This window comes from Clostridium sp. AF34-10BH, assembly GCF_003478095.1.
Classification (GTDB): Bacteria; Bacillota; Clostridia; order Lachnospirales; family Lachnospiraceae; genus Acetatifactor; species Acetatifactor acetigignens.
Map to the genome: position 1 here is coordinate 1 of NZ_QUEC01000025.1, position 57,671 is coordinate 57,671.

The 57,671-nt window shown below is 48.1% G+C and carries 45 protein-coding genes, 1 tRNA gene and 1 riboswitch (1 of these 47 running past the window's edge); of the genes, 38 read left to right on the forward strand and 8 right to left on the reverse strand.

Features of this window, described 5'->3' with window-relative positions:
* Positions 1 to 56: 56 nt before the first annotated feature.
* A complete protein-coding gene (locus DWZ61_RS14615; protein ID WP_022312428.1) occupies positions 57 to 1,610 on the reverse strand; it encodes an ABC-F family ATP-binding cassette domain-containing protein in 1,554 nt (517 codons plus the stop codon).
* Positions 1,611 to 1,832: 222 nt separating this feature from the next.
* Between DWZ61_RS14615 and DWZ61_RS14620 the strand changes: the two genes are divergently transcribed.
* From DWZ61_RS14620 to rsmA, 5 genes are all read left to right on the forward strand, one after another.
* Positions 1,833 to 2,747: an AEC family transporter gene (locus tag DWZ61_RS14620; protein ID WP_117466394.1), complete on the forward strand. Its 915-nt coding sequence runs from the start codon at positions 1,833 to 1,835 to the stop codon at positions 2,745 to 2,747.
* A 105-nt stretch (positions 2,748 to 2,852) separates the two neighbouring features.
* Positions 2,853 to 3,485 (forward strand): DUF4358 domain-containing protein, encoded by a 633-nt coding sequence (locus tag DWZ61_RS14625; protein ID WP_022312431.1) that lies wholly within the window; start codon positions 2,853 to 2,855, stop codon positions 3,483 to 3,485.
* Positions 3,486 to 3,501: 16 nt separating this feature from the next.
* Positions 3,502 to 4,917, forward strand: coding sequence for an MBOAT family O-acyltransferase (locus tag DWZ61_RS14630; protein ID WP_118539369.1), 1,416 nt, complete (start codon positions 3,502 to 3,504; stop codon positions 4,915 to 4,917).
* Between the two features lie 20 nt (positions 4,918 to 4,937).
* Positions 4,938 to 6,056: a DHHW family protein gene (locus DWZ61_RS14635; RefSeq protein WP_118539371.1), complete on the forward strand. Its 1,119-nt coding sequence runs from the start codon at positions 4,938 to 4,940 to the stop codon at positions 6,054 to 6,056.
* 11 nt (positions 6,057 to 6,067) lie between these two features.
* Positions 6,068 to 6,922 carry a 16S rRNA (adenine(1518)-N(6)/adenine(1519)-N(6))-dimethyltransferase RsmA gene (gene rsmA / locus DWZ61_RS14640; RefSeq protein ID WP_118539373.1) on the forward strand — a complete coding sequence of 285 codons (855 nt, stop codon included), beginning with the start codon at positions 6,068 to 6,070 and terminating at the stop codon, positions 6,920 to 6,922.
* 58 nt (positions 6,923 to 6,980) lie between these two features.
* On the opposite strand, the gene DWZ61_RS14645 is transcribed toward rsmA, so the two are convergent.
* Positions 6,981 to 7,925 (reverse strand): AraC family transcriptional regulator, encoded by a 945-nt coding sequence (locus tag DWZ61_RS14645; protein ID WP_118539375.1) that lies wholly within the window; start codon positions 7,923 to 7,925, stop codon positions 6,981 to 6,983.
* 260 nt (positions 7,926 to 8,185) lie between these two features.
* Here DWZ61_RS14645 and DWZ61_RS14650 point away from each other — a divergent pair, with 260 nt between their 5' ends.
* From DWZ61_RS14650 to DWZ61_RS14680, 7 genes are all read left to right on the forward strand, one after another.
* On the forward strand, positions 8,186 to 9,598 hold the full coding sequence (locus tag DWZ61_RS14650; protein WP_118539377.1) for an alpha-glucosidase/alpha-galactosidase: 1,413 nt from the start codon (positions 8,186 to 8,188) through the stop codon (positions 9,596 to 9,598).
* 466 nt (positions 9,599 to 10,064) lie between these two features.
* Positions 10,065 to 11,483, forward strand: coding sequence for an ABC transporter substrate-binding protein (locus DWZ61_RS14655; RefSeq protein WP_118539379.1), 1,419 nt, complete (start codon positions 10,065 to 10,067; stop codon positions 11,481 to 11,483).
* Between the two features lie 133 nt (positions 11,484 to 11,616).
* Positions 11,617 to 12,459 (forward strand): sugar ABC transporter permease, encoded by an 843-nt coding sequence (locus tag DWZ61_RS14660; protein WP_118539381.1) that lies wholly within the window; start codon positions 11,617 to 11,619, stop codon positions 12,457 to 12,459.
* Entirely contained in the window at positions 12,459 to 13,298 is an 840-nt protein-coding gene (locus DWZ61_RS14665; protein WP_118539383.1) for a carbohydrate ABC transporter permease, read from the forward strand. The genes DWZ61_RS14660 and DWZ61_RS14665 overlap by 1 nt, the downstream gene beginning before the upstream one ends.
* A 94-nt stretch (positions 13,299 to 13,392) precedes the next feature.
* Positions 13,393 to 14,886: a 4-alpha-glucanotransferase gene (gene malQ, locus DWZ61_RS14670; RefSeq protein WP_117466387.1), complete on the forward strand. Its 1,494-nt coding sequence runs from the start codon at positions 13,393 to 13,395 to the stop codon at positions 14,884 to 14,886.
* A 29-nt stretch (positions 14,887 to 14,915) separates the two neighbouring features.
* On the forward strand, positions 14,916 to 15,950 hold the full coding sequence (locus tag DWZ61_RS14675; RefSeq protein WP_118539385.1) for a LacI family DNA-binding transcriptional regulator: 1,035 nt from the start codon (positions 14,916 to 14,918) through the stop codon (positions 15,948 to 15,950).
* Positions 15,951 to 15,953: 3 nt separating this feature from the next.
* On the forward strand, positions 15,954 to 16,697 hold the full coding sequence (locus DWZ61_RS14680; protein WP_118539387.1) for an anaerobic ribonucleoside-triphosphate reductase activating protein: 744 nt from the start codon (positions 15,954 to 15,956) through the stop codon (positions 16,695 to 16,697).
* A gap of 16 nt (positions 16,698 to 16,713) precedes the next feature.
* Here the strand turns inward: DWZ61_RS14680 and DWZ61_RS14685 are convergent, their stop codons facing one another.
* Entirely contained in the window at positions 16,714 to 17,760 is a 1,047-nt protein-coding gene (locus DWZ61_RS14685; protein ID WP_118539389.1) for an ATP-binding protein, read from the reverse strand.
* A gap of 399 nt (positions 17,761 to 18,159) precedes the next feature.
* On the opposite strand from DWZ61_RS14685, the gene DWZ61_RS14690 reads away from it, so the two are divergent.
* Positions 18,160 to 22,587 carry a LysM peptidoglycan-binding domain-containing protein gene (locus DWZ61_RS14690; RefSeq protein ID WP_182427113.1) on the forward strand — a complete coding sequence of 1,476 codons (4,428 nt, stop codon included), beginning with the start codon at positions 18,160 to 18,162 and terminating at the stop codon, positions 22,585 to 22,587.
* 128 nt (positions 22,588 to 22,715) lie between these two features.
* Here the strand turns inward: DWZ61_RS14690 and DWZ61_RS14695 are convergent, their stop codons facing one another.
* The gene (locus tag DWZ61_RS14695) at positions 22,716 to 23,705 is read right to left on the reverse strand and encodes a 2-hydroxyacid dehydrogenase (RefSeq protein WP_118504952.1); all 990 of its coding nucleotides are present in this window, start codon (positions 23,703 to 23,705) and stop codon (positions 22,716 to 22,718) included.
* A gap of 190 nt (positions 23,706 to 23,895) precedes the next feature.
* Here DWZ61_RS14695 and DWZ61_RS14700 point away from each other — a divergent pair, with 190 nt between their 5' ends.
* A complete protein-coding gene (locus tag DWZ61_RS14700) occupies positions 23,896 to 24,849 on the forward strand; it encodes a DUF3298 domain-containing protein (RefSeq protein ID WP_118539393.1) in 954 nt (317 codons plus the stop codon).
* Positions 24,850 to 24,921: 72 nt separating this feature from the next.
* A riboswitch (Fluoride riboswitch) is annotated at positions 24,922 to 25,018 on the forward strand.
* Between the two features lie 68 nt (positions 25,019 to 25,086).
* Positions 25,087 to 26,301: a cation:proton antiporter gene (locus DWZ61_RS14705; RefSeq protein ID WP_118539394.1), complete on the forward strand. Its 1,215-nt coding sequence runs from the start codon at positions 25,087 to 25,089 to the stop codon at positions 26,299 to 26,301.
* A gap of 289 nt (positions 26,302 to 26,590) precedes the next feature.
* Here the strand turns inward: DWZ61_RS14705 and DWZ61_RS14710 are convergent, their stop codons facing one another.
* Positions 26,591 to 29,026, reverse strand: coding sequence for a glycosyl transferase (locus DWZ61_RS14710; RefSeq protein WP_118539396.1), 2,436 nt, complete (start codon positions 29,024 to 29,026; stop codon positions 26,591 to 26,593).
* Between the two features lie 491 nt (positions 29,027 to 29,517).
* Between DWZ61_RS14710 and DWZ61_RS14715 the strand changes: the two genes are divergently transcribed.
* The 6 genes from DWZ61_RS14715 to DWZ61_RS14740 all read left to right on the forward strand — a co-directional run bounded on the left by DWZ61_RS14715 (position 29,518) and on the right by DWZ61_RS14740 (position 34,765).
* Positions 29,518 to 30,540 carry a LacI family DNA-binding transcriptional regulator gene (locus DWZ61_RS14715; RefSeq protein ID WP_117466398.1) on the forward strand — a complete coding sequence of 341 codons (1,023 nt, stop codon included), beginning with the start codon at positions 29,518 to 29,520 and terminating at the stop codon, positions 30,538 to 30,540.
* Positions 30,541 to 30,639: 99 nt separating this feature from the next.
* Complete coding sequence (locus DWZ61_RS14720) at positions 30,640 to 32,055, forward strand: carbohydrate ABC transporter substrate-binding protein (protein ID WP_117466379.1); 1,416 nt, start codon at positions 30,640 to 30,642, stop codon at positions 32,053 to 32,055.
* Between the two features lie 232 nt (positions 32,056 to 32,287).
* Positions 32,288 to 33,202: a sugar ABC transporter permease gene (locus DWZ61_RS14725; RefSeq protein WP_022312876.1), complete on the forward strand. Its 915-nt coding sequence runs from the start codon at positions 32,288 to 32,290 to the stop codon at positions 33,200 to 33,202.
* Positions 33,203 to 33,214: 12 nt separating this feature from the next.
* On the forward strand, positions 33,215 to 34,081 hold the full coding sequence (locus tag DWZ61_RS14730) for a carbohydrate ABC transporter permease (RefSeq protein ID WP_117569095.1): 867 nt from the start codon (positions 33,215 to 33,217) through the stop codon (positions 34,079 to 34,081).
* 119 nt (positions 34,082 to 34,200) lie between these two features.
* Positions 34,201 to 34,395, forward strand: coding sequence for a hypothetical protein (locus DWZ61_RS14735; protein ID WP_118504960.1), 195 nt, complete (start codon positions 34,201 to 34,203; stop codon positions 34,393 to 34,395).
* 130 nt (positions 34,396 to 34,525) lie between these two features.
* On the forward strand, positions 34,526 to 34,765 hold the full coding sequence (locus DWZ61_RS14740; protein WP_117466378.1) for a cysteine-rich small domain-containing protein: 240 nt from the start codon (positions 34,526 to 34,528) through the stop codon (positions 34,763 to 34,765).
* Positions 34,766 to 34,813: 48 nt separating this feature from the next.
* Here the strand turns inward: DWZ61_RS14740 and DWZ61_RS14745 are convergent, their stop codons facing one another.
* A complete protein-coding gene (locus DWZ61_RS14745) occupies positions 34,814 to 35,806 on the reverse strand; it encodes a pectinesterase family protein (protein WP_117569093.1) in 993 nt (330 codons plus the stop codon).
* A 180-nt stretch (positions 35,807 to 35,986) separates the two neighbouring features.
* Here DWZ61_RS14745 and DWZ61_RS14750 point away from each other — a divergent pair, with 180 nt between their 5' ends.
* From DWZ61_RS14750 to DWZ61_RS14775, 6 genes are all read left to right on the forward strand, one after another.
* A complete protein-coding gene (locus tag DWZ61_RS14750; RefSeq protein WP_118539398.1) occupies positions 35,987 to 37,003 on the forward strand; it encodes an ABC transporter permease subunit in 1,017 nt (338 codons plus the stop codon).
* A gap of 10 nt (positions 37,004 to 37,013) precedes the next feature.
* Complete coding sequence (locus DWZ61_RS14755; protein ID WP_118504964.1) at positions 37,014 to 37,916, forward strand: carbohydrate ABC transporter permease; 903 nt, start codon at positions 37,014 to 37,016, stop codon at positions 37,914 to 37,916.
* 69 nt (positions 37,917 to 37,985) lie between these two features.
* A complete protein-coding gene (locus tag DWZ61_RS14760) occupies positions 37,986 to 39,533 on the forward strand; it encodes an ABC transporter substrate-binding protein (RefSeq protein ID WP_117466373.1) in 1,548 nt (515 codons plus the stop codon).
* A 92-nt stretch (positions 39,534 to 39,625) separates the two neighbouring features.
* The gene (locus tag DWZ61_RS14765) at positions 39,626 to 40,987 is read left to right on the forward strand and encodes a serine hydrolase domain-containing protein (RefSeq protein WP_118539400.1); all 1,362 of its coding nucleotides are present in this window, start codon (positions 39,626 to 39,628) and stop codon (positions 40,985 to 40,987) included.
* A gap of 37 nt (positions 40,988 to 41,024) precedes the next feature.
* Positions 41,025 to 43,295 (forward strand): helix-turn-helix domain-containing protein, encoded by a 2,271-nt coding sequence (locus DWZ61_RS14770; RefSeq protein ID WP_117466370.1) that lies wholly within the window; start codon positions 41,025 to 41,027, stop codon positions 43,293 to 43,295.
* Positions 43,296 to 43,338: 43 nt separating this feature from the next.
* Positions 43,339 to 44,358, forward strand: a complete 1,020-nt coding sequence (locus tag DWZ61_RS14775; protein WP_227061946.1) for an SGNH/GDSL hydrolase family protein — start codon at positions 43,339 to 43,341, stop codon at positions 44,356 to 44,358.
* 20 nt (positions 44,359 to 44,378) lie between these two features.
* Here the strand turns inward: DWZ61_RS14775 and DWZ61_RS14780 are convergent, their stop codons facing one another.
* Together DWZ61_RS14780 and DWZ61_RS14785 are read right to left on the reverse strand one after the other, a co-directional pair.
* The gene (locus tag DWZ61_RS14780; protein WP_117466396.1) at positions 44,379 to 45,671 is read right to left on the reverse strand and encodes an AAA family ATPase; all 1,293 of its coding nucleotides are present in this window, start codon (positions 45,669 to 45,671) and stop codon (positions 44,379 to 44,381) included.
* Between the two features lie 166 nt (positions 45,672 to 45,837).
* Positions 45,838 to 45,924 (reverse strand) — tRNA-Ser (locus DWZ61_RS14785).
* A 300-nt stretch (positions 45,925 to 46,224) separates the two neighbouring features.
* Between DWZ61_RS14785 and acpP the strand changes: the two genes are divergently transcribed.
* From acpP to DWZ61_RS14840, 11 genes are all read left to right on the forward strand, one after another.
* Positions 46,225 to 46,449: an acyl carrier protein gene (acpP, locus tag DWZ61_RS14790; RefSeq protein ID WP_022312879.1), complete on the forward strand. Its 225-nt coding sequence runs from the start codon at positions 46,225 to 46,227 to the stop codon at positions 46,447 to 46,449.
* A 114-nt stretch (positions 46,450 to 46,563) separates the two neighbouring features.
* The gene (gene fabK / locus DWZ61_RS14795) at positions 46,564 to 47,508 is read left to right on the forward strand and encodes an enoyl-[acyl-carrier-protein] reductase FabK (protein ID WP_118539402.1); all 945 of its coding nucleotides are present in this window, start codon (positions 46,564 to 46,566) and stop codon (positions 47,506 to 47,508) included.
* A gap of 131 nt (positions 47,509 to 47,639) precedes the next feature.
* The gene (fabD, locus tag DWZ61_RS14800; RefSeq protein WP_118539404.1) at positions 47,640 to 48,626 is read left to right on the forward strand and encodes an ACP S-malonyltransferase; all 987 of its coding nucleotides are present in this window, start codon (positions 47,640 to 47,642) and stop codon (positions 48,624 to 48,626) included.
* The gene (gene fabG / locus DWZ61_RS14805; protein WP_118539406.1) at positions 48,620 to 49,375 is read left to right on the forward strand and encodes a 3-oxoacyl-[acyl-carrier-protein] reductase; all 756 of its coding nucleotides are present in this window, start codon (positions 48,620 to 48,622) and stop codon (positions 49,373 to 49,375) included. Before fabD ends, fabG begins: the two co-directional genes overlap by 7 nt.
* Before the next feature lie 98 nt (positions 49,376 to 49,473).
* On the forward strand, positions 49,474 to 50,715 hold the full coding sequence (gene fabF / locus DWZ61_RS14810; protein WP_118539408.1) for a beta-ketoacyl-ACP synthase II: 1,242 nt from the start codon (positions 49,474 to 49,476) through the stop codon (positions 50,713 to 50,715).
* A 107-nt stretch (positions 50,716 to 50,822) separates the two neighbouring features.
* The gene (fabZ, locus tag DWZ61_RS14815; protein WP_118504978.1) at positions 50,823 to 51,251 is read left to right on the forward strand and encodes a 3-hydroxyacyl-ACP dehydratase FabZ; all 429 of its coding nucleotides are present in this window, start codon (positions 50,823 to 50,825) and stop codon (positions 51,249 to 51,251) included.
* A gap of 73 nt (positions 51,252 to 51,324) precedes the next feature.
* Complete coding sequence (accD, locus tag DWZ61_RS14820; protein ID WP_118539410.1) at positions 51,325 to 52,980, forward strand: acetyl-CoA carboxylase, carboxyltransferase subunit beta; 1,656 nt, start codon at positions 51,325 to 51,327, stop codon at positions 52,978 to 52,980.
* A gap of 24 nt (positions 52,981 to 53,004) precedes the next feature.
* Entirely contained in the window at positions 53,005 to 54,066 is a 1,062-nt protein-coding gene (locus tag DWZ61_RS14825) for a nitronate monooxygenase family protein (RefSeq protein ID WP_118539412.1), read from the forward strand.
* Complete coding sequence (locus DWZ61_RS14830; RefSeq protein ID WP_118539414.1) at positions 54,063 to 55,151, forward strand: beta-ketoacyl-ACP synthase III; 1,089 nt, start codon at positions 54,063 to 54,065, stop codon at positions 55,149 to 55,151. Before DWZ61_RS14825 ends, DWZ61_RS14830 begins: the two co-directional genes overlap by 4 nt.
* Positions 55,152 to 55,244: 93 nt before the next feature.
* The gene (locus DWZ61_RS14835; RefSeq protein WP_118539416.1) at positions 55,245 to 55,694 is read left to right on the forward strand and encodes a MarR family transcriptional regulator; all 450 of its coding nucleotides are present in this window, start codon (positions 55,245 to 55,247) and stop codon (positions 55,692 to 55,694) included.
* Between the two features lie 248 nt (positions 55,695 to 55,942).
* Positions 55,943 to 57,671 carry the 5' end (the start) of an Ig-like domain repeat protein gene (locus DWZ61_RS14840; RefSeq protein ID WP_118539418.1) on the forward strand. 2,138 nt of this gene lie beyond the right edge of the window, so 1,729 of the gene's 3,867 nt are visible here — the first part of the coding sequence; the start codon lies at positions 55,943 to 55,945; the stop codon falls past the right edge of the window.

The window sequence follows — 57,671 nt, forward strand, 5'->3', positions numbered from 1 at the left end:
TTATACCCTGCCAAGGGCTACGGGGATTTGATAGCATTTCTTTACTAACTTTCTATTTACAGCTTTGTGGTCCACTGGGACAGATCCCAGACCTGGGTAGCCAGGCCATCGTAGAATTCCGGCTCATGGCAGACCATGAGAATACTTCCCTTGTATTCTTTCAGTGCCCGTTTCAGCTCGTCTTTGGCATCCACATCCAGATGGTTCGTTGGCTCGTCCAGTAACAGAACATTCGTGGCACGGTTCATGAGCTTGCAGAGTCTTACCTTTGCCTGCTCACCACCGCTGAGTACCTTTACGCGGCTCTCAATATGCTTTGTGGTCAGACCGCATCTGGCCAGGGCGGAACGCACCTCATACTGGGTAAACGCGGGAAATTCCTGCCAGATCTCTTCGATACAGCTGTTGTCACCGGAACCGGACATTTCCTGCTCGAAATAACCGATCTCCAGATAATCCCCCTGTTCCACTTCGCCGGATAGAGGCGGGATCAGTCCCAGAATGCTCTTCAACAGTGTGGTCTTACCGATACCGTTGGCACCGATCAGCGCTACCTTCTCGCCACGTTCCATGGACAGATTCAGGGGCTTGGACAGCGGCTCGTCATAACCGATGATCAGATCCTTTGTCTCGAAAATGATACGACCAGTGGTGCGGCCCTCCTTGAAAGAGAATTCAGGCTTCGGCTTCTCCGCAGCCAGCTCGATGACATCCATCTTATCCAGCTTCTTCTGGCGGGACATGGCCATGTTACGGGTGGATACACGGGCCTTGTTTCTTGCTACGAAATCCCTCAAATCGGCGATCTCCTTCTGCTGACGATTATATGCGGCCTCCAGCTGGGATTTCTTCATGGCATAGACTTCCTGGAACTTGTCGTAATCGCCCACATAGCGGGTCAGCTCCTGATTGTCCATGTGATAGATCAGGTTGATGACACTGTTCAGGAAGGGAATGTCATGGCTGATCAGGATAAATGCGTTCTCATATTCATTCAGATAACGCTTGAGCCATTCGATATGTTCCGCATCCAGATAGTTGGTCGGCTCATCCAGCAGCAGAATATCGGGCTTTTCCAACAGAAGTTTGCCCAGCAGAACTTTGGTACGCTGACCACCTGACAACTCTGTCACATCACGGTCCAGGCCGATATCCATCAGTCCCAGAGCTCTTGCCACTTCCTCCACTTTGGCATCGATCATATAGAAATCATGCATAGTCAGCAGATCCTGGATTGTTCCCAGGTCTTCCATGTACTGTTCCAGTTCTTCCGAGGTGGCATCTCCCATTTTGTCACAGATTTCATTCATCTGTGCTTCCATATCGTATAAGAAATCAAAAGCGGAAGCCAGTACCTGACGGATCGTCATACCGGGGGTCAGCACTGTATGCTGGTCCAGATAGCCGACGCGGACATTCTTCGCCCATTCCACTTTGCCCTCATCCGGCATCAGTTTACCGGTGATAATATTCATAAAGGTAGATTTTCCCTCGCCGTTGGCACCGATGAGACCGATATGTTCCCCCTTCAGCAGGCGAAACGATACATCGTTAAAAATAGCACGGTCTCCAAATCCGTGGGTCAGGTGTTCTACGTTTAATATGCTCATATTTCCTCACATTCTGCTGCTTTGCAGCGTCGTTTCCATCAATAGTCCTTTGCAAGTATAGCGTACTGTCCGTAGTTTTGTAAAGAAAGAAAGCAAAAAGGGTGGAAAACAATAAATTTTTGTTGTGAAAAAGAGCACATATGTGCTATGATGTACGCGGTTTTGCGAATGGGGTTCTGAATAGTTACTATTTCCTGATTAAATACAGAAAGAAGGCAGCGTGTGCTTTTACTTCAACAAATGGTGATTTTTTTCCTGATCATGCTGATCGGGTACATCTGCAGAAAGGTCGGAGTATTCGGGGAAAATACCGGCAAGATGATCTCCGGTATCGTCATTAATATCGGCAATCCGGCGCTGATCATTGCCTCCGGCATGAATCCTGAAACATTGGAAAATAAGGCGGCATTGTTGGTTACGCTGGCTGTGGCGCTGATCTTTTTTGCTATCATGTTTGTGATTGCAGAGCTGATTCCGAGACTGCTTCGGGCAGACAGAGAAGATTATGGTTCTTATCAGGTCATGACGATCTTCGCCAATATTGGTTTTATGGGCTATCCTCTGCTGGATGCCATGTACGGCGGTGAAGCAGTGATCCATGCTGCAATTTTTAATCTGCTTTACAGTGTGCTGATCTATACCTATGGCATTAACAGGATGAAGACCTCCGGACAGCGGGAAAAGCTGAACTGGAAGCAGCTGATGAATGTGGGGGTGATCTCCTGCCTCATTGCAGTGACCCTGTATATCAGTAATCTTCCGGTTCCGATGGTCTTCAAAGATACTGCCACCCGGATCGGAGCTGTCACCGGACCATTAAGTATGCTGGTAATCGGTGATTCGCTGGCACAGATCCGGTTAAAGGATCTGTTTACGGATGTGCGGCTGCTGCTCTTTTCTGTTGTGAAGCTGCTGCTTATGCCGGCACTGCTTCTGTGGGGACTGCGTTTTTTCATTACAGACCCCATGTTTCTGGGTGTCTGTCTGGTCATGACGGCCACACCTGTCGGCAGCATGACAGTCATGCTGGCGCAGCAATATGACGGTGATTACCGGCTGACCTCTAAGGGCGTGGCGCTGACCACTGTGCTGTCCGTAGCTACAATGCCGTTTCTGTTCTGGCTGTTGAAAATTTAATGAAACTTTTTCTACCGGATTGTCGTCTGATAGAATAGGGATCCCCAAAAAGGGGATACTGCAACTGAACATGGGAAATATCCCTGCAAAACGAGGAGAGATTTTATGAAAAAGAAATTAGCATGTATGTTACTTATGAGTGCTCTGGCACTTTCTATGACCGCCTGCGGAGGTAAGGATAATAACGGTGCTGCATCAGACAACCAGCAGTCCACCATGGAGAGCACCGCAGCGGGACAGGAGACCGGCGAGGCCGGTAGTACAACCGCTGCACAGAATCCGAAGGACGCTGCGAAAGCGTTACAGAGTGCAAAAAAGGCAGTTACGGATGCGCTGGGAGACAATTACTGGCCGGATTCCGAGATACCCGGGGAAATGCTGAACGAGACCTACGGTGTCAGTGCGGAGCTCTATGATGCCTACCTGGGAGAGGCACCCATGATCAGCGCCAATGTAGATACTTTATTGATTATTCATGCAAAAGATGGTAAGGTAGAAGAGGTAGAAAATGCATTGAACGCCTACCGTGACAGTCTGGTGAATGACACGATGCAGTATCCCATGAATCTGGGCAAGATTCAGGCATCCCGAGTGGAACGGATAGGCGATTATGTATGCTTTGTACAGTTGGGTGCGGACACTTCCTCTGTGGAAGAACAGGGCGATGAGGCCGTGATCACTTACTGTCAGGAGCAGAATGAACTTGCCCTGGAGGCTATCAGACAGACTCTGGAGTAAATACGGAGTAGAGTGAATGGTATTCAGCAGTGTATTGTTTCTTTTTCGGTTTTTGCCGATTTTTATGATCTGCTATTTCCTGGTTCCCCGGAAGATGAAGAATCTGGTTCTCTTCCTGGGGAGCCTGGTCTTTTATGCCTGGGGAGAGCCCGTCTATATTTTCCTCATGCTTTTTTCTACCATATCCGATTATGTGTGGGGAAGGCTGATCGAAGAATACAGAGGGAAGGATCACTCCAGGATCTTTTTGCTATGTTCCATTGGCATCAATCTTTTTATCCTGGGATTTTTTAAATATGCTGATTTCCTGCTACAGACGGTGAATACAGTATTTGGAACATCAATTCCGCTGTTAAAGCTTCCGCTGCCCATCGGAATTTCCTTTTATACGTTCCAGACCATGTCTTACGTGATCGATGTGTACCGGGGGGATACAAAAGCGCAGCGTAATATTCTGCAGTTCGGTGTCTATGTGACCATGTTCCCGCAGCTGATCGCCGGGCCCATCTTAAAGTATCATCAGGTGGAGCGGTATCTGCAGGACAGGCGGACCGATCTGGATGCCATCAGTTACGGGGTAAAACGATTCGTGACAGGACTGGCCAAAAAAGTACTGCTGGCCAATAACCTGGGACTTTTGTGGAAACAGGTAACGGAACTGGGAAATGAGCAGATGAGTATTCTGATGGCATGGCTGGGAATCGCAGCGTTTGCACTCCAGATTTACTTTGATTTTTCGGGTTATTCCGACATGGCGATCGGATTGGGGGCAGTCTTGGGCTTCCATTTTCCGGAGAACTTCAATTATCCATACATTGCTGCTTCGGTAAAAGATTTCTGGCACAGATGGCATATTTCTCTGAGTACCTGGTTCAAGGAGTATGTGTATATTCCGATGGGCGGCAATCGCAAGGGGCTGCCGAGACAGCTGTTTAATATTCTGGTGGTATGGGTGCTGACCGGTATCTGGCACGGTGCAGGATGGAATTTCCTGTTCTGGGGGCTGTGGTTTGCATTTTTCCTGATCCTGGAGAAATTATTCTTAGGAGATATTCTGGAAAGTGTGCCCAAGGTGTTCGGCAGGATCTATACGTTGGCGGTAGTACTGATCAGTTGGGTGTTTTTTGCACTGGAAAGTCCCGGAGAGATCCTGGCTTATCTCCAGGCTATGTTCGGAATGAACGGAATAGGGCCGGTGAATTCGCTGGCAATGTTTTTGTGCAATGAGTATCTGGTGCTTCTGGTGATCGCATTGGTGGCATGTCTTCCGTTGGGCAGCAGACTGGTGCATGCTTTGAAAAGCAGTAAGACAGGCCCCGCCATGGCACTGTACCGGTTGGGAGAAAAGGTGATTCCGGCAGTACTGCTGCTTCTGTCGGTGGCGTATATTGTGGATGCGTCGTATAATCCCTTTTTGTATTTTCGATTCTGACCGGGAAGGAGGAACCGCATATGGATGATAAAAGAAATTCGCTGTTGACCATCGGACTGGTCTGTGCGGTACTTCTGGTTCTGGGAGTGGCAGATCTGTGGAACAGTGACAGAGTATATTCGGAAGCGGAGAACCGAGTGCTGGCTTCCCGCCCTGCCTTTTCCTGGGAGAGTCTTTTCACGGGAGAATACGGGGATGCTTATGAGGAATACATGTCCGACCAGTTTGTAGGACGGGATAAATGGGTAGGACTTAAGACCGGGGCAGATATCCGTTTCCGGAAAAAAGAGATCAATGGGGTCTATCTGGGAGCGGATCATTATCTGATCGGAGTGAACGATCCCGGGGAATACACGGAACAGATGGAGAACTCCCGTGTGGCATCGTTGACAAAACTGGTGAACCACTGGGATGCCAAGGTGATGCTGGTGCCGACGGCGGACAATATTCTCACGGATAAACTGCCGGCATTTGCACCCTATTATGACGAGGAACGACTGCTTATGAAAGTACAGGACTCCATCGGAGAAGATCACTATATAGATGTGTATCATGCTTTGCAGGAGCACGCACAGGAACCCATCTACTATCGCACGGATCATCATTGGACCAGTCTGGGGGCATATTACGGTTTTCTGGCCTGGGCGGACAGTGTGGGACGTTTCCCCTACCCGTATGACGTAAACGGCATGAAGACGGTGTCGGAGAATTTTCAGGGAACCCTGCAGTCCCGTATCAATGTGGACTGGACGAAGGATAGCATACAGTATTTCCCGGAGACGGAGAAAAAAGCAGTATCGGTGACGTATGATTTTGCGGACACGGCTGATTCTCTGTATGCACCGGATTATCTGGATACCAAGAACCAGTATGGATTTTTCCTGAATGACAATCATGCATTTATTGAGATTCATACGGGATACAATCCCGGTAAGACGCTGTTTGTCATCAAGGATTCTTATGCCAACAGCCTGATTCCGCTGCTCACGGCCCATTATGAGAATATCTACGTGGTGGATCTGCGGTATTTTAACGGGAAACTGTTCCAACTGATGGAGCAGTATGAACCGGAACAGGGAATGGATGTGCTGGTGTTGTATGATTGTATTCATTTTTTAGAGGATTTTAAGTATTATTAAGGAGGCTTATTATGGCTTATTTGGGCATTCCCCAGAATACCATTGCGGTACTGCAGAAGTACCATTTCAATTTTCAAAAAAAATTCGGACAGAACTTTCTTATAGACACGACGGTTCTGGACCGGATTATTTCTTCTGCGGAGATCACGAAGGAGGACTGCGTGCTGGAGATCGGGCCGGGCATCGGTACCATGACCCAGTATCTTGCGGAGCGCGCGGGCAGCGTGGTGGCCGTGGAGATCGACAAGGCACTGATCCCTATTCTGGAAGAGACATTACAGGATTATGATAACGTCACGGTCATCAATGACGATATCCTGAAAGTGGACATTAACCGGCTGGTGGAAGAGAAAAACGGAGGACACCCCATCAAGGTGGTGGCAAACCTGCCCTATTACATAACGACACCGATCATCATGGGCTTATTCGAGAGCCGTGTGCCGCTGAAGAGCATCACCATCATGGTGCAGAAGGAAGTGGCGGACCGTATGCAGGTAGGCCCCGGCACGAAGGATTACGGCGCCCTGTCTCTGGCGGTGCAGTATTATGCAAAGCCGGAAATCGTGGCGAATGTACCGCCCAACTGCTTCATCCCGAGACCGAATGTGGGCAGTGCGGTCATCCGCCTGACCCGCTACGAAGAACCGCCGGTACAGGTGAAGGATGAGAAGAAGATGTTCGCCCTGATCCGGGCTTCCTTCAACCAGCGCCGTAAGACCCTGGTGAACGGTCTGGGAAATGCGGGCCTCCCAGGCATCACCAAGGAATCCGCGGCAGCAGCCCTGGCACAGATGAGCCTGTCCCCTACCGTAAGAGGTGAGGCACTGACACTGGAGCAGTTTGCACGACTGAGTGATCTGTTGTAGAGCGACTTATCATGAAGCAGACAAGGAGTATACGTTCAGACAGCTGCAGATTCATAGGTCACTCCGTCTCCGACCGATAATAATTCCGGTATTTTAACGGTGTCATATTCCGGTATTTTTTAAACACCCGTTCAAAATAAGTAATATTTTCATAGCCCAACTGTTCCGCAATGGAAGTGATGCTGTCATCTGTTTCCAGAAGGAGCCGGTGGGCTTTTTTGATGCGGTTGACATTCAGGTAATCGTTGATGGTGAAACTGGTGACTTCTTTGAAAATACGGCTCAGGTAAAATTTGTTGATATAGAACCGCCCAGCGAGATCCTCCAGAGAGATCCGCTCAGTACAATGTTCTACAATATAGTGCGCCACTTCATCGACCTTTTGATATTTCGGGTTCGAATGTCTGGCCGGGGATGAGACAACGGGACCCTCGGGCTGCAAGCGCAGCACGGCAATGAAAAATTCTGCCAGCTTCGTCATGGCGGCCAGAAGATAGCCGGGCTTTTTGTGGATCAGCTCAGAGGCAATGTCCTGCAACAGAGACTGGATATAGGGGCGCATTTCTTCTGGCAGTGTCAGAATACTGCCCTGCTCCGTGAAAAAACTCTGCAGCTGCAATCCTCCGAAAGATGCCAGAAAGGTAGAAAAAGGCTCTTCCATGATTCCTAAAACGATCCGGTCGTGATGTGGTCCGGCGGAAGCCATACCGGTGCGGTGGATCTGCTCCTTGTCAATGAAGACCAGCGTTCCCGGGGTGACCAGATAGGTCTGCTGGTTGATAAAATAATACCGTTCCCCCTCTAAAAGATAATAAATCTCGTATTCTTCGTGAATGTGACGGATATCCATGGAATAATTATAGTCCCGTACAACACGGTCGATGTGGAATCCGTCTACAAGCTCATTATAGAGCCAGTGATCCTGAGGCGTCGAAGCAACAGCATTGTCCGCAACGCCTGATTCCGGTGGAGCCGGTGTCTGAAAATCCCCTGTTTCAAACATAATAGTGATCTCCTTTTTCCTATGCTATATTAGTGCTATATTAGACTGCATTCTGAAAAACAGTATGCGCAGGCTATATTACAAATCTATGGACTTGTATAAAAACAAAAGTCAATATAGTACGAAAATGGAAAAAAATACGCAAATAATAGCAAGATTATTATACAGCCATAGGCTATAATGTGCAATATAGAGAAGGCAGTACGGGCCGATGGAGCAGAGGATCCCAAGGACCGGAAACACATAAGGAGGATACAAAAATGGAGTATGCAGACGGAAAGGTAAAAGATTTACAGATCGCCTATATTGGCGGTGGTTCCAGAGGATGGGCATGGACATTTATGACGGATCTGGCCATGGATGAAGAACTGTCCGGAACCATCCGCCTGTATGATATTGATGCGGAGGCGGCAAAACACAATGAGATCATCGGCAACAGACTTTCTGCAAGAGAGGATGTGGTGGGCAAATGGAACTATACTGTTTCTGACAGCTTACAGTCCGCATTGACCGGTGCGGATTTCATCGTGATCTCTATTCTGCCGGGAACTTTTGATGAGATGGCTGTGGATGTACATATGCCGGAACGACTGGGAATCTATCAGTCTGTAGGAGATACCGCAGGCCCCGGCGGTGCCATGAGAGCACTGCGTACAATTCCCATGTATGTGGAGATCGCACAGGCCATCAGGGCATATGCACCGAAAGCCTGGGTCATTAATTACACCAACCCCATGTCCCTGTGCGTGAAGACTTTGTACTATGTTTTTCCGGAGATCAAAGCTTTTGGATGCTGCCATGAAGTATTCGGTACCCAGAAAGTGTTAAAGGGTATTCTGGAAGAGACCATGGGGCTTAAGGATGTGAAACGTGAGGATATTCAGATCAATGTACTGGGTATCAACCATTTCACCTGGTTTGACTATGCTTCCTATAAGGGAATCGATCTGTTCCCCATTTACCGGAAATATACCGAGGAGCATAAGGAAGACGGCTACAAAGAAGCAGATAAAAACTGGGCGAACTCTACTTTCGAGTGTGCCCATATTGTGAAATTTGATCTGTTCCGCAAATATGGTCTGATCGCAGCAGCAGGCGACAGGCATCTGGTGGAATTCATGCCCGGTGTGGGTGACAGTTACCTGAAAGATCCCGAGACGGTAAAGAGATGGAAATTCGGTCTGACTACCGTAGACTGGAGAAAGAAGGATCTGCAGGAACGTCTGGCAAAGAGCGCGAGACTGGCAGCCGGTGAGGAAGAGATCGAGTTGAAGCCTACCGGGGAGGAAGGTATCCAGCTGATCAAGGCACTCTGCGGACTGACCCGCAAGATCAGCAATGTCAATATTCCCAATACCGGACATCAGATTGCCAATCTGCCGGAAAGTGCGGTTGTAGAGACCAATGCGGTATTCGAGAGAGATGCCATCCGCCCGTTGTATGCCGGAGAGCTTCCGGAGCAGATCAAGGAGCTGGTGGATCCCCATGTGGCAAACCATGAGCGGATTCTGAAAGCAGCTATTCTGTGTGATTTTGATCTGGTGGTGGAAGCATTCCTGGAGGATCCGCAGGTGAAAGGAAGAGCTTCCAGAGAACAGGTGGAAGAGCTGGTAAGGGATATGCTCCGCAGCACGGCAAAATATCTGCCGGAAGGCTGGAAAAAGTATCTGTAAAAATAAAATAGAAAAAAGAACCCGGGAGGTGCTGCAGAAGGATGAGGCGGCACCTCTTTTTGTGTATACGATGAGCCAGGTACAGATTTGTGTTTGCACAAGAATCTGTACCTGGCGAATGTACATCATCGAGCTTTTAAGCGAGATGGTGTGCAAAGTATAAAAATCGAGTAGGAGACAGTCCGCTCGAGGGGTTAATTATTTGAAAAAAGAATATAAGCGGCAGAAGAATTATAAAGTCATTGTGAAAATGCACAAAACTGCGAGAAGTATTTTGAGAACAATATACAAACTTCCAGGGATTTACAGAAAAGCACTTGCAACCAGTTCGTGAATGTGCTATTTTCTAATTACAGCAACGGAAACGTTACCGGGAACAATACCGAAACCGTTTCCGACAACCTGACGGGAGTATAGCAAGAATTATGAAGGGTTCCCGTTCCAACAAAAAAGGAGAGGTAAGATTATGAAGAAGAAACTGGCAAGTGTTTTACTTTGTGCAGTAATGGCAGCTTCCATGCTGACCGGTTGTGGAAATGCTGACAATGCAACAGCAACCACCCCTGCTACCGACAACAAGACGGACGCAGCAGCAACTACCGAGGCGGCAGAGAAGACCGCAGAGAAGACCGCAGAGGCAGCAGGCTCTGTATACTATCTGAACTTCAAACCTGAAGTTGACGAAGTATGGCAGAAGCTGGCTCAGGAATATACCGAGGAGACTGGTGTTCCTGTAAAGGTTGTAACCGCAGCAAGTGGTACTTATGAGCAGACCCTGATGTCTGAGATCGCTAACAAGGAAGCACCTACCCTGTTCCAGATCAACGGACCTATCGGTTATCAGAACTGGAAAGACTACTGTGCAGACTTAAAGGATACAGACCTGTACAGCTGGTTAATGGATAAGAGCCTGGCAATCACCGGCGAAGATGGTGGTGTATACGGAATCCCTTACGTAGTAGAGGGTTACGGTATCATTTACAACGACGCTATCATGCAGAAGTACTTCGCACTGGATGGTGCTAAGGCAGCAAGCATGGATGAGATCAACAACTTCGCCAAGTTAAAAGAGGTTGTAGAAGATATGCAGGCTAAGAAAGATGAACTGGGTATTGAAGGCGTATTCGCTTCTACATCCCTGACTCCCGGTGAAGACTGGAGATGGCAGACTCATCTGGCTAACATCCCTGTATACTACGAGTTCAAGGACAAGGGTATCACCGATACCGATAACCTGGAGTTCACTTACTCCGATAACTTCAAGAACATTTTCGATCTGTACATCAACAATTCCTGCACAGCACCCGGCCTGCTGGGAAGCAAGTCTGTAGACGACTCCATGGCTGAGTTCGCTCTGGGCCAGGCAGCAATGGTACAGAACGGTAACTGGGGATGGAGCCAGATCAATGGCGTAGACGGCAACACCGTTAAGGCTGAAGATGTTAAGTTCCTTCCTATTTATACCGGCGTTGAAGGTGAAGAGAATCAGGGACTGTGCACCGGTACTGAGAACTTCTTCTGCATCAACAAGGAAGCTTCTGCTGAGGATCAGGCAGCATCTATCGCATTCGTTGAGTGGCTGTTCTCTTCTGAGACCGGTAAGGCAGCAGTAACCAACGACCTTGGATTCATCGCTCCTTTCAACACCTTTAGCGATGACGAAAAGCCCACCGATCCTCTGGCACAGGAAGTTCTTCGTTACATGGCAGATACCTCCAAGACATCTGTATCATGGAACTTCACTTCCTTCCCCAGCCAGCAGTTCAAGGATGACTTCGGTGCAGCTCTTCTGGAGTACGCTTCCGGTTCCATCGACTGGGACGCTGTAAAGACAAAAGTAGTTGACGAATGGGCAGCTGAAAAGGCCGCAACCGCAGCTAACTAAGCTCCATCAATAAAAAGACAATAACTTAATCCATCTTATATAACTTCAGACACAGGGGCGGTGGTGGTACCACGGCCCCCGTGTTTGTAAAACCCGGAATATCATGTAAAAAGGAATTAATAGGAGAAGGCTTATGCAAAAGACATTAAAACGATATTTTCCCATTTTTGTACTGCCTACATTGATCGCATTTTCCTTTGCATTTATCATACCGTTTGTTATGGGCGTATATCTGTCCTTTTGCAAATTTAAAACGATTACAAATGCACAATTTGTAGGCCTGGAAAATTATATCAAAATTTTTGCGGACAAAGATTTTGTCAACGCATTCGGTTTTACCTTAAAGTTTTCTGTTGTATCCATCATTACCATTAATGTATTTGCGTTCATTCTGGCACTGGCGCTGACCAGAAAGATCAAAGGAACCAACCTGTTCCGTACCGTATTCTTCATGCCGAACCTGATCGGTGGTATCATCCTGGGTTATATCTGGCAGCAGATGATCAATGCGGTATTGTTGAAATATGAGACCACACTGGTAGCTAATCCTACCTATGGTTTCTGGGGATTGGTTATCCTGATGAACTGGCAGATGATCGGTTATATGATGATCATTTATGTAGCCGGACTGCAGAATGTACCTACGGATCTGATCGAAGCAGCAGAGATCGATGGAGCTACTTCGTTACAGACATTATTCAAAGTGAAAATTCCGATGGTTATGCCATCTATTACTATATGTTTGTTCCTTACTGTATCCAACAGTTTCAAGCTCTTTGACCAGAACCTGGCGCTGACTGCCGGTGCTCCCAGCAAAAAGACCGCAATGCTGGCTCTGGATATCTACAATACCTTCTATGGCAGAAACGGATTTGAAGGTGTTGGTCAGGCCAAAGCAGTACTGTTCTTCATTGTAGTGGCAGTCATTGCCCTGGGACAGCTGGTACTTACCAGACGTAAGGAGGTAGAGCAATAATGACTAAGAAAAAAACTTCCAATGTAATCATTTTTTGTATCCTGTGTGTGCTGGTAGTTGCATTTTTGACACCTATTTTCTTCGTACTGATCAACTCCTTTAAGGGAAAACTGTTCATCAGCAACAATCCGTTTGCACTGCCTACCGCAGAGACCTTTGTGGGATTGACCAACTATGTGAATGGTATTGAAAAAACCGGTTTTTTCACAGCTTTCGGGTGGTCTGCATTTATCACTGTATTTTCCGTGGCAGCGATCATTCTGTTCACTTCCATGACTGCGTACTATCTGACCAGAGTAAAAACCGGTGTGACCAACATATTGTACTATATGTTTGTATTTTCCATGATCGTACCTTTCCAGATGGTTATGTTCACGATGTCTAAGCTGGCGAATATGACTCACTTAAACAACCCTCCCGGAATGGTGCTGCTGTATCTGGGATTTGGTTCCGGCCTGTCCGTGTTCATGTTCTGTGGATTCATCAAATCGATTCCACTGGACATCGAAGAGGCAGCCATGATCGACGGATGCAACCCTTTGCAGACCTTCTTCGGTGTCGTAATGCCGATCCTGAAGCCCACAGCCATCACCGTAGCCATTCTGAATGCCATGTGGATCTGGAACGACTATCTGCTGCCTTATCTGGTGATCGGCCTGAGTACTAATTACAAGACCATACCGGTTGTAGTACAATACCTGGTAGGTTCTTACGGTGCAAAGGATCTGGGTGCCATGATGGCACTGCTGGTACTGTCCGTAATCCCTATTATCGTCTTCTATCTGACCTGTCAGAAGTACATTATCGAGGGCGTGGTAGCCGGTGCAGTTAAGGGCTAAGTGTGAAAAATAAGCCATTCGGCTCATTTTTCGCACGCAAATTTGTGCCTGCGGCTCAAAGTTTGCGGGTTACGGAAAGATGTGGTTATTTAATATGAGAAAAAGCGGAATATTACTGCCGGTGAGCAGCCTGCCGTCCCGCTACGGGATCGGCTGCTTTTCCAAAGAAGCATATAAATTTATTGACAGATTAAAAGAAGCCGGTCAGGCCTACTGGCAGATTCTGCCATTAGGACCCACTAGCTATGGAGATTCTCCGTACCAGTCTTTTTCCACTTTTGCGGGTAATCCCTACTTTATTGATCCCGAGGATCTGGTGGCGAGAGGCTATGTGACCGCAGAGCAGTGCAATACCTATGACTTCGGCACGGATATCCATTCCGTGGATTACGGCAAAATCTATAAGAGCCGTTTCCGCCTGTTGAAGGAAGCGTTTGATAACAGTCATATTGAAGAAGATGCGAGATTTCAGGAGTTTGTACAGAAGAATGCGTACTGGCTGGAGGATTATGCACTTTATATGGCCATCAAGGATGGCTTCCGCGGCATCTGCTGGGCTGCCTGGGAAGAGGATATCAAGCTAAGAACCCCGGCTGCCATGGACAAATATCGCAGAAAATATGCGAAAGAGATTATGTTTTACCAGTTCCAGCAGTATCTGTTCCAGGTACAGTGGGAGAAACTAAAGACCTATGCCAACGATAACGGCATCAAGATTATTGGGGATATTCCCATTTATGTGGCATTTGACAGCTCAGATGCCTGGGCGAATCCGGAGCTGTTCCAGTTCGATGAGAATTGTGAGCCGGTAGCAGTGGCGGGATGCCCTCCCGATGCGTTTTCCGCCACCGGACAGCTGTGGGGCAATCCTCTGTATAACTGGGAACATCACAAGGAGACCGGTTATGCCTGGTGGATGCAGCGGCTGGCAGCCTGCTTTGAACGCTATGATGTGGTACGTATCGATCATTTTCGTGGATTCGATGCTTATTATGCGATTCCCTATGGGGAACCCACTGCGGAGCACGGCCACTGGGAACATGGCCCGGGATATGATATTTTCCGTTCCATGAAGGAAAAATTGGGAGAAAAAGAAGTTATTGCAGAAGATCTTGGCTTTTTAACACCATCTGTGATAGAATTAGTGAAGAAATCCGGTTATCCAGGTATGAAAATTTTGCAGTTTGCATTTGATTCCCGTGAGGAAAGTGATTATCTGCCGCATAATTATACACATAATTGCGTGGTATATACGGGAACTCATGATAATGATACTGTGATGGGGTGGTATGACACCTTGAAGGGAGCTGACAAAAAGCTCTGTGACGACTATCTGCGTCTGAAAAATGCGGACGGAGAGCCGATTCCCAGAGAGCAGCTTCCCTGGGAATTTGTGCGTGCCGCAATGTCCAGCGTAGCGGATCTGGCGATCATTCCCATGCAGGATTATCTTGGACTGGGATCGGAGGCCCGCATCAACATTCCTTCCACACTGGGCATCAACTGGAAGTGGAGAATGGGGAACGGAGATTTTACAAAGGAGCTTGCAGGACGGATCCGCAGTATGACGAAGCTGTACGGCAGATAGGTCTGTAGGCTTGGAAAGGTTTGCGCTCCATGGAGGAAATCACGATCAAAGACATCGCAAGAATCTGCGGTGTCGGTGTCAGCACGGTATCCCGTGCCATAAATAACCACCCGGACATCAATCCTGAGACCAAGAAAATGATCATGCGGGTGATCAAAGAGAATAACTACGTACCCAACAACAGTGCCAGAAACCTGAAACGTCAGGATGCCAAGGCAATTGCAGTACTGGTCAAAGGTATTAACAACTCTTTCTTCAGCCAGATGATCAAGGTATTGGAAGAAGAGATCAAGGAAAAATCTTACGCCATGGTATTGCAGCATGTAGACTATGACGAGGACGAAGTGGAAGTGGCACTGAAGCTGGTCAAGGAAAAAAGACTTCGCGGCATTATCTTCCTCGGCGGTTATCTGGTGCACAGTGAGGAAAAGCTGGCACAGCTTCATGTGCCGTTTATCTTAAGTACCACGGGAATGCTACCCAAGGGCTTCAGCCGCAACACCTATTCCTCCGTAGCGGTGGATGATACCAAGGAAAGCTACAAGATGGTGGACTATCTGTGCAAGAACGGACATAAGGATATTGCAATCCTCTGTGCCCGCAAAACGGATGCTTCCATCGGTAAGCTGCGTCTGGAGGGCTATAAAAAGGCGTTGAAGGATAACGGAATAGAAGTAAGAGAAGAACTGATCCTGCCTATGAGGAGTGATTTGGAAGATTACTCCCTGGAGAATGGCTATATGGTGACGAAGGAATTCCTGGAGAAGCAGATTCCGTGCACGGCGATCTTCGCAATCTCCGATATGCTGGCGATCGGTGCCGGGAAAGCCTTGTCTGATGCCGGATACAAGGTGCCGGAGGATATTTCTCTGGCAGGCTTTGATGGTGTGGAAATCGGGAAATATGTTATCCCGTCATTGACGACTTTAAAGCAGCCAATAGACAGCATGGCGAGAGAGACGGCCCGGATCCTGTTCGACATCATTGGGAAAAAGGCGAAGCACCAGCACTGCGTGTTCGACGGAGAACTGGTGGTGCGGGATTCCACTATGCCGAGGACTTAGACTATGCAGATACATGGTTTTAACAAGACAACTTTATTAGATTATCCGGAACATATTGCAGCCACTGTTTTTACAGGGGGCTGCAATTTTCGCTGTCCGTTTTGTCACAACGGGGAACTGGTGCTGGATCCCGGCTGCCAGCCGCTCATTCCGGAGGAAGAAGTACTCTCTTACCTGAAAAAAAGGCAGGGGATTCTCCAGGGCGTCTGCGTCACCGGAGGAGAGCCGACCCTGCAGCGGGACCTTCGGGCGTTCCTGCAAAAGATCAAGGAGCTGGAGTATCCCATTAAGCTGGATACCAACGGGTATATGCCGGGGGTATTGTGGGAATTGTTGCAGGAGCACCTGATTGATTATGTGGCGATGGATATTAAGGCTTCCAGGGATAATTATGCCCGGGCGGCGGGACTGCCGCATATAGATATCTCCCGCATCGAGGAGAGTATCGGCATCCTGAAAAGCAGTGGCATCCCCTATGAATTCCGCACTACCGTGGTAAAGGGAATTCATACCGTGGCGGAATTTGAGAAAATCGGTAAATGGATTGCGGGATGCCCTGCGTATTATCTTCAGAATTACGAAGAGAATGAAAACTGCCTGTACCGGATGATACAGACAGCGGAATGTGACGATGTGAAACCGGGCGGAGTAGATCTGTTCGGCGCATTTTCCAGAGAGGAACTGGAACAGATGGAGGAACTGGCCCGGAAATATGTGGGGAAAGTTATCCTGCGGGGCGTGGAATAGACGCTGTGCCTCCCAGCTACATAAGCTGTTGTATTTTTACAAACTCATCAAAGCGAGGTAAGGCCAGCGTGACTTTCCCGTATTCTTTGGAAATAATGACACCTTTTCTCTTTAAACGCTCACGATAGACAGAGAAAAGTTCAGATTTCATATCTAATCGCTCACGGAGAGCTTTTACCTGAGTCTCTCCGCTGAGAGACATTTCAGTTACGATTTTTTTATCCAGATCGGATAATTCCGACCATATTTTACTGTATACATATTCATCCAGATATTGGTCATATTCCGGCAAAATCTGTTCCAAAGTCTTTTTATCGCGATTTTCCCAGTAGAGATAACCAAGTACCTGAAAGGCAAAAGGATAGCCTTTGGTCAGTGAAGCCAGTTCTCCGGCAGCATCTATATCCAGAGAAAAGATATCCATATATTGTTTGCGGATAGCGGTATAATTGAGTGGCTCCAGGATTAATTTGGGTGCACGGTATAAAAAGGTCAGTACTTTATCATTTTGAAGATTATAAATATTTTCATATAATCCCGTCATCAGTAAAAAGATGGGATAGTCGTTTCGTAAAAAAATCTGAAAGGAGCTTGCAAAGATTCGGATATATTCGGAATTCGTCACTTCATCAACGCTGATCAGCAACCTTTTTTCACTTTTCTGGATATATTTCAACATGAGTTCCAGAGCGTTTTCGATATCCGTGACCGGAGCAGCGTTTTCAATGGATACTCCCAGACCAAAAGCAGAAAAGTCAAGTTTTGCATTAATGAACAGCGTGTGTAATTCGGGAATGCTGTAGATTTTTGCAGCAAGACTTTGCAGTAAATCTCTGGTAGGATTCAGTTCCACAACGATCCAGTCTTCTCTTTTTCGTAATTCCGAAGCAATATTTGTCATCATTACAGTCTTGCCAGAGCCACGGACACCGGTGATCATGTAGATCTGATTGGATGGAATCTCGGCACAAAAGCTTTCCAGAATTTGGTTTGTTTCCGTGAGACGGGAGATATATTGCAACGGTTTTTTTCCAAAAGATAACGTAAACGGATTGGTACTCATAATGAAAACCTCCTTTTCTTATATTAGTTTATATAACTTTTAAAATCTTATATAACTTTATATAAGTGTATATAACTTTGTAATTATTATATAAGTTTATATAACTTTTGGCAAGAGATATTGCGGCTATGGGAAATGAATGCAGAAGGAAAATGTAAACGCTTACTCTTCCTAAATAGACATTTCATGAGAAAATGTGCATATTTTATAAAAAATAAATGTTGCACAAAAATATTAGCTAAAAATTACTCAAAAAATATATGAATAACTTCCAAAAATATTCAAAATACACAAAAATGGTTTACTAATGTGAAGCGATAGTGCTAATATATAGTACATAGTGTTGTAAGAGCTTACAAATATAATCGTTTATAACACATGCTAAGTGGAGGTATGGGAATGTTAGGCAGGAGAGGAAGAAAAGAGAGAAAACGACTGATGGCATTGCTTCTTGCGGGAGCCATGGTGCTGTCGGGAATGGGAATCAGCCCCATCTCTGTACAGGCAGAGGAAACGGAACCTGTGGTAGAACAGGTAAGTGAGACGGTTTCTGACGGAAATGCGGAAACAGCCAGAGAAGTGTTGGGAGAGGAAAAAGGTATTGCGGCAGCTTCGACAACACAGGATGCGAATGCAGCAATGGCTGCTGTGCAGAGTGGAACGGAAAAAGACCTGTATGAATTGGATCTGAGCAAGGGTCTGACAGCAGGAACAACGTATGATGGCGGAATTTCTGTACTTGAAACTATGAGTTTTAAATCTGGTTCAGCTAGTTTAGATGGGGTAAAGTATACAGGATGTGTACAGGGAGATAATTCGCCTAACCCGAACAAAGGAAAAATTCCTACCAGTGGTGCTGCAGTAAAACTGGAGGCGGAAAAAGATGGCAGAATCAAAGTTGTATTTAAAGCAAAAGGCAAAGATATTTATTTTTTGCAGGATGTAGATGGCAAGCCCCAAGGGATTGAGACCTTTAAGGCGGGAGCAGACCTGATTGCCAAAACTTATGAGGTGGAAAAAGGGGGCACTTATTATTTATATGCAAGTGGTAGTAAGATTATGATCTATGCTCTGACCGTAGATTACAGATCTTCCGTAAGCTGGGATGACATAGCAGCTCCCGTTCTGGGAACACCTTTTGTCAAGGACGGAACCATCACCGTTCCGTACACTGCACAGATCGGTGGAATCTATGCAAAATCTTTGGAAGTGACGATGTATGATGCTGATGGTAATGCGGTGGAGACAAAATCCGTTACTGCACAGGGAACCTCTGGAAATGCAGAGTTCCAGCCTGCAGCGTCCGGCACTTACAGCTTTGAAGCAAAACTGATAGGAGAAGGCGAGAATACAAAAGCAAGTAATAAGACAACAGCAATAGAATTTGTATTACCTATGGCAACGCCGAAGGGCTTAAATGCTGAGAATAAGGGACACGGCAATGTGAAACTGACCTGGCAGGCAGTTGCCGAAGCAGAAAGCTACAAGGTATCTGTGGACGGCACGGTTGTTGAAGAAGGAGTGACTGCATTGGCTCAGACGATCGAAGGATTGACGGTAGGTCAGGAATATACATTTCAGGTAGCTGCAGTCAGAGGAGAAAATGTATCCACTCCGGCGGAAGTAAAACTGACAATCACTGAAGATGCAGTGAAAACCTGGAATTTTGCAGCATTTGGTCAGGGCGTTGACAACAAAACAGCGAATAACGGTTATAGTGGAAGCCTGGATACAGGTGATTTGAAGATCTGGGAGAAGAACAGCAAAGGAAAGCTGGTAGCAGCTTCAACGGATGGTCTGGCATTCTACTACACCACGATTGATCCGGCAACAGAGAACTTTACGTTATCTGCAGATATTACGGTGGACGAATGGACATACACCAACGGACAGGAAGGCTTTGGCCTTATGGCAGCTGACCGTGTGGGTGAGAATGGAGATTCCGGTATTTTCTGGAACAATTCCTATATGCTGAGTGCTACAAAGGTGGAATATCTCTGGGATGCCACAGAAGGCAAGGTATCTGATGCCGGAGACAAATACACCATGAAACTTGGTATCGGTTCCCAGGAAAAAATAGGTGTAACACCGGAAAATATGAACGACAGTCCTACAGATCAGGGCTTCCGGTCTACCATGACTACTCTGGAGACCAGTGCTGCAAACAGCGGAAACGGCGCGGGAACTTATAACATAGTAGGCAAATATACCAATTCTGCAGAAGCTGTGAAGGATATTACGGATCTGAACGTGCAGACCACTTTCCACATGATTTTGCAGAGAAACAATACCGGTTATTTCCTGAGCTATACCAATGTGGAAACCGGTGAGACCGTAACCAATAAATACTATCACGGCAAAGACGGAGACGAACTGACCAGATTGGATGCAGAGAACATCTATGTAGGTTTCTTCGCTTCCAGAACTGCAACCATCAGCGTTGCCAATGCAGTGCTGACAACAATCGATCCGGCCAAAGATGCTCCGGCAGAATCCAGACCGGTCACTTATGTAACACCGAATTATACGATTGATTCTGCTTCTGTAGCCAACAGTGCGGATTACGAACTGGTATATTACGGCAATGCGGACGGAACATTGAAAATTACCAACAGTGACAATGAAACCGTATTGTCAGATGCGGGTGTAAAGGCAAATACCAAGGTATATACCCATACGACACTGAAAAGCGGAAGCAACGTTTTCCATGTAGAGTTTACCCCGAATGCGGATTACAGACCTTCAGAGTATTCTCTGTTGAGTAGCTATGATACAGTAACATTTGACTTTACAGTAAATTATAATGTAAAGGGTAGAACGGTTATTTATGCTGCTCCTGAGGGAAGAAGTACGGGAAGCGGTACCAACAGTGATCCTGTGGATATTTATACCGCAGTGAAGAGCGTGGCTCCGGGCCAGATGATCGTGTTGAAGGGCGGTACTTATGCACTGGATAAGACGGTGACGATAGACAGAGGTGTCAGTGGAACTACAGATGCCAGAATCTATATGATTGCCGATCCGGACAGCACTTCTCGTCCGGTACTGAATTTCCAGAGAAAATGTGCAGGTATGATCCTGGCAGGTGATTACTGGTATTTCCAGGGATTTGATGTAACAGGTTCTGCTAATTCCCTCAAGGGTATTCAGGTATCCGGCAGTCACAATACACTGGATGATATTATGGCATATAGAAATGGCAATACTGGTATTCAGATCAGCCGTTACAAGAGCACAGACGGAAGAAGCGACTGGCCTTCCTATAACCTGATCCTGAACTGTACTTCATATCTGAACGCAGATGCGGGATATGAGGATGCAGACGGATTTGCAGCTAAGCTGACGATTGGTGAGGGTAATGTATTTGATGGATGTATTGCAGCATACAATGCCGATGACGGTTGGGATCTGTTCGCCAAGATAGAGACCGGAGCTATCGGTCAGGTGGTCATTCAGAACTGCGTGGCATTCAAGAACGGTTATGTACTGGATGAGAACGGACAGGAAGTAGATGCCGGTAACGGTAACGGTTTTAAGATGGGTGGTTCCAGCATCAGCGGACATCATATTTTGCGCAACAGTGTATCATTCGGCAATAAGGCAAAGGGTATTGATTCCAACAGCTGTCCGGATATTGAGGCATATTCTTCTACCAGTTATAACAATGAGTCCTTTAACGTGGCATTCTATACAAATGACGCAAAGAATACTGCATTTATGGCAAAAGGAATCCTGTCCTTTAAGGATAGCAGCAATGCAGCAGGGCAGACGGTTGCAGAACAGTTCAAACCGAAAGGAACTCAGGAGACCAGTGCCTACGAAAATGCAATGAACTATTATTGGAGAGGCGAAAACTCTACCAACAGTGAAGGAATAGCAGCTACAGCAGAATGGTTCCAGAACATGGATATGAACAGTGCAATCCACGGAGGCATTCGCAGAAATACGGACGGTACCATCAATATGAACGGTTTCCTGGCAGTGACTTCCGCAGTACCGGAAGGTGTTGGAGCCAGAATGACCGGAACCCCTTCTGCTGTATTTACGGTAGCGGCAGATGTGGTGAACAACGATGATGACGATGATGATGACAACAGCGGTTCCTCTGCAGCACCTGCAGTAGACTGGACGGATGTAAGCAACTCTGTACAGGATAAGGTGGCAGAGATGATGAAAAATCCTGCTATTGCAAGTGTCAACATGAACTTTGTATGCAGCGGTGAAGTCAAGGTGCCTCAGAATGTACTGAATACCATTAAAGGTACGAAGCTGACGGTGGCATTCCACAGCGGAAACGGTGTGGCACTGAGCATCAGTGGACAGGATCTGAAGAATAAAGATCTGTCAAAGATTCAGAATATTGATCTGACAGTAGACCAGACGAGCAACACAATCCCGGCAAATGTGGTATCCGCAAAGTCCGGAACCGTGAACAGACAGCTGGGTATCAGAGATACCGGCAGCTTCGGAGTGAATGTCAACATTCATGTAAATGTAGGCAAGGACAATTCCGGCAAGAGTGCAAACCTGTATCGCTATAATACAGAGAAGGGACGCCTGGAGTATTGCGGATCCTTTACCGTAACTTCCACCGGACAGTCCATGTTCGCATTGAAGCGCGGCGGCAATTATCTGGTAACTGTTACTGACCGCAGACCTTCCGAGAGCATCTGGTATACAGAGGGCGGTTATACGGTAAAGAGTGGTGATACGCTTTCCAGGATCGCTAAGAAAAATCACATGACTCTGGCACAGTTGCTTCGCAGAAATGTACAGATTACAAACCAGAATGTGATCAGAGTTGGTCAGAAACTGAATCTGGACTGATCGTAAAAACTGTAAGAGATAGAGAAAAAGGACAAGACGGGAAACTGAAAAACGAGAAAACGGATGGCTTGGGAGGACCATCCGTTTTTTGTGTATACGATGAGTCAGCCTACTCGATTGGAAATATTTTATTGCACCTGATTGGGGCTCTTCTTTCCACTTTCGAAATCCAGAGCATTCTGCAAGGTAGTCTCTGCAATGGCTTCCAGTGCTTCTTTTGTGAAAAATCCCTGATGGGATGTGATCATGACATTGGGGAAGGACAAAAGCCTTGCAGTGGTAGAATGCTCCAGAATCTCATCGGAACGATCCTCGAAGACGTTTTTCGTCTCTTCTTCATAGACATCCAGACCGACCCCGGCGAACTTGTGCAGGCGGATGCCCTCGATAAGATCCTCGGTCTTGACCAGAGCACCCCGGGAAGTGTTTACCAGAATGACGCCATCCTTCATTTTCTTGATGGTGTCAAGCTGGATCAGGTGGTAGGTGGAATCCATCAGCGGGCAGTGAAGGGAGATCAGATCACTTTGCGCCAGTAATTCGTCTAAGGTCACATAGGTGACGAAATCTTTCAGATCCGGGTTCTCGTAGACATCGTAGGCGATGACTTTCATGCCGAAACCGTTACAGATCCGGCACATAGCTGCACCGATCCGGCCGGTTCCGATGATTCCGGCAATCTTACCATAGAAATTGAAGCCCATGAGTCCGGCGAGGCTGAAATCATTTTCCCGGACCTTGTTATAGGCTTTGTATAAGCGGCGGTTGCAGGCCAGAGCCAGAGCCATGGCATGCTCTGCGACAGCTTCCGGAGAATAACCGGGGACACGCATGACACATATGTCATATGCAGCTGCCTTTTCCAGATCCACGTTGTTGTATCCTGCGCAACGCAGCAGGACCAGGCGGACACCTTTTTCGTGGAGAATTTTTAATGTGGCTTCGCTCACATTGGAGCTGACGAAAGCACAGACGGCATCGAAGCCGTCAGCCAGAGCAGCAGTACGGGGATCCAGATCCGACCGGATGTAATCAATCTGGATGCCGGGAAATTTTTTCAGAGTTGCCTCGAAAGATTCTTTATCATAGCTTTTGGTATCATAAAATAATATTTTCATAACAGTCCTCCTCGGGTTGATTTTTATAGTATGTGTATTGTTATTTTTAATCATACTTAGATTTGGCTTTACTATAGCTCAAAATATGGGAATTGTCTATCATATTTAAAAAGTGAAATCGAGAAAAATTATAAAAATGATGCAGATATGATGCAATCGGCAGATATACTGGCATCAGGAGGCGAGGATTATGAAAAAAATATTTTTTGCAGCAGTATTTGCAGGAGCACTGTTAGGTTTTACATCTTGCGGAAACCGGGAGATGGTGACGGATCCGGAGATGGAGACAGTTATAGACAGCATCAAGGAGACACAGAGCGGTCAGACGACGGAAGAGACGACGGCCGGGACTGAGGAGACTTCGGAAGTGCCCACACAGACGGAACCGACAGAAGGCCAGAGTGAAATACAGGGAAGTGAATGGGTGCAGTTTACCACAGAGGATCACGAGGGTAGCAGTGATCCCGAAGACAAGACCAGAAGTTATACCTATTACTATCCAACAGTTACAGTGACGATTCCGGGCAATGAGACGGTGCAGATGAAGATTCAGAAAGAGCTGGATGAATATGTAGACAGTTTTGTAGAAGGAATCGAGAACGGGGAGTTTGGTACACTTTATGAGGATATGCCGGTGTATGAGCAGAGCTATGAGGATCTTACTTTCCGTGTGATCCGCGCGGATGATAAGGTGATCAGCCTGTCGTGGGGGCTGGAAGGGTATGATCAGGGGGCTCATGGATGGTATACCTTGTACTATATGAACTATTATACGCAGACCGGAGAGAGAATTACTTTTGACAGTCTGGGGAGCGGATTCCGCGACAAAGCACTGGAACTGGTGACAGCAAAGGCAGCGGAAATGCAGGCAAAGGAGGACTGCTTCTTTAACGATTACGAGAAGAGTATCAAACTGGTGGTGTTGGATGGTACGGAAGATTTGAATGCTATCTATCAGGAAATTTATGGGCCAGACATTGCAGGTACGGATAATGGCCCCGCAGACCCTACATTCTACATTACAGAGGATGGCTTTGTATTTGAATCCGGCCAGTATGTATTACAGTCCTATGCAGTTGGAATTGTTGACTTTGAGATTCCGGCAGCAGACTTCGGGGATGATCTCACAGCAGATATTTTTTAATGGAGTACAGGATGCTGGCGGGTATATTTGCAAAATATGGGCCTTTACATGGGCGGGCACCGTGTATATAATAAGAACATCGGGAATGAGGTTCTCCCGGAAGCACAGGCTTCGAACCGCCGGAATTTGAACATACGAATTCGATTTGGCTGATGACTTCTGCAGAATATGCAGGGGACACCAGCCTTTTTTGTTGAAATTCAAAATGTCCTGCTGCGAGAAAACGGAGGAATTTTTATGCTTACATCACTGGGACTGATCTTTTTACTGGGATTACTCATGGCGGCGGTCTGCCAGAGGATTCACCTGCCCCGTATTATCGGGATGCTGCTTACGGGTATTATTCTGGGGCCTTATGTGTTGGATCTGCTGGATGTGTCAATCCTGAATATCTCATCAGAACTGCGGAAGATCGCGCTGATCATCATTTTATTGAAGGCCGGATTATCATTGGATCTGAAGGATCTGAAAAAAGTGGGCCGCTCCGCAGTCATGCTGGCTTGTGTTCCTGCCACTTGCGAACTGTTGGCTTTTGTGATATTTGCGCCCATGATCCTTAACATCAGCCGCGTGGATGCGGCAGTTATGGGAGCAGTTCTGGCAGCAGTGTCACCGGCAGTGGTGGTGCCACGGATGGTGCATCTCATGGAGAACAGCTATGGTACGGAGAAAAGCATTCCGCAGATGATTCTGGCTGGGGCTTCCTGTGATGACATCTATGTCATAGTATTGTTTTCCACTTTTGTTGGAATGGCACAGGGTGGACAGGTCAATGCCCTGGATTTTGTGAATATCCCGGTATCGATCCTGACGGGTGTGTTGTTCGGTGCATTGGTGGGTTGGCTACTGGGGCAGCTTTTTGAACTGTTGTACCGAAAGGGCAGTTATGTGCGCAACAGCATGAAAGTTATTATCATCATGGGTTTGTCCTTCTTATTAATGGCTTTGGAAACGCTGTTAAAGGGAACCGTGGCCTTTTCCGGACTGTTGGCAGTAGTGAGCATGGCCTGCGCATTGAAAATGCGGGCACCGAAAGAAGTGACCGGCAGATTGTCTGAGAAGTTCGGCAAGCTGTGGCTGGCAGCGGAGGTAGTGCTGTTCGTGCTGGTGGGCGCGGCAGTGGATATCCGCTATACTATGGAAGCTGGACTGGCAGCCATAGGAATGATCCTGTTGGCATTGATATTCCGCTCCATTGGTGTGACACTGTGCCTGTTAGGAACGAATCTGAATAAGAAGGAGCGTCTGTTCTGCATGATCGCTTATTTACCGAAGGCTACGGTGCAGGCCGCCATCGGTTCCACGCCCCTGGCCATGGGATTGCCCTGCGGCAAGATCGTTCTGTCCGTGGCTGTGCTGGCCATCCTTATCACAGCCCCGCTGGGAGCACTGGGAATGGATGCCACATACCGGAAGCTGCTTCAGAAAAATGGAGAAAATAATATCATTTGACAGCCATCCGGCACGTGATCGAGTCCCGGAAGGAAGCCGCAAAAACGTCCACAACATCTACACCATAAGAACCGCAGGCACGCTCTCGCTCTGGCGCAGAACGTAGCGGTACATAATTGACCCCAATACGGTCAATAAGTACCGACGTCTGCTTACGGCCTGCTTGTCCTTATGGTGTAGATGTTGTAGCGCAAACTACGAATATCCAATGCAAAACCCCGGCAGCTACAACAACTGCCGGGGTTTTAAGGAGGATAGAAATCGTTTTAAACTATGTTTATTAGAACTGTTAACCCATGGTAATGACTACATCGTATGCTTCCTTGCCCTTTTCGTAAGGAATGATGTGTCCGTCTACTGCCTTGCCGTCCACGGTCATGGATACGACACCCTTTTCCACGTTCTGAGGGTTCTTTACCTGAATGTGATAGGTGCCCTCACGGAACTTACGGGTGATGGAGAAATCACCGAAGCCCTTGGGAATACAAGGATCTACGGACAATCCCTGATGAGTGGGATATACACCCAGTATGTATTGGGAGATATTTACGAAAGTCCATGCAGCAGTACCGGTCAGCCAGCTGTTCTTTGCCTCGCCGTGGAATTTTGCATCCTTACCGGCTACCATCTGGGAATATACATAAGGCTCGGTACGATGGATCTCACTGATATCCTCAATGTATGCGGGACAGGTCTTGCGGTAGATCTCGAAAGCTCTGTCACCTCTGCCCAGAACGGTCTCTGCGATGGATACCCAGGGATTGTTGTGGCAGAAGATACCGGCATTCTCCTTATATCCGGGGGGATAAGAGGATACTTCACCAAGTTCGAGGTGATACTCCGTGTATGCAGGTTGTAAGATCATGACACCATACTTGGTATCCAGTCTCTCTTTTACAGAATTCAATGCCTTTTCGGCAAGTCCTTCCTTCACACCGACACCGGCCAGTACGCAGAAGCCTTGAGGCTCGATGTAGATCTGACCTTCGCGGCATTCCCTGGAACCTACTTTGTGGCTGTAAGCATCGTAAGCACGTACGAACCAATCGCCGTCCCAACCATCCTTCAGGATCGCATCGTACATTGCCTGTACTTCCTTACGTGCGCGGGCTGCTTCGGTATCGTCACCCATCAGCTCGCACAGCTGAGCATATTCTTCGCCGTATTTTACGAACATACCGGCAATGAATACGGATTCTGCAACGGGTCCTTCACTGGGACCGAAGGTCTGAAAAGATTCTCCGGGATGAGCGGAGAAGCAGTTCAGGTTCAGACAGTCATTCCAGTCAGCACGGCCGATCAGAGGCAGATTGTGAGGGCCTTTGTGGTTGATGATATAGTCTAAGGAGCGTTTTAAGTGATCCATCAGAGGAGCAGCTACGCTCATATCGTTGTCAAAAGGAACCATCTGGGTCAGGATGGAGGTATCGCCGGTCTCTCTTACATAAGCACTGGTACCTGCAATGAGCCACAGAGGATCATCATTGAAGCCACTGCCGATATCGGAGTTGCCTTTCTTGGTCAGAGGCTGGTACTGATGGTAAGCACTGCCGTCCTGGAACTGGGTGGAAGCGATATCAATGATACGCTCTCTTGCACGGTCCGGAATCAGATGTACGAAACCGAGCAGATCCTGACAGGAATCACGGAAACCCATACCACGGCCGATTCCGGATTCGTAATAGGAAGCGGAACGGGACATGTTGAAAGTAACCATACACTGATACTGGTTCCAGGTGTTGACCATACGGTTGACTTTCTCGTCAGCGGAATCTACCGTGTAGCGTGCCAGCAGCTGTTTCCAGTAAGCCTGTAATGCTGCAAAAGCCTCATCTACCTGTGCATCGGTCTGGTATTTTGCCAGCATTTCTTTGGCACGGGTCTTGTTGATCACACCGTAGGATTCCCATTTCTCGTCTTCGGGGTTCTCGATGTAGCCCAGAACGAAGATAAAGGTCTTGGTCTCACCGGCTGCCAGATCCACGTTGATCTGATGGGAAGCGATGGGAGACCAGCCGCTTGCCATGGAATTCGTGCACTTGCCGTTCTCTACAGCTTCGGGAGAATCAGCCCCCCTGTAAGCACCCAGGAAAGCATCTCTGCTGGTATCGAAACCATCAATCTTCGTATTTACGGAATAGATCGCATAATGATTACGACGCTCACGGTACTCGGTCTTGTGATAAATGGTGGAATCCTGTACCTCGACCTCACCGGTGCTTAAGTTACGCTGGAAGTTCTTCATATCATCGTCAGCGTTCCACAGACACCACTCTACATAAGAGAATACGGACAGCTTCTTGTCCTCGGAGCTACCGTTGGTCAGGGTCAGCTGGGAGATCTCACAATTATCGTTCAGAGGAACGAAGGAGAGCACGGAAGCCTTGACACCGTTCTTGGAAGAGGTGAATCGGCTGTAACCGATACCGTGACGGCACTCGTAAGAATCCAGCTCGGTCTTCGTGGGCTGCCAGCCAGGGTTCCATACGGTGTCCCCGTCCTTAATGTACAGATATTTACCGTTGATGTCGGCCGGTACGTTATTATAACGATAACGGGTCAGACGCAGCAGCTTTGCATCTTTATAGAAAGTATATCCGCCGCAGGTGTTGGATATCAGACTGAAAAACTCATTGCAGCCCAGGTAGTTGATCCAGGGAAGCGGAGTCTTGGGAGTGGTGATGACATATTCCTGATGCACATCATCAAAATGACCATACTTCATAAGAAAATCTCCTTCTTTCATGTTGTTGTATGTTGAGTGTTTGTTTTTTCGCTGCGGAGTGCTTAATGTTAAGTAAACGATTAAGTTCTCCGGATTTCTGATTTGTATTATACAGAAGCAAATGGAAAAATGCAATACGAATCTTGAAAAAGCCCGTAAAATGCGCAATGTATACAAAAACAGTGGGGAAACATGGGCAGAAGATACAAAATGAAAGAACCTTCGAAACACCGGTTTTACGAAACAAAATAATAGCAAACGTTATCGCACACTTTGCCTTTATATAGAAGAAACACAATCTATGTACAAGCCAAATGTACAAAACAGCCTATCTGAAATTGTTAATTATAGACAAAGTGAATACTTTTTTGAAAAAAACTGCAAAAAAGTATTGCAAAATGCTCAAAGGTGTTATATATTAAAACTACGAAAACGATTAAGTTACAAAACAGGTCGGACGGAATGACGAAGACATGGAACAGGAGAAAGATATGGCATCACTGAAAGACATTTCCAAGATTTGTGGAGTCTCCGTTGCAACTGTCAGCAAGGCATTGAACGACCACAAGGACATTGGAGAAGAAACAAAAGCAAATATCAGACGGGTAGCAAAGGAGATGGGTTATTCCCCGAACCTTTCCGCAAGAGCTTTGAAGACGAACCGGACCTACGGCATCGGAGTTCTCTTTGCAGACGAGGCCAGAAGCGGTCTTACTCATGATTACTTTTCCAGTGTACTGGACAGTTTCAAGAGGACGGCAGAGAAAAGCGGTTACGACATTACATTCATTAATAGCTGCAAGAACCGGCCGGATCGGATGTCCTACCTGGAACACAGCAGGTACAGAGGCTTCGACGGAGTGGTGCTCGCCTGTATTGATTTCGGGGATCCCGAAGTCATCGAATTAGTACAGAGTTCCATCCCGGTGGTCACCATCGACTATCTGTTTAATAATCGTATCGCAATCATGTCGGACAATGTGACAGGCATGAAGGAGCTGTTAGAGTACATCTACAGCAGAGGCCATCGGAAGATCGCTTATATCCACGGAGCGATGTCGGCAGTTACCTCGGGACGATTATCCAGCTTCTACCGGACGGCAGAACGCCTGGGACTGGAAATCCCGGATGAGTACATTCGGGAAGCAGCCTACAGAGATACGACGACCACCTACCGGGTCACCAACGAACTGCTGGATCTGCCGGATCCGCCGACATGCATCATCTATCCGGATGACTTTGCTTCTTTCGGAGGCATCAACGCTATCAGACAGAGAGGATTACAGATCCCTGAAGATATCTCGGTAGCAGGCTATGATGGCATACAGGCAGCAAGGCAGTTGGAGCCCAGACTGACCACAGTCCAACAGGACACAGAACAGATCGGATGCCTGGCAGCCAGAGAACTGATCAGTCTCATTGAGAGACCCAAGACCACCATCATAGAACAGGTCATCGTACCCGGGAAAGTTGCTGAAGGCAAGTCGGTGGCCAGAATTCCGACAGACAATTAATCAGGCATTTATATGGAAGCGACGCAACCGCCGACATATGAATATAAATGCAACAAACACTTACAACAAACATTCAACAAAAAATGGGAGGAAACAAACATGAAGAAAAAAGTACTTAGTGCTTTACTTACAACTGCTATGCTTGCCAGCATGCTGGTAGGTTGTGGCAGCAGCAATGAAGCTCCTGCAGCATCCACCGATGCGGCACCCGCAGCTTCCACCGAAGCTAAGACCGAGGCGCCTGCATCCACCGAGGCAGCAGAGCCTGCAGCAGCAGAAGAAGGCAAAGTCTTCAACATCTACTGCTGGAACGAGGAGTTCAAAAGCCGTCTGACAGATCATTATCCCGGATATGAAGAAGTAGACGGAACCACCGGTAAGATCGGTGACATCACTGTAAAGTGGAACATCACTCCTTCTGATGACAACGCTTATCAGAACAATCTGGATGAAACACTGTTAAAGCAGGCTGATGCAGCAGCTGATGACAAGATCGACCTGTTCCTGATTGAGGCTGACTACGCATTGAAATATGTTGATACCGACTACACAATGCCTGTTAAGGATCTGGGCATCACCGATGCAGATCTGGCTAACCAGTATCAGTACACCAAGGATGTTGTTACCGACTCCAACGGCAATCTGAAGGGTGTTTCATGGCAGGGCTGCCCCGGCGTTCTGATCTACAACCGTGAAGCTGCTAAGGCTGTTCTGGGAACCGATGATCCTGCAGAGGTTCAGAAGTCTGTATCTGATTGGGATACCTTTACCGCAACCGCTGAGAAGATGAAAGCAGGCGGTTACAACATGGTATCTTCCGTAAACGATACTTATCGTGTATACTCCAACAACGTATCCGGTAAATGGGTACAGGATGGCAAGATCGTAATCGATGACAACCTGATGAAGTGGGTTGATGACTCCAAGAAGATGGTTGACGCTAAGGAAACCGGTACCTTCGACCTGTGGTCTGATGACTGGAGCAAAGGCTTCTATCCCGATGGCAAAGTATTCTGCTACTTTGGACCCGCTTGGTTGATCAACTTCTCCATGGCAGCTGATACCGATGGATCTATCGCAAACCAGGGTGGCTGGGGCGCTACTGAAGGACCTCAGGGCTTCTTCTGGGGCGGTACTTGGATCTGCGGCGCTACCGGAACTGACAACGCTTCTCTGGTTAAGGATATCATCCTTAAGATGACCGCTGATGAAGACATCATGAAAGAGATCGTTGTAGCTGATGATGATTTCGTAAACAACAAACCCGCTATGGAAGCTATGGCAGCAGATACCTCTTATCAGAGCAAGGTACTGGGCGGACAGAACCCTCTGGCTATGTTCTGCGCAGGCGCTGAGAAGATCGATCTGAGCAACCTGTCTGCATATGATCAGGGATGTAACGAAGAGTTCCAGCATGCTATGAAGAACTACTTCGATGGCAAGGCTTCTCTGGATGATGCACTGGATCTGTTCTACAAGGGTGTTGAAGAGAAGTATCCTGAGCTTACTCACTAATCTGAAACGATAAGCGAATAGCGAAACAATAAGGAATTGAGAACCGTGCCTGCCTGGCTGGTCAGGTAGGCACGGTTTTTCTCTCAAAATTCCCGGTTGGCAGAAGCTTTTTTCGGAAGAAGATAATTAAGAACAAAAAGAAGAGAGCTGCTGCGAGCCTTATCGGAAAAAAGATGGCACGAAAAAACGTAAAGTCGCTAAGAGAGTATGACGGCAAAAGGGAGGAATCATTATGGCAAAGGTAAAACGCGGAAAGGTGGTACGCTATAATAAGTGGGGTTATATTTTCCTGATCCCCTTTGTGGCAGTGTATGTATTATTCCAGTTGATCCCGTTGTTCCGGACATTTTATTACAGCTTTTTTGAGAATTACCGTTCCGGACTGACACAGATCGGACCGAATTTCATCGGATTTGGTAACTATGCAAAGATGTTGTCCAATCCGGACCTGTGGATGTACACCAAGAATACATTGATCATGTGGGTACTGGGATTTGTACCGCAGATCATCATATCTCTGCTTCTGGGTGCATGGTTCTCGGATCCCAGCCTTAGATTAAAGGGACAGAGATTCTTCAAGACAGTTATCTATCTGCCGAACCTGATCATGGCTTCCGCATTTGCAATGTTGTTCTTCACGCTGTTCTCTGATGGTGGTCCTATCAATGAAATGCTGATGCAGATTGGAGTCTTAAAAGAGCCATATCAGTTCCTTACAAACGTATGGAGTACCAGAGGTCTGGTAGCATTGATGAACTTCCTGATGTGGTTTGGTAATACAACGATCCTCCTGATGGCAGGTATGATGGGTATCGATACTTCCCTCTTCGAGGCAGCCGAGGTAGACGGAGCAACCTCTACCCAGGTATTCTTCAAGATCACATTACCTTTGTTGAAGCCGATTCTGATCTACGTAATGATCACATCCCTGATCGGTGGTCTGCAGATGTTCGATGTACCTCAGATTCTGACCAACGGTAAGGGCGATCCTATGAGATCCAGCATGACCCTGATCATGTACCTGAACAACCATTTGTACAGTAAGAACTACGGAATGAGTGGTGCGTTGTCTGTAATGTTGTTCATTATCACAGGTATCCTGAGCTTGATCGTATTTAAGTTCTCGAACGGCAAACAGGATAAGTAGGAGGTGGCAGAAATGTTGAGCGTAGAAACAAACGAGACAAAAAAAGGTCTGGGCATTCATGCCAGAAGAGCACTTGCATATATCGTACTGGTTATTATGAGTTTTCTCTGCCTGTTCTGGTTCTATATACTGTTTGTAAATGCAACCAGATCCAAAGGTGAGCTGACACAGGGATTTACCCTGCTGCCCAGCACACATCTGATCCAGAACTGGAAGGGCGTCATGGCAGGAACCCTGCCGGTAGTCAGAGGCATGATCAACAGTTTGATCGTAGCAACCTGCAGTGCAGTGTTGTGTACCTACTTCTCTACCATGACCGCATATGCGATCCATGTATATGATTTTAAGTTAAAGAAGTTCATGTTTACCTTTATCCTGGCAATCATGACCATTCCTACCCAGGTTACCGCACTCGGATTTATCCAGTTGGTAGCTGATATGAAGCTGGAGGATAACTTTATCCCCCTGATCATCCCGGCAATCGCAGCACCTGCTACTTTCTTCTATATGAAGCAGTACATGGAAAGTGCATTGCCCCTGTCTCTGGTAGAGGCAGCCAGAATCGATGGTTCCGGTGAGTTCCGTACATTTAATTCCATCGTATTGCCGCTGATGAAGCCGGCAATCGCAGTGCAGGCGATCTTCACTTTCGTAGCGAACTGGAATAACTACTTCACACCGGCACTGGTTCTGCATGATGACAAGATGAAGACATTACCTATCCTGATCGCTCAGCTGCGTTCCGCAGACTTCCTGAAGTTTGATATGGGTCAGGTGTATGTAACGATTGCATTCTCTATCTTCCCTGTTATCATCGTATACCTGTTCCTTTCCAAGTACATTGTCCAGGGCGTGGCAATGGGAAGCGTCAAGGGTTAATATTTCGCTAGCAACATTCAATACATAAATCTCTCCTGAAAAGCGGCACTCTTCCCCGGAGTGGCGCTTTTCGCTTGCAAAAAAACGGGGAAACGGGTATAAAATAAAGAGAAGGGTGAATGCGTATTTTGAGGAAGAAAGAGGTAATTGCCATGCAGATGTATGAGGTGACAGCACTGGCACCGGAAGGACCGGAGGAAGTCTATCAGGCGATGGTGTTTGCAGAAGATGAAGATGATGCCTTGAACCAGCTGGAGGAACAGCTGAAGGAGCAGGGTATTGCCCATGGAATGTGTATGGCGGAAGAAGTGTAGTGTAAAGTGTGAAAAGAACTTCTAATCACTCAGAGCAAAGGCTCTTTCGCGAAGAAGTTCTATGTTTCACACGCAAAGTTTGCGCCAATGCGCAAACTTTGCAGGTTATGGAAGGATGTGAGTGTTGCAAATGGAAAATTCCTATCGTTTTTTTGAGAATAAAGATTGTAAATATTTCCCCTGCCACAAGGGACTTGCAGATTTCAACTGCCTGTTCTGCTACTGCCCCATGTACCGCTTGGAGCACTGCCCCGGGAATCCCAGGTATTTCGAGAAAAATGGCAGACGGATCAAGGATTGCTCGGGCTGCACCTTCCCGCATGATCCGGAGCATTATGATACGATCATGCAGATTCTGCGGGAGAATTAGACACTGTCCGACAGCTGCAGCGAAAATGGTAGCAGGTCCGGCGGGAGATTATTCCGCCGGTATCCATCCGTCCTCGCCGACGAGGACGTTTTCTTTGGAGAAATACGTCTCCACCTCCGGATTTACAAGGCATCTGGAGAGAGGGCTGCGTCCGGAACAGTCCGCACCGGGACCGAAGTTCCCATATTCAATATAATCTGACAACACTTCTGCACGAACTTTTCCCCAGTTCTGCCAGCCTTCGGGACAGATATGATCCCCCAGCTCACAACAGATAAACGCTGTCTTCGCGCAGTCTCTCCAGGGACGACCGAGATAGACGGAGTCCGGCTCCTCGCCTGTGATCCGACAATGCGAGAATACAAGACCGAATTCCTGTCCTGCGGGAGTGCTGGCGGCGGTGATATATGCTTTTCCCTCGCTGACTCTGGCGATGGAATGGATCTCACAGTGATCGAAGAATGCAGTATTCGGTCCGAAGATATAGTCCACATCGCCGCAGACATAACAATCCTTGAAATAATTCCGATAGAACTTATGCACGATCGGCACTTCTGAAGCCTGGAAGAAGTCCGGCAGCATCAGTTTCTTCATATTACAAGTCATCGGATCTCCGTTGAAGATTGTATCCTGCCACCCTGTGAAACGACAGTTGTAACAGCTCAACCGGTCGGCTGCTGCATAGACTGCCAGCGCCTGCCCAGCGAGATATCCGGGACCGGCGGTGCTCTCAATCGTCAGATTCCGCAGCGTAATATCTTTCCCGGCGATAAAAATTACCGCCGTATTAAACGTTCCATACTCTCCGGAGGCGTCCGGACGGGGCTTCTTTGCACCGTCGCCGTAACGGAAGACGGTCGTCAGGGGATCATCTCCCACAATCTCAATATTTTCTTTGCGGATAAATAACTTCTCTTCATAGATGCCCGGTGCCACCTCGATCCGGATCGCCTCATCATGACGATCGTCGATGGACAGGATCGCCTCCTGTAACGTTGAGAACGCGGACGGGTCATTTTTAGATACGTGTATCGTAGTCATTTTCTTAATATTCCTCCTTGATCAATCTCTGATAGATCTTAAAATTTCAAAAACAATTGTAAATACTGGGTTTCAGCAACGCAATTATAAAAAAATGAACTGCTTTCAAATTCTTGTCATTTGTTATTTTTTGAGATTATTTGAAATTTTTTGGATTGAGAATCTCTCCGGAGGCATGATATGTATAATGCAACGGACGGACACGGCGCCGGATTACAGAGAGGAGGAAATGCAATGCCTGGAAAACAAAAAGGGCAGGTCGTAAACAGACCACATGGGAACAATAAAGTAGCGGAACACTTTCGCAAATATTATCAGTTATGGCTGCTGGCACTTCCCGGAATCGCACTTACATTGATGTTTGCCTACATCCCCATGTCGGGACTGGTCATCATATTTAAGGATTACAATTTTAAGGACGGAATCTTCGGAAGTCCTTGGGTGGGATTGAAAAACTTTGAATTCTTCTTCGCCAACTTCAGTAACGCATGGAGGGCAACGAAGAACACGATTATCCTGAATCTTTTTTATACCGTATTCGGTACGGTGGCAGCGGTAGGGCTCGCAATTATGTTCAACGAGATTCGTCACAAGAAATTCCTCAAGGTCAGCCAGTCGCTGTCGATCATGCCTTACTTTATTTCATGGGTAGTGGCAGGTGGTATTTTAAGAGCACTGCTCAATTACGACGGCGGCGCGATCAATAACTTATTGGTAAGCATTGGCTTCGAACGCCTGGATTTCTATAACGATCCGAAGTACTGGAGAGTCATCCTCACCCTGTGCAATATATGGAAATCCGCAGGATACAACGGTATCATCTACTTTTCGACGATCGCAGGCTTCGACACCTCGCTCTACGAATCGGCGCAGGTAGACGGCGCGAACCTCTGGCAGCGGATCCGTTACATTACAATCCCTCTGCTGAAGCCGACGATTATCATCCTGTTCCTGCTGTCCATCGGTAAGATTATGAGCGGCGACTTGACCATGATGATGTCTATCACAAATCTGTCTCCGATGCTGTTAGATACGACAGATATCATCGATACTTACGTATATCGTTCGGTTATCGGTGTAGGTGACTTTGTAATGGGTTCTGCCGTGGGTCTGTACCAGTCCATCTTCGGTTTTATTCTGGTACTGTTCTCCAACTGGCTGGTAGGACGCTTTGACAAGGATTATCAATTATTCTAGGAGGAAGATCATGGAAAAACAGAAAAAAATAAAACGTTGTGCCTCCGACAGGGTATTGATTACAATATTTTACATACTAGTAGCGATTTTCGCAATTGTATGTCTCTATCCGCTGCTACTCGCGATCGGAACCTCTTTCGCGGATGAAGCCTCCGTAACGGTCAACGGTTACCGCGTCATCCCGAAAAAGTTCAGCCTCTCAGCGTACCAGATGATCCTCGGATCCATGGGTAAAAACCTGTTGAATGCCTATACGGTGACCATTGGCGTTACAGTATTCGGTACACTTCTCTCGGTTCTTATATCTGCGGCTTTTGCCTATGTGCTGACCGTGAGAGAGTTCAAGCCTAAGGGCGCATTGAATATGTTCCTCTACATCCCGATGATCTTTTCCGCAGGACTTCTGCCCTGGTACATCATGTGTACCAAATATTACCATCTGACAGACAGCTTCCTCGCACTGGTGCTGCCCTGCTGTATGAACGCCTTCAACGTGTTCCTGCTACGCAACTTCTTCAAGTCCATCCCGGAGGAACTGGCGGAAGCGGCGAAGATTGACGGGGCGAACTATCTCTGCATCTTCCGAGTGATCTACTTCCCACTGGCAAAGGTAGGTCTCGTGACGGTCGGACTGTTCTATGCACTGAGCTACTGGAACGACTATTATCTGTCACTGATGTTTATCAATAAACAGAATATGTATCCCTTACAGTACTATCTGTACAATATGCTCTCCAACGTACAGTTCATGGCAAATCAGGCGAATGCCTCCCTCGGATACAACATCAATATTCCGTTGGAGACGACCAAGATGGCAACAATCTGTGTGACGGTCGGACCGATCATACTACTCTACCCTTTCGCACAGAAATATATCACCAAAGGTGTGATCGTCGGAGCAGTCAAGGGATAACACAGGATTATTAAAAAAGGTTTCTAAAAAATAGCAACATAGAGTACAATAAAACATAGGAGGTTACTTATGAAAAGAAACTGGAGTAAAAAAGCACTTTCCCTGCTGATGGCAGGAACCATGATGGCGGGACTGGCAGGCTGCGGTTCCGATGCAGCACAGAATGACAGCAGCGCCGCGGCATCCGCCGCGCAGAGCAGTGCCGCACAGAGTACGGATGCGAGTACCAGCGACAACCCGCTGCGTCCCGATACTCTGGATACCATCACGGTTGTATTGTTCGGTGAGGAATCTCCCCGTATGCAGCAGTTAATGGAAGAAAAATATCAGCAAGTATTTATTGATGAGATCAACACCAAGGTAGAACTGATGTATCTGCCCTGGACCGAGAACGGCGCAGGTGGCAAGGTTGACCTGATGATCGCTTCCGGACAGGAATTCGATGCCTGCATCGTAGATCCCACTTGGGCTGCCAGCAGCTACAGCAAGGGTTATTTACAGGATCTGTCCGATGTGATTGACAAATATCTGCCCGACTGGCACGAGAATATGAATGCTACTGCATTCGACGCTTACCGTTATGACGGCGGTGTTTATGCAATCCCTATCGGTAACAAGCCGACCGCCGGTGTATACAATACCGTATGTGTAAGACAGGATATCATGGATGCCATCGGCATGGACAATATCGCAACGTTAGACGACCTTACCACATATGCTGAAAAAGCAAAAGAGCAGTACGGCTTATATGCGACCTACGAGCTGGCAGATGCAGCTTACATCATCCGAGGTACCAGCGACCGCAATCTGATTACTGTAGACAAGAGCAATCTGTGGATCGACCAGGATACCAAGGAATTCGTAAGCCTCGTGGATTCTCCGGAGTTTGAGGCAGCTGTAAAGCTGTACAATAACTGGTACAACGAGGGACTGATCCCAAAGGATATTTTGACCAACACTGTAACCCTGCCTTTCCAGGCGAACATGAGCTCTCTGATGCGAGGAACCTGCGGCACTACCCTGATCGAGAACGAGCCGGGTCTCCAGACGGTAGTACCCGAAGGCAAGACTGCTGAGTACTATATCAGTCCCGATAAGCCGATCTACAAAAATAGTTACGAGAACACAGCATTCCAGGTACCCGTCACATCCGACAAGGCTGACCGTGTAGCGATGTTCGTGAACCTGTTACAGAAGAATACCGAGCTGGCAAACCTGTTTGCATATGGCATAGAGGGAACCGACTACGAGCTGATCGATGGTAAAGTATCCAAGATAAATAACGATGAGCTGTTCTATGAGTGGATGATCTACAACGTAAATATTTCCACCCCGAGTACTGCTTATACCGATGAGTTTATGGAAGTATATAAGAACTGGGATAACGGCGCAAAGCCCTCCGCAACCTTCGGCTTCAATATTGATTACTCCAATATCAAGACCGAGAAGGCACAGATCGACAGCGTATGGGATGAGCTTGCAAAGCCCATGCTGGCAGGTCTGAAGGACTATGACTCCAATATCGACGAACTGAGATCTGCACTGAAGGCAGCAGGCTGGGATACCTATGTAGCAGAGATCCGGAAGCAGTACGACGAATTTCTGGCTAATAAATGATTTTCGGGCTGCCTGTTCTTGCAACAGGCAGCTTTTTTTCTTAAAATAGAGATGATTAAAATAGATAATAAAGATTATGAGGAGATTTCGGGATGAACAATAAATGGCAGAACGCAGTCCGGAGCATGGAGCAGCGGATGGAAAGCCTGCGGTTAAATATGCACGGCTATCAGATCCTTTATCGGGGGGAGTTGATCGGCGAACATTACTGGGAGTCTTTTCATAGGGACAGCCTGCACCGGATGTATTCGATTACGAAGAGCTTCACCTCGCTGGCGACGGGACTGCTGGCAGCGGAGGGCAAGCTTGGCTTAGACGATCGGATCTGTACGTATTTTCCGGAAAAGCTGCCGGAGGGTGGCGCACATCCATGGTGCGAAGAAATGACGATCCGGGATTTACTTACGATGCGTACCTGTTATGAATCCACGACCTTTAAACGCTATGACGGTGACTGGGTGGAGTCCTTTTTCCGGGTGACACCGGATCATGTGCCGGGAACGGTGTTCAATTACGACACATCGGCGTCCCATGTGCTGGCGGCGCTGGTGGAGAAGCTGACAGGTATGGATATGTTGGACTATCTGCGGAAAAAGGTGCTTCGCAGGGTCGGATTCTCCGAGGAAGCCTATATTCTCAAGGATCCCTATGGTGTTAGCCAGGGCGGCAGCGGTCTTGTGAGCAAGCTGAGTGACCTTGCGGGGATTGCCATGTTATGCTGCCGCGGCGGTGTTTTGGACGGTGAGCAGCTGATTCCGGCGGATTTCCTGCGGGAGGCGACCGCTTGTCAGGTGCCGACGAATCTTCAGCCGACGTTTGACGAGCAGCTGGGTTACGGTTTTATGATGTGGAAGACCCGTTATGATGGTTTTGCATTCTATGGAATGGGCGGTCAGCTGGCGCTCTGTTACCCCGAACGGGATCTTGTATTCCTTACGATGGCAGATACGATCGGGAATCCGGCGGGACTGCAGATGATCTATGACTGCTTTTATGATACGGTATATCCTGCGGTGACAGGAATGCCGGAATATACAAATACACAAAAACTGCCAGCCGGAGAGAGACGGCGCGGTGTAGAGCACTGGCACTTTTATGGAATGCAGGACAAAGCGGGAGCAGCCTGCGATTCCAGTGGTTGGGAGACGGTTGTCTTTGACTGGGAGCAACGTATCATAATACTTGTGTCAGCAGAGAAAACCTACGAGTGGTATTATGGTGACGACACATGGGAATACCAGAAGTTCCCGGAGACAGACTATACCTGCATGTGCCGTGGACAGTGGATGTTGGGACATTTTGTATTTCATAGCTTTCTTATTGATGAGGAGGAAGGGCACGTTGCGATGGACTTTGCGTGGAAGGGTAATCGGATGAGTGCCCGGCTGGTAAGCACTTCGGAACCGCCGTTTGTAAAATTAAAAGGCTTCTGGGCGGCGGAGCAGATAGAATAAGTGTAACAAAAGATTCAGATGGAGAGTAAAAATTCGGATGAAGATAGTTCAGAAATACAGAGGAAAGATCATTCTGAGGAGAATATTTGCGGTGTGCTTCGGACTGGCAGCAGTCTGCATTCTGCTGTCGTGTATTCTCGGCTTTGGGTGGTTCCGTGTGTCGCAGATCCAGCAACAGGAGAGTGATTACGAGAGCCGGATGGATACCTATGTACTGGTATTGCAGAATTACGGCAAATCCATGGAGAATGTGGTAACAGTGCTCGAAAATGACGTCTATATCCGCAAGCTGATCAACCGGAATACATTTACATGGGACAACACCGCGGGGATCGCGGCGCAGGAGGTTACGAATCTTGTTTCTGTGAATCCGATGATTCACTCCGTCTATGTCTGGCTCGAGGACGATTATCTGATCAAAAGCACAAATCCCTCCTATCCCATCGACCAGAACGGGGATGCGCGGATGCTGGATATTTTCCAGATGAGCACGTTTCACGAGAGTGCGGTCATTCCATATCTGGATATCTATGGAAAGAGCCAGAACCTCCTCTGCCTGACTAGCGGATCGATGGATCCCACCACTGGGGGCAAACGCAGCGGCATCCAAGTCAACATGGATCTCGACAAGATCATGACCTCAACCCTGCCGAAGACGGAGGAGGAACAGTTCCTGCTGATCGACAGGGACGGGAATATCGTTTATGAGCAGGGAACGCGGGAGATGTACCGGGTCGGGGAACGTCTGGAGGATATTCTGTGGAAAAACAGAAATCTGACCGAGACGTCCGCCGAGATTGTGCGCACGGCGCAGGGGAGATTCCTGTCCGTAGCTACGGAGATTGATGACGAATTTACGCTGGTATGGCTGATTTCCTACCGACATCTCACCGGATCGATGACCCGGGTCGGCTTCCTCTTTTTGGGAATTGGTCTGCTTGTGGCGATCATCGTACTACTTCTCGCGCTGCTGATGTCGAATCGTGTATACAATCCGATCGGCGAGATGGTGCGGACTGCCAGCGAGGAGGGATTGCCCTCCGAGGCAATGGCGAGACAGCTGGAGAATACGGAGCTGTACAGCATCGCCCAGACCTATCAGACGATGGTGCAGAGACTGAACCATATCAACCTGCGCAAAGAGCAGGAGGATCTTGCAGCTTATCTAATCAGCAGAGAGAAAACCGCAAAATTGCCGGAGTGGGTGGAAGAGATTTACGCCAAGCCGGGTGTCCGGATTCGTGTCGTGGTCATGCGCCTCAGCGATATCCAGGATCTGCACAGTAATAACACGGAAGAAGCGATCGCTTTTGAGATGGAGACGATCAAGACGATCGTCGAGCAGACGCTCCGTGAGTTGGGCAACGTCCTCGTTTTGCCGGTAGACCGTGAGTTTATCGCGGTGATTCTGTTCAGTGAGGAGAGCGTAACGGAGGAACGTGTGACGGTGGCGTCGCAGCATATCCTTGAAGTCACCGGAGAGCTGATCCATATCGGCATGGATGTGGGAATCAGTGGAGAAAAGGGCGAAACAGAGGGATTTGCGGAGTTAAATCTCATGTATCAGATGGCGCGGGCAGCGACAGCATACCGTTTTATCTATGGTATGGGTGCGGTGGTTACGGAAGGAGAGATGGCGCAGAGGGCGTTAAATGGGGAACAGGCACCGTCATCAGAAGAATTGATCCAGAGACTCCGGCAGAGTGATCGGACAGGCTTTTCAGCGGAGTACCGCAGGATTGTCGGGGAACTCAAAAAGCTATCGATCCAGAAAGCGCAGGATGCACTGATGGAGATCGCTGGGCAGATGCAGACCTACCGGAATTCGTTGCAATACCGTTTTGAACCGTTGACGAAGAAGGATTACGAGGTACTGGCGGGACAACTGGCATCCTATGAATATATGGACGATGCGGAGGACTGGTTTTTCCGGATGGCAGAAGAAATCTGGCTGATCCTCGAGCGGAATCGGCAGACGGGCAGAGAGGACGTTGTGGAGAAGGCGATAGCGTATTTGCAGAGCAATTATGGCGATCCGAATATCAGTGCCCAGTATCTTGCGGACAAATATCATATTACACCGTCCTATTTCAGCCGCCTCTTCCATGAAAAATGCGGCTGCACCTTTCCTGACTATCTGGTGGCGCTCCGCATCGAGCGGGCGAGAGAACTACTCCTCGAGCGGGAGAACCTCAGCATACAGGAGATCTGTGAGCTTGTCGGCTACAGCAATGCATCCTATTTTACGACCAGCTTTAAGAAAAAATACGGCATGACACCGGGGCAGTTCCGCCGGAGCCAGCATTAAACCTTAGCGAATGATGCTATTGAGTGGATGAGAGGAAAAAGACATGATGAAATTATATGATATCACGGAGAAACCGTTGAAAATCTACGGTCTCGCTGTGGCAGACAGTGAGAAAAGACATTTTTTCAGGCTGCCCGAAGAGGCACTGGAGCGCTTCCCACAGTACGGCTACCTCGGAAGAAGAGCTGTCGGCGGCAGAGTCCGCTTTCAGACGGATGCAAAGAAATTATATGTAAAAATGACTCTTGCGGGTACGAAAGAGGATATCAATATTCCGCTGTCCGGCTCGGCGGGCGCAGATATTTATCTCGGAAAGGGCACAGAGGCGACATATCTCGGTTACATCGCGCCAAAGATCCATATCGAGGGCGAGATTACAGTGGAGAAGACTTTTGACCTCACGGGAGAGGAGGTACTCGTAACGATCAATCTGCCGAGAAATGATCATCTCCTTGAGATGCAGATCGGCATCGAGGAGAGCGCGAAGCTATGGGAAGCACCCGAGTATACCGTGGAAAAGCCGATCGTATTTTACGGTTCCTCGATTACAGAGGGCGGATGCGCACCCCGACCCGGAAATGCTTACACCAGTATCGTCAGCAGATGGCTGGATGCGGACTACCGTAACATGGGTTTTTCCGGCAGCGCACGAGGCGAAGAGGATTTCGCGGAATATCTTGCGGGATTTCCCGAGATGAGTCTCTTTGTCATGGATTATGATCACAATTCGCCGAGTCCGGAGCATCTGGCGGAGACCCATGCACCGTTTTTTGAGATCATCCGGAAAGCGCATCCTGATGTTCCGGTGCTCTTCCTCAGCCGTCCCGATACCGATGCGGAGCCAGAGGACAGCATCTGCCGTAGAGATGTCGTCCACGCTACCTACGAGGCGGCGAAACGCAGAGGCGATGAGAAGATTTGGTTTGTCGACGGACATGAGCTCTTCGGCAAGATCGGACGCCCTGAATGCACCGTCGACGGCTGCCACCCGAATACTCTGGGTTTCCTGCGCATGGCGGAGCAGATTTACCCGGTTATGCAGGAAATGCTGAAAAATGTCTGATCTATTTTAGAAAAATATATTTATAGTAAATCTCTGGTCTTACATACAAGATACAGTGGAAGATTGGTGATGTCACCATCCTTCCGGTAGCCGCGTTTGGAAAAACGTAAGGCTGCAGCAGGGTGATTTTCTGCAACATATCTTTTGAAAGAGGGAGCGGATTTATCTTCCCCGGCTTTCACTTCCACCGGAATGATATCGGTTCCGTTTTGAAGCACAAAGTCAATCTCGCTGTTTTTATCAGAGTAGTACCGGGGAGCGATTTCAAATTGTCCCTGCAACTGCTGTAAAATATAATTTTCCGTTAATGCTCCTTTGAACTGGTAGCTTGATTTTAACAGAATGGCACTGTTGTCGATACCGGCCATATGCTTAAGCAGCCCGGTATCAAAGACAAATAGTTTAAACTGATCCAGCTTGTCGAAGGCTGAAAGTGGATGCTCCATTTTGGAGACATTATATACGCGATTGAGCATTCCTGCCGAGACCAGCCATTCGATAGCTTCTTCAAAATCTCTTGCCCTTCCTCCTTCGCGGACAGCACCATACATAAATTTCTCGTTTGGCTTTGCAAGCTGAGCAACGATACTGCGGAATACTAGAAGAATACGACCACTGTTGATCTTCCCGTTATGCTTTGAAAAGTCATTTTCATATATTTCGATTAACTCCCGTTGTATCTGGGAGATTCTTGCCGGATCCTTGTATTTGATCCAGGAGGATACGCACTCCGGCATTCCTCCGATGATAAAATAATAATTGCATGCTTCAGATAGACGAGAGTGAAAAATCTCTTCGATCGTTTGCTCTTTTTGAATGCTGTCATAATAGGTATATAGGGCAGGATCCGTAGCTTCGAGAAATTCGTCAAAAGTCAGTGGGAAAATATCGAGTAGATTTACCATGCCTACCGGATAAGATTTTGGCTGGGCTAAAATGGTTCCCAACAGACTTCCGGCGGAAACCACATGGTATTCGTTCGCTTTTTCTTTAAAGTATTTCAGAGTGTTTAAGGCCTCGGGACATTCCTGGATCTCATCAAAAAGGATCAGAGTCTCACCGGGTTGGATTTTTTCACCGCTTATCATGGACAACAATTCGATAATGCGGTGGGGGTTTTTGTTCGCCTGAAAAATGGATTTTAATTCATCCTCTTCATCGAAGTTGAAATAGACATAATTAGCATAGCAGGTCTGTCCGAATTCCTTCATCAGCCAGGTTTTACCCACCTGTCTGGCACCTCGCAAAATCAGAGGCTTTCGTTCCGGGTCGTTTTTCCAGTTTATCAGGGATTGCATTGCATTTCGCTTCATAAATACACCGTCCTTTTCGGGAATAATAATAGCATAACACATTTTTCTGAAAAATAAACAACTGTTTTGCACATTTTTCTGAAAAAATCAAATACCAATAATCACATTTTTCTAAAATACAAAAGCCGATAGTCTGTTTTCGCAGATTACCGGCTTTATTTATGCGCGGAGACGGTGGGATTTGAACCCACGTGCCCGAAAAGGGCTAACGCATTTCGAGTGCGCCCCGTTATGACCACTTCGATACGTCTCCAAAAGATTACAACGTAGATTATTTTATCTGAAAAATGCCGGTTTGGCAAGGGGAGAAACGAAAAAACCTTTTGTAATGAGATTGTTACTGCCTACGTGATAATAAGGTTGAAAGCGGTAGTTATAAAAAAAGATGTTGACAGAACAACATCTAAGTAGTATATTGCAAATAAATACTTTGATAATCAAAGTATTCGCAGGGCAATGCTGTACGATATAGCGAAGCCAAAGCAATTGTGCCGAAGAGAACAAAGCGGCAAAGACAGAATATTAAAAAAGAATGCATAAGGAGAGCAAAAACATGTTAGAGAAAGTAGCAGCTATCATCAGAGAACAGTTAAACCAGGAGAATGTAGAAATCACGGAGGCGACCCGTTTCAAGGAGGATCTGGAAGTGGACTCCCTGGATCTGTTTGAACTGGTAATGGCGTTTGAAGAGGAATATGGTGTGTCCATTCCTTCCGAGGAATTGGAAAATATGGCAACAGTAGGTGATGTTATCAGATATATTCAGGAGCATGCGTAAGAACGGCATATCTGACTGAATGCAAGAATCCGCAGGCATCAAATTCGGGGGCTTTTGACCCCGACATCAGAATATGTAATATAACGCAGAATGACGAGAAGGATCAGAAAGACAATGAAAACAAAGATCACGGAACTTCTACAAATAGAATATCCCGTTTTCCAGGGCGGTATGGCCTGGGTGGCAGAACATAAGCTGGCGGCAGCGGTATCGAATGCCGGAGGCTTAGGCATCATCGGTGCCGCTTCCGCTCCGCCTGAGGTTGTCCGGGAGGAAATCCGTAAATGCAAAGAACTGACTGACAAACCCTTCGGCGTGAATATCATGCTGCTCAATCCCAATGCGGAGGATGTAGCGAAGATCGTCGTGGAAGAAGGGGTAAAAGCGGTAACGACTGGTGCTGGAAACCCGGGAAAATTCATGGAGCTGTGGAAGAATGCCGGAGTGAAAGTCATTCCGGTGGTGGCCAGTGTGGCTATGGCGAAGATGATGGAACGGGCCGGCGCAGACGTCGTAGTGGCGGAAGGCATGGAGAGCGGCGGACATATCGGTTCCACCACGACCATGGCGCTGGTTCCTCAGGTGGTGGATGCGGTATCGATTCCGGTGATCGCAGCCGGAGGTATCGCCGATGGCAGAGGCATGGCGGCGGCCTTCATGCTGGGGGCAGAGGGAATCCAGATGGGTACCCGGTTCGTAGCATCCAAGGAATCCATTGTCCATGAAAATTACAAGAATCAGATCATCAAGGCAAAGGATATCGATTCCGTGGTGACGGGAATGTCTACCGGACATCCGGTGCGTTCTTTACGTAATCAGATGACCAGGGAGTATCTGAAGCTGGAAAAAGAGAATGCCGATTTCATGGAACTGGAAAAGCTGACGCTGGGATCTCTCAGGAAGGCAGTGCAGGACGGAGATACCGTAAACGGAACACTGATGGCGGGACAGATTGCAGGCTTGATCCGCAGAGAACAGACCTGCCGTGAGATTATTGAAGAAACAGTGCAGCAGGCGCAGGAGTGCATAGCGGCACAAGGACAGCATAAAAAAATATAGCGACAGGTAACCGCTGACAACAGATTTCGAACAGCGACAGGCGGCGTAGTTATATGGAAAACGGCGCATTATAAAAATGTGCTGTAACCGAGGAGAACAATAGCATCACATAGTAATTAGGAGAGGACAAAATGAGCAGGATCGCATATTTATTCCCGGGACAGGGCTCCCAGTACATAGGAATGGGCAAGGAGTTCTATGATACTTACCCGGAAGCACAGGCGGTATGGAAGCTGGCAGACAAGGTGCTCCAGAATCTGTATTGGCAGGATAAGCGGGAAGCACAGGCGGATAGTGGACATCCGTACTCTATGGAGCAGCTGACTTTTGAGGAAAATCCTTATATCAACATTACAGAATATACGCAGATCGCCATGCTGACCATGGAAGTGGCTATTCTGAAAGTATTGGAGGCAAAGGGTCTGAAAGCAGAGATGGCAGCAGGATTAAGCCTTGGAGAATATGGGGCACTGGCTGCAGCCGGTGTGATGGAGCTGCCGGATCTGTTCCGTATCATCCGGATGCGTGGTATCTATATGCAGGAGGCCTATCCGGAAGGCGGAGCCATGACAGCAGTATTGGGACTGGACGGAGATGCTGTGGCAGCAATCTGCGAACGGACAGCAAAAGAAACCGGTAAAGTCGTCTCCGTAGCAAATTATAATTGCCCGGGACAGATCGTGATCACCGGGGAGGCAGATGCAGTAGAGGCAGCATCGGAAGCGCTGAAGGAAGCAGGCGCAAAACGCTGTGTACCCTTAAAGGTCAGCGGACCGTTCCATTCAGCCCTGTTAAAAAATGCAGGAGAACAGCTGGCAGAAGAATTGAAAAGCGTCAAGCTGTCAACCCCTTGGATTCCTTATGTGTCCAACGTTACAGCGGATTATGTGACAGATGCGTCACAGGTTGCGGAACTGCTGAAACAACAGGTATCCAGTCCCGTTCATTTCACTCAGAGCGTAGAGCGGATGATCGCAGATGGTGTGGATACTTTCATAGAGATCGGTCCGGGGAAGACACTCAGCAGCTTCGTACGGAAAATTGACAGAAATGTCAAAGTATACAATATCGAGAAACCGGAGGATCTGGACCGGGTGATGGAGGAGCTGGCATGTTGACAGGAAAAAGTCTGACAGGACGAGTTGCTATTGTCACAGGGGCCTCACGAGGCATCGGAAAAGCAGTGGCACAGGCACTGGCAGCAGAAGGAGCCACGGTGATCATTAATTATAACGGCTCTGCAGAGGCGGCGGAAGCAGTGGCGGAGGACATCCGAAGCCAAGGCGGCATGGCGGAGGCTGTGAAATGCAATGTTGCAGATTTTACAGAGAGTGAAGCCTTTGTAAAGGCAGTAACAGAGAAATACGGCAGAGTTGACATCCTTGTCAATAACGCCGGGATCACACGGGACAATCTGATCGTGCGGATGACGGAAGAAGAATTCAATGCAGTCCTGGATACGAACCTGAAAGGCGCATTTCACATGATCCGGCATCTGACGAAGACCTTTATGAAGCAGAGATATGGGAAAATCATCAATATCTCTTCTGTCAGTGGCATCGCCGGAAATGCAGGGCAGGCTAATTATTCTGCCTCCAAAGCGGGACTGATCGGTCTGACGAAAAGTGTAGCGAGAGAACTGGCATCCAGGAATGTCTGTGTGAATGCCGTGGCACCCGGATTTATCCGGACAGATATGACAGATAAGCTTCCGGAGGCGGTACAGGATAATGCGGTTGGACAGATCCCGCTTAAGAAAATGGGAAGACCGGAGGATGTTGCACAGGCGGTTCTGTTCCTGGCAGGAGATGCCTCGGACTATATTACCGGCCAGGTGCTGTGCGTGGACGGCGGTATGGCAATGTAAAAAATACCTCCGGCAACAGGAAAGCAGAATAGAAAATATGTCCGCTAACAGTACAGCAGGATAGAAAATAAGTCAGGATGCGAGGGAGTATATCACGTATGGGTAAAAATAGAAGAGTTGTAGTAACAGGCATGGGAGCTATCACTCCGATTGGAAACAGCGTAGAGGAATTCTGGAATGGTATCAAAGAGGGCAAGACCGGATTCGGTCCTATCACCTATTTTGATACTGCGGATTACCGTTGTAAGCTGGCGGCGGAAGTGAAGGATTTTGATCCCGCACAATATATGGACAAAAAATCCGCCCGCAGAATGGAGCAGTTCTGCCAGTTTGCTGTGGCGGCTGCCGGACAGGCCATCTCGGATGCTGGTCTCGACATGGAACAGGAAGATCCTTATATGGTGGGCTGCAGTGTGGGAAGCGGTATCGGAAGTTTACAGGCCATGGAGCGGGAATATGACCGCCTGAAGGAAAAAGGCCCCGGCAGGGTAGGCCCCATGCTGGTGCCTCTGATGATCTCTAATATGGCAGCAGGCAATGTCAGCATTGCCTATGGGCTGAAGGGCAAGAGCCTGAATGTGGTTACTGCCTGCGCAACCGGTACACATTCCATCGGAGAAGCATACCGTACGATCCAGTACGGTGATGCGGATGTAATGATAGCGGGAGGAACGGAAAGCTCCATTACCCCCATCGGAATTGCCGGATTTTCAGCACTGACAGCGCTGTCATTTAGTGAGGATCCGGAACGGGCATCCATTCCTTTTGACAAGGAGAGAAACGGCTTCGTCATGGGAGAGGGTTCCGCTATCGTGGTACTGGAAGAGCTGGAGCATGCAAAGAGGCGCGGGGCGAAGATCTATGCGGAACTGACCGGCTACGGCTGTTCTTCGGATGCTTATCATATTACATCCCCTGCGGAGGATGGCAGCGGAGCAGCCACCGCCATGCTGAATGCCTTAAAAGACGGCGGGGTGGCACCGGAAGAGCTTACCTATATCAATGCCCATGGAACCAGCACCCATCATAATGACCTGTTCGAGACCAGAGCGATCAAGCTGGCATTTGGAGAACATGCATATGACCTGAAGATCAATTCCACCAAATCCATGGTGGGACATCTTTTAGGAGCAGCAGGTGCAGTGGAGTTTGTCACCTGCGTAAAAGAAATTCAGGAAGGCTATATCCACCGCACCGTGGGACTGCGTGAGACGGAGGAGGAACTTGATCTGAATTACTGCCGGGACAGCTACAAAGAAGAGGTGCCCTATGCATTGACCAATTCGTTGGGCTTCGGCGGACATAATGCGAGTCTGTTGTTGAAGAAGTACACAGAATAACCGCAGCAGATGTTCAAGACACAGGATAGAAGGCAGAGCATCAACGAGGACGATTGCAGAATGCGAGGAAGTAGTTGATACGACAGCATTCGCGGAACGGAGGAACAATGTCAGTTTATAACACCCAGGAAATCATGGAGATTTTGCCCCACAGACATCCCTTTCTGCTGATCGATACTATCGAGGAGCTGGAGCCCGGTGTTCGGGCAGTGGGACGCAAAAATGTGACCTTTAACGAACCGTATTTTGCCGGGCATTTTCCGGGGAATCCGGTGATGCCGGGCGTGTTGATCATGGAAGCACTGGCACAGACAGGGGCTGTAGCAATTCTGTCTCTGCCGGAGCATCGTGGCAAGACCGCTTATTTTGCAGGGATCGACAAGGCAAAATTCAAACAGATGGTGCGCCCCGGAGACACCTTGGAGCTGGAGACCACCATTATCCGCAGTAAGGGACCGGTGGGTGTCGGGGAAGCGATCGCCAAGGTAAACGGAAAACTGGCGGCGAAAGCAGAGCTTACCTTTGCGTTAAAATAAGAATAATCTGCGGAAGTGATTTTTTATGAGCGGGACAGAGAGATAAAAGTGACGCAGAATAAGAGGTGCAGGTATGGGAAGTGTAGATACAGAAACAGAGATCAAATGCCCGAAATGTAAGAAAATGATAAACAGAGACCGGGCAGCGAAAAATAAATATGTCTGCTATGAGTGTGGTTATTATTTCCGGGTGAAGACCCACAACCGGATCCGCATGGTGGCAGACCGGAAAAGCTTTCAGCCCTGGTTCGAGGAGATAGAAGAGAGCAATCCATTGAAATATGAGGGCTATGAAGAAAAGCTGTCGGAGGCCAGGGAAAAATCCGGCGTAAAAGAAGCTGTGACCGTAGGTGAATGCGAGATCTACGGGGAAAAGGCTGTGATCGGCATCTGCGAATCCAAATTTATGATGGGCAGTATGGGTCATGTGGTCGGCGAGAAAGTCACCCGGGCTATAGAGAAAGCTACGGAACGGAAACTACCGGTATTTTTGTTCTGCTGTTCCGGCGGTGCGAGAATGCAGGAGGGAATCGTGTCACTGATGCAGATGGCAAAAACCTCCGCAGCGATCAAACGGCATGGAGAAGCAGGACTTCTCTATGCGACGATCTTGACAGATCCCACCACAGGTGGTGTAACGGCCAGTTTTGCTATGCTGGGAGATGTGATCATGGCGGAACCGGGAGCCTTGATCGGCTTCGCAGGACCGAGAGTTATTAAGCAGACTCTGGGACAGCGCCTCCCTGATGGCTTCCAGACAGCGGAATTTTTGCAGGAGCATGGTTTTGTGGACGGTATCGTCCGCCGGGAGAATCTGAAGAAGACCTTATATTTCCTGATCACGACGCATCGGTGCAGTGAGGGGAATTATGCGGATTTTAAGAAAAATATTGACTTCCATTTTGAACCTACGGAGATTGTGAAGGAGCGGTCATTCCTGACACTCCCCAGAACGGCATGGGAAAAGGTCAAGACCGTCCGGAGAGTGGACAGGCCGGCAGCGACCGATTATATTCCCTACATTTTCGATTATGTAGTGGAGGCTCACGGAGACCGTTATTATGGGGATGATAAAGCACTGGTAGGTGCAGTGGCATTCCTGGACGGGCAGCCGGTGACAGTGCTGGCAGATGTGAAGGGCAAGGATTTTGCGGAGTGTGCCAGACGCAATTACGGTATGCCCATGCCGGAGGGATATCGTAAGGCACTGCGCCTGATGAAACAGGCGGAGAAATTCAACAGACCCATTATCAGCTTTGTGAATACGCCGGGAGCCTTCTGTGGCGTGGAGGCAGAGGAGAGAGGCCAGGGCGAAGCCATTGCCCGGAATCTGCTGGAGATGTCAGCTTTAAAGGTGCCGGTATTGTGCATTCTCATCGGAGAAGGCGGCAGCGGCGGAGCATTGGCTACGGCGGTAGGCAATGAGGTATGGATGATGGAAAATGCCACATACTCGATCCTGTCTCCCGAAGGCTTTGCTTCTATATTATGGAAGGATGCCGACAGAGCCAGAGAAGCCAGTGAAGTCATGAACATCACTTCGGAAGATCTGAAACGGCTTGGTGTCATTGAGCGGATCGTACCGGAATACGGCGGAGCAGACCAGAGTACCGTGGAAGCCATCGGCGGTTATCTCAAGGAACATATCAAGGAATTTCTGCAAAAATACACCGGCATGACCGGTGAACAGATCGCAGAGGAACGTTATGAAAGGTTCCGCAAGTATTAAAGCGGTAACGAGAGGTGATGTGGGATGAAGCACGGAAAAATGATCCTGGGGGAATTACATGCAGATATTCCCGTGATCCAGGGAGGCATGGGTGTGGGAATCAGTCTGTCCGGGCTGGCCGGAGCAGTGGCAGCTGCCGGTGGGATCGGCATCATTTCTACTGCCCAGATCGGTTTCCGGGAGCCGGATTTTGACAGAGATCCCATCGCCTGTAATCTGCGTACTATCGGAAAAGAAATAGAAAAAGCAAGACAGACCGCAAGAGGCGGTATCGTCGGTGTCAACATCATGGTGGCAACGCAGCGTTACGAGGATTATGTCAGGGCAGCAGTGCTGGCAGGTACCGACTGCATTATCTCCGGTGCGGGACTGCCGCTGGATCTGCCCGGAGTCGTGGCAGAGACGGAAAACGGAATGCCCGGGCGCAGCCACCGGACGATGCTGGCTCCGATCGTGTCGAGCCCCCGTGCCCTGTCGGTCGTCACGAAATACTGGATGAAAAAATACGACAGAAAGCCGGACTTTCTCGTGGCAGAGGGACCGTTGGCAGGAGGACATCTGGGCTTTAAGCGGGAAGAACTGGATGCTTACACACCGGAGAACTATGAGAGAGAACTTACGGCAATGATCCGGCAGGCAGCAGAACTGGAAATTCCACTGATCGCTGCAGGCGGTATTTATGACCGGAGGGATCTGGAGCATTGCCTGTCCCTGGGGGCTGCAGGGGTACAGATGGGAACCCGTTTCGTGACCACAGAGGAATGTGATGCGGCGGAGGCGTACAAGCAGGAGTATCTCCGGGCGCAGAAAGAAGACATTGTCATTGTGAAAAGCCCGGTGGGAATGCCGGGCAGAGCTATACAGAATGCTTTTCTGGAAAAGGTGGCGGCCGGGGAACGGTTTATGACCGGATGCAGACATTGCATTAAGACCTGCGATCCGAAGACAGCACCGTATTGCATCACCAGAGCATTGATCAATGCGGCAATGGGAGATGTGGATAACGGACTGCTGTTCTGCGGCAGCAATGCCTGGCGGGCGCAGAAAATAGAAAGAACAGTGGATATCATGGAGGAAATGGCGTGAGAACCATAAGAATCACCGGAACCGGAAGTGCACTTCCGGGAAGGATCGTTACAAATAAAGAATTGGAACAGCTGGTGGAAACCTCGGATGAATGGATCCGGGAGAGAACCGGTATTGCGGAACGACATGTGTCAGTTGGCGAAACGGTTGTGACACTTGCGTCAGAAGCTGCCCGTAAAGCACTCGAACAGGCAGGAAAAAGAGCGGAAGAGATCGACCTGATTCTGGTGGCAACCTGCTCTCCGGAGCAGTATCTGCCCTGTTGCGCCTGTCAGGTGCAGGCGGACATCGGCGCAGTGAATGCACTGGCTTTTGATGTGAATGCGGCCTGTTCCGGATTTTTGTTTGCACTGAATACCGCGGATGCCTATCTGCGGACGGGACTTGCGGAAAATGCGCTGGTCATCGGCAGTGAGGTACTGTCTAAACTGGTGGATTGGAAGGACCGGGGCAGCTGTATTCTGTTCGGAGACGGCGCCGGGGCGGTAGTTGTGGAGCGATGCAGGACGGAGTCTCGGGCGGTGGAATACAGTAACGCTTTGCCGGAGACAGAGAAAGGGATGCAGGAGACGGCGGAGGAGAAACGGATACCGGTAGCAGGAATTCTGGGCCGGGCACTGCACTCCGACGGCACCGGTGGCGGAGTCCTGCAATGCGGAGCGAGAGAACTGACAACCCCATATGCAAGGACTTCAGCGGCAAAAACGGATCAAAAACAGCAGACGGATGACAGAGAACCTTATATTCAGATGGATGGACAGGAAGTGTACCGGTTCGCTACCAGACGGGTGCCGCAGTGTATCGAGGAAGCATTGGCAGATGCCGGACTTGTTGTGCCGGATATTGACCTGTTCGTATTACATCAGGCCAACGCACGTATCATTGATGCAGTGGCGAAACGCCTTCATGCGGATCGTGAAAAATTTCCTACAAATCTGGAGAGGGTAGGCAATCTGTCCTCAGCTTCCATTCCGGTGCTTCTGGATGAACTGTACAAGCAGGGAAAGCTGCACCGCGGCGATCGTATCGTTCTGGCGGGATTCGGCGCCGGACTTACGATTGGGGCTTGCGTGATGACCTGGTAGACGATATACTGAAAATGATTCGGAGCGCAGGAAGACTGCTTCGAAAAATCTCGGACATACGACAGAGATGTTTCAGATATCGTAGAGGACACTATGGAGAAGAGCAACAACCGGGTGCTGAATGAACTGCTGGTGAACCTGTTCCATAACGTGATGGATGCAGAGGCAAAGGCGGTCATAACAGAAGAATTCAAGGATATTACGAATAATGATATGCACATTCTGGAGGCTATCGGCATCGAGGAACCAAAGAGTATGTCCCGGATCGCGGGGGAACTTCACGTCACCGTGGGAACCCTGACCACGAATATGAACGGCCTTTCGAAAAAAGGCTACCTGGAGCGTAACCGCAGCACACAGGACAAACGTGTGGTGCTGGTGACCCTGACAGAGAAGGGACGGAAAGCCTTTTTCCATCATAGAGATTTCCACAGGAAAATGATCCATACGATCATTCGGGATCTGGACGAGGAAGAAATGCAGACATTGATCAAATGTCTTGGAAAACTGGATATATTTTTCAGAGAAGGCAACGAGGAGTGACCGGAGAGATCCGGTGGCTCCTTTTTTGTGCTTACGATGAGCCAGCCTGCTCGATTTTGCGGTGGGCGCACTTGTTTGACAAAATTTTATAAAAATATGAGACGAATCGTATGGAAAATATTGACGTTACTATTGATTTTTCGGTATAATAAATGATACGGGTAGTATAAAAACAAAATTGGATTTTACATCTGCAAAGGGTTGGGAAATATTTGAAATTTTGCAGGATATAGAAAGGCATGAGGGTTATGAAGAAAAATACAAAAGCATGGAGCATGAAGATGAGACTGGCCCTGCTGGCACTGGCGGCACTGGCGTGGATCGCTGTGCCGGTGAGTGCGAGAGCGGAGGGGGAAACAGTAGATACCTGGGATGGTAAAACGATTGCAGGTGGGTTTGCCGAGGGAGATGGGACACAGGATAATCCATTTCAAATCGAGACAGCGGCACAGCTTGCGTATTTTGCAAAAACTGTGAATGAAGGAGAGGCTTATTTGTATAAATACATTGTGTTGACTGCGGATATTGATTTGGCTAATAAGGAATGGACACCAATAGGAAACCATAGTAATCCTTTTAAAGGGAATTTTAACGGCAATAACCATACTGTGACGGGAATGCAGATAAGTGGTGAATTAGATCGTGTCGGCTTGTTTGGAGAATGCATAAAATTTAATGTTGATAGTGCCATAAAAAATATTACGGTTAAAGATTCTGTTATTTGTGGAATAAACTTTGTTGGGGCTATCGTGGGATACGCAGAAGGAATAAATATTGAGAACTGTCGGAGTATTGGAAATACAATAAACGGCAAAACAGATGTTGGCGGTATTTGCGGTAAGATTGGAGGATATTCGGTTGGTAAAGTCTCGCAATGTTACAATAGCAGTAAGGTAACAGGGCGAGTGAGAGTTGGTGGTATTGCCGGGATGGGTGGTATTGCTGAGAATTGCCTGAATACCGGTGAGATAACGATTATAGATAAAGCTTATCAAAGTGCCTGTGGTGGAATATTTGGCATCTTTGATGATACCACTGCGTCTGCGAGTATTACTGCATGTGTAAATCTGGGGAAAGTCAGTGGGGGAGAATCTTTTGGCGGAATTGTAGGTAGCACTGATTCTAAAAGTACGGGGCATATTTCAAATTGTTATTACAATATGGATGCAATTACCGGAGGCTTTGACGCTGGAACAGCACTAACGGCAGGGCAGCTTTGCGGTGCACTTCCGGAGGGGTTAGATTCTACAAGCTGGAAAGAGGGCAGTGTCGATACCAGCACTGCAGTGGCTACAGGTACAGGAAGTAGATTTGGTACAGCCCCAGGGACTTACATCAATCTGAAAAAGGTGGCAGAGATCGGAGAGACGAAGACTGCTTCCGTACCGGTTTACAACTATGTTACAGCGAATGGCGACGACTGGGATATCTATACCCTGATCACCACGGCGGAGGAATTCGCAGCCATCGGGCAGGATACGGCAAACTGTAACGAAAACTATGTATTAAAAAACAATATTGATGTGAGCCGAGTGGAACTCAGATCTATTGGAGATCCCGGAACTCCATACATAGGAAAATTCAGTGGAGACGGACATACGATAAGCCATGTGGATATGACAAAAGAAAATGATGTTTATAGTTCTGGTTTGTTTGCCCAGATTGGCTACACGCAAAACCAGCTCAGCGAAAGCGGTAAGGTAATGCTGTTGGCTGCCAACGGAGACATTGTTTCGAGTTATTGTGAAACAGGAGGAATTTGTGGAAATTTGTCTGCGGGCGAAATTTATGGCTGCTCCTTTACCGGAACGGTAAAAGGGTCTATGGTAGGCGGAATCAGCGGCGTGGGTGGACAATACACTATGATTTCCCAGTGCTTTTTTGAAGGAGACGTGCAGGGAAAGGATTCTGCGGCAGGAATCTGTGGTATGGGCGGAACTATTGACCATTGCATTAGCATAGGAAATGTCAAAGGGA

What these genes read in the sequence shown, in the direction of transcription:
- DWZ61_RS14700 (WP_118539393.1), top strand. Translation starts at nt 23,896, where the DNA reads ATGAAAAAAATATTTTTTGCAGCAGTATTTGCAGGAGCACTGTTAGGT.
- DWZ61_RS14660 (WP_118539381.1), top strand. Translation starts at nt 11,617, where the DNA reads ATGCAAAAGACATTAAAACGATATTTTCCCATTTTTGTACTGCCTACA.
- DWZ61_RS14655 (WP_118539379.1), top strand. Translation starts at nt 10,065, where the DNA reads ATGAAGAAGAAACTGGCAAGTGTTTTACTTTGTGCAGTAATGGCAGCT.
- DWZ61_RS14635 (WP_118539371.1), top strand. Translation starts at nt 4,938, where the DNA reads ATGGATGATAAAAGAAATTCGCTGTTGACCATCGGACTGGTCTGTGCG.
- DWZ61_RS14705 (WP_118539394.1), top strand. Translation starts at nt 25,087, where the DNA reads ATGCTTACATCACTGGGACTGATCTTTTTACTGGGATTACTCATGGCG.
- DWZ61_RS14615 (WP_022312428.1), bottom strand. Translation starts at nt 1,610, where the DNA reads ATGAGCATATTAAACGTAGAACACCTGACCCACGGATTTGGAGACCGT.
- DWZ61_RS14780 (WP_117466396.1), bottom strand. Translation starts at nt 45,671, where the DNA reads ATGAAGCGAAATGCAATGCAATCCCTGATAAACTGGAAAAACGACCCG.
- DWZ61_RS14770 (WP_117466370.1), top strand. Translation starts at nt 41,025, where the DNA reads ATGAAGATAGTTCAGAAATACAGAGGAAAGATCATTCTGAGGAGAATA.
- rsmA (WP_118539373.1), top strand. Translation starts at nt 6,068, where the DNA reads ATGGCTTATTTGGGCATTCCCCAGAATACCATTGCGGTACTGCAGAAG.
- DWZ61_RS14730 (WP_117569095.1), top strand. Translation starts at nt 33,215, where the DNA reads ATGTTGAGCGTAGAAACAAACGAGACAAAAAAAGGTCTGGGCATTCAT.
- DWZ61_RS14750 (WP_118539398.1), top strand. Translation starts at nt 35,987, where the DNA reads ATGTATAATGCAACGGACGGACACGGCGCCGGATTACAGAGAGGAGGA.
- DWZ61_RS14775 (WP_227061946.1), top strand. Translation starts at nt 43,339, where the DNA reads ATGATGAAATTATATGATATCACGGAGAAACCGTTGAAAATCTACGGT.
- DWZ61_RS14765 (WP_118539400.1), top strand. Translation starts at nt 39,626, where the DNA reads ATGAACAATAAATGGCAGAACGCAGTCCGGAGCATGGAGCAGCGGATG.
- DWZ61_RS14735 (WP_118504960.1), top strand. Translation starts at nt 34,201, where the DNA reads ATGCGTATTTTGAGGAAGAAAGAGGTAATTGCCATGCAGATGTATGAG.
- DWZ61_RS14675 (WP_118539385.1), top strand. Translation starts at nt 14,916, where the DNA reads ATGGAGGAAATCACGATCAAAGACATCGCAAGAATCTGCGGTGTCGGT.
- DWZ61_RS14740 (WP_117466378.1), top strand. Translation starts at nt 34,526, where the DNA reads ATGGAAAATTCCTATCGTTTTTTTGAGAATAAAGATTGTAAATATTTC.
- DWZ61_RS14645 (WP_118539375.1), bottom strand. Translation starts at nt 7,925, where the DNA reads ATGTTTGAAACAGGGGATTTTCAGACACCGGCTCCACCGGAATCAGGC.
- DWZ61_RS14680 (WP_118539387.1), top strand. Translation starts at nt 15,954, where the DNA reads ATGCAGATACATGGTTTTAACAAGACAACTTTATTAGATTATCCGGAA.
- fabG (WP_118539406.1), top strand. Translation starts at nt 48,620, where the DNA reads ATGTTGACAGGAAAAAGTCTGACAGGACGAGTTGCTATTGTCACAGGG.
- fabD (WP_118539404.1), top strand. Translation starts at nt 47,640, where the DNA reads ATGAGCAGGATCGCATATTTATTCCCGGGACAGGGCTCCCAGTACATA.
- fabF (WP_118539408.1), top strand. Translation starts at nt 49,474, where the DNA reads ATGGGTAAAAATAGAAGAGTTGTAGTAACAGGCATGGGAGCTATCACT.
- DWZ61_RS14725 (WP_022312876.1), top strand. Translation starts at nt 32,288, where the DNA reads ATGGCAAAGGTAAAACGCGGAAAGGTGGTACGCTATAATAAGTGGGGT.
- DWZ61_RS14825 (WP_118539412.1), top strand. Translation starts at nt 53,005, where the DNA reads ATGAAGCACGGAAAAATGATCCTGGGGGAATTACATGCAGATATTCCC.
- DWZ61_RS14835 (WP_118539416.1), top strand. Translation starts at nt 55,245, where the DNA reads ATGGAGAAGAGCAACAACCGGGTGCTGAATGAACTGCTGGTGAACCTG.
- acpP (WP_022312879.1), top strand. Translation starts at nt 46,225, where the DNA reads ATGTTAGAGAAAGTAGCAGCTATCATCAGAGAACAGTTAAACCAGGAG.
- DWZ61_RS14715 (WP_117466398.1), top strand. Translation starts at nt 29,518, where the DNA reads ATGGCATCACTGAAAGACATTTCCAAGATTTGTGGAGTCTCCGTTGCA.
- DWZ61_RS14755 (WP_118504964.1), top strand. Translation starts at nt 37,014, where the DNA reads ATGGAAAAACAGAAAAAAATAAAACGTTGTGCCTCCGACAGGGTATTG.
- DWZ61_RS14650 (WP_118539377.1), top strand. Translation starts at nt 8,186, where the DNA reads ATGGAGTATGCAGACGGAAAGGTAAAAGATTTACAGATCGCCTATATT.
- fabK (WP_118539402.1), top strand. Translation starts at nt 46,564, where the DNA reads ATGAAAACAAAGATCACGGAACTTCTACAAATAGAATATCCCGTTTTC.
- malQ (WP_117466387.1), top strand. Translation starts at nt 13,393, where the DNA reads ATGAGAAAAAGCGGAATATTACTGCCGGTGAGCAGCCTGCCGTCCCGC.
- DWZ61_RS14685 (WP_118539389.1), bottom strand. Translation starts at nt 17,760, where the DNA reads ATGAGTACCAATCCGTTTACGTTATCTTTTGGAAAAAAACCGTTGCAA.
- DWZ61_RS14745 (WP_117569093.1), bottom strand. Translation starts at nt 35,806, where the DNA reads ATGACTACGATACACGTATCTAAAAATGACCCGTCCGCGTTCTCAACG.
- DWZ61_RS14630 (WP_118539369.1), top strand. Translation starts at nt 3,502, where the DNA reads ATGGTATTCAGCAGTGTATTGTTTCTTTTTCGGTTTTTGCCGATTTTT.
- DWZ61_RS14720 (WP_117466379.1), top strand. Translation starts at nt 30,640, where the DNA reads ATGAAGAAAAAAGTACTTAGTGCTTTACTTACAACTGCTATGCTTGCC.
- DWZ61_RS14625 (WP_022312431.1), top strand. Translation starts at nt 2,853, where the DNA reads ATGAAAAAGAAATTAGCATGTATGTTACTTATGAGTGCTCTGGCACTT.
- fabZ (WP_118504978.1), top strand. Translation starts at nt 50,823, where the DNA reads ATGTCAGTTTATAACACCCAGGAAATCATGGAGATTTTGCCCCACAGA.
- DWZ61_RS14665 (WP_118539383.1), top strand. Translation starts at nt 12,459, where the DNA reads ATGACTAAGAAAAAAACTTCCAATGTAATCATTTTTTGTATCCTGTGT.
- DWZ61_RS14760 (WP_117466373.1), top strand. Translation starts at nt 37,986, where the DNA reads ATGAAAAGAAACTGGAGTAAAAAAGCACTTTCCCTGCTGATGGCAGGA.
- DWZ61_RS14690 (WP_182427113.1), top strand. Translation starts at nt 18,160, where the DNA reads ATGTTAGGCAGGAGAGGAAGAAAAGAGAGAAAACGACTGATGGCATTG.
- DWZ61_RS14710 (WP_118539396.1), bottom strand. Translation starts at nt 29,026, where the DNA reads ATGAAGTATGGTCATTTTGATGATGTGCATCAGGAATATGTCATCACC.
- accD (WP_118539410.1), top strand. Translation starts at nt 51,325, where the DNA reads ATGGGAAGTGTAGATACAGAAACAGAGATCAAATGCCCGAAATGTAAG.
- DWZ61_RS14695 (WP_118504952.1), bottom strand. Translation starts at nt 23,705, where the DNA reads ATGAAAATATTATTTTATGATACCAAAAGCTATGATAAAGAATCTTTC.